The following is a 55,156-nucleotide window of genomic DNA, read 5'->3' as shown; positions in this document are numbered from 1 at the left end:
CCGGGGCCGGCGATTCGGTGGGCGGCTGGGTGCCGTCGGGCTGCTGCTGATCGGCCGGGACCGCGCCCGGGTCGGCGGGGGCGGCGTTGGCGGGCGCGGACAGCAGCGACACCACCGCGGCCGCACCGGCCAGCGTCAGGGAGGTGCTCGCCTTGATCCGACTCGGCTTGCGGTGCTTCACGTTTCGCTCAATTCCTTCGTCCCTCGGCGGCACGATCGCTCCGGGCATCGATGCGCCTCGCATCGGAGGGGAATTGAGAACCCCCCGTTTACGTAACGCTCGCGACCGCCCTGCCGATCGCTTCCGCCGCGAACTTAATCACAAGGGAGACAAGGCAGCAAGACGGGCCGGTAACAAACGGGGCCGAAACGTGTTGCGGCTAGTCCAGATCGTCGTGCCGCATGAGCTGACGCGCGGCCTCGGTGACCGATCCGGTGAGCGACGGATACACCGAAAACGTCTGCGCCAGATCATTCACCGTGAGGTTGTTCTGCACCGCCAGCGCGATCGGCAAGATCAGTTCGGAGGCGATAGGGGCCACGACGACACCACCGATCACCACGCCGGTGGCGGGGCGGCAGAAGATCTTCACGAAACCCCGTCGCAGGCCCGACATCTTGGCGCGCGGGTTGGTGTTCAGGGGCAGCATGACCGTGCGGGCCGGGACCTCGCCATTGTCGATGGCGGTCTGCGAGACGCCGACGGTCGCGATCTCCGGGCGTGTGAACACGGCGGAGGCAACGGTCTTCAGGCGAATCGGCTGCACGCCCTCACCCAGCGCGTGGTACATGGCGATGCGGCCCTGCATCGCGGCCACCGAGGCCAGCGGCAGCAGGCCGGTGCAGTCGCCGGCCGCGTAGACACCGGGCGCGGTGGTCCGCGAAACCCGGTCCACCCGCAGGAAGCCGCCCTTGTCCAGCTCGATCCCGAGCCGTTCCAGGCCCAGCCCGGTGGTGTTCGGAATGGAACCGACGGTCATCAGCGCGTGGGTGCCGCTGATATTGCGGCCGTCGGACAGCTTCACCACGATGCCCTCGGCGGTGCGCTCCACCGCGTCGGCGCGGGCGTGCTTGACCAGCTCCACACCGCGCTCGGCCAGTGCATCCTCGAGCACCAGGGCGGCGTCGGCGTCCTCGCCGGGCAGCACGCGGTCGCGGCTCGAGACGAGTTTCACCTGCACGCCCATCTCGGTATAGGCGGAGACGAATTCGGCGCCGGTCACACCGGAACCGACGACTACCAGGGTCTCGGGCAGCTCCTTGAGGTCGTAGAGCTGACGCCAGTTCAGGATTCGCTCACCGTCGGGTTCCGCGCCGGGCAGCACGCGCGGGCTGGCGCCGGTGGCGATGAGCACCACCTCGGCCTCGATCACCCGCTCCTGGCCGTCGGCGAGGGTGGCCTTGACCAGGTGGGTGGCCAGACCCGGGGCCTGGTCGATGAGTTCGCCGTAGCCGGACAGCACGGTCACGCCGGCGGTCTGCAGCTTGGCGCGGATATCGGAGGACTGGGCCTGCGCGAGCGCCTTGACGCGGGAGTTCACCTCGGCCAGGCGCACCTGCGCCTGCGAGGGATGCACGGTGATGCCCAGGTCACGGGCGCGGCGCAGATCGGTGCGCACGCCGGTGGAGGCGATGAAGGTCTTCGACGGCACGCAGTCCCACAGCACGCACGCGCCGCCGATGCCGTCACTGTCGATCAGCGTGACCGGCGCGCCGTGCTGTGCCGCCACCAGCGCCGCTTCATATCCGGCGGGGCCGCCACCGATGATCGCAATGCGGGTCATTGTTCCTCCGCTTTCAGGTCGGCGCCCGGGATCTCCGGTGCCGGTCTCTAACGTTATCCCCGCAGCTACCTACAGCTTTAACCGCGTCTCCGGACAATTTTCGCACTGTGGCGCATTCCATTCGGCGAGGCGGCGTGTCATGACGGGGGCGCGCGAACTCGCTGTCACCCCAGGCAGAACCGGCTCCGAGCGGGGCGGGAGAGTCCTTTTGGCGACTCCTCGGCAATCGATCGGGCCCGCGCGAACCGCCTTGTGATCGGGATCGGGGATGGTCTTGCGGGTTTGTTCGATAGGCTTCTACCGTGCCGATTTACGCCGCCTACGGGTCCAACATGGATCCCGAGCAGATGCTCAAGCGCTGTCCGCACTCCCCTGTGTATGGAACCGGCTGGCTGGAAGGGTGGCGCCTCACCTTCGCCGGGGACGACATCGGCTGGGAGGGACCGCTGGCGACGGTGGTCGAAGAGCCCGGGCAACGGGTCTTCGTGGTGCTCTACGACGTTCCCAGTGAGGACGAGCTGAGCCTCGACCGCTGGGAGGGCTCGGACTTCGGCATCCACAAGAAGATCCGCCTGCGCGTCACCACGAACGCAGGGACCGGCAACGAGCCGGTGCTTGCGTGGCTCTACGTCCTGGATGCCTACGAGGGCGGGCTGCCCTCCGCGCGCTACCTCGGCGTCATCGCCGACGCCGCCGAGAAGGCCGGTGCGCCAAGCGATTACACGCACGCGCTACGCACCCGCAACAGCAAGAACGTCGGCCCCGGCACCTTCGGGCCGTAGCACGAACGGCGCATCGGACGCGGTGCGACGGATCAGCGGGCCGGGGCCGGAAGATTCGGCGCGGCGCCGCTGTTACGGGAACCGGAAACGATCTCCGAACCGTCGAAAGAGTGAAGCCGATGCCCGCCACCCCCGTGCCCGCCCCTATCGCCGAATTCCTGTCCCGCCCCAACCCGGCGATCTTCGCCTCGAATCGCCCGGACGGCCAGCCGGTTTCGGTCGCCACCTGGTATCTGTACGAGAACGGCCGAATCCTGGTGAACCTGGCCGACTTCCGTAAGCGCCTGGACTACCTGCGCGAGGATCCCCGCATCAGCCTCACCGTTCTCGACGGCGACAACTGGTACAGCCACGTCAGCATCCAGGGCCGCATCGTCTCCCTGGAGAACGACCCCGACTCCTCGGTCATCGACCGCATCGCCCAGCACTACATCGGCAGCGACTACGCCGTCCGCGACCAGAAGCGCGTCTCCGCCTGGATCGAGATCGACCGCTGGCACGCCTGGGGCGACATCGCCAACAAGGTGAAGTGATTCCCGCCGGCAAGACGAACCAATTCCCCGAAACGTGAAGCCGGGCCGCACTTTTCAGTGCGGCCCGGCTTCGTTGTCGTTGGTCAGCGGGCGTTCAGCACGATGTTGGTGAAGACCCGGACTCCGGCGGCGAGGGCGCGCTCGTCGAGGTCGAAGGTGGGCTGGTGCAGGTCGAGTTGCTCGCCCTGACCCGACCAGACGCCGAGGCGGGCCATGGCGCCGGGGACCTCCTCCAGATACCAGGAGAAGTCCTCGCCGCCGCCGGACTGCGGGGTGTCGGCGAGGGCGTCGGGGTCGAGAGCGCGGATGGCGTCCTCGAACATGCGCACGGCCTGCTCGTCGTTGACCACCGGCGGCACGCCGCGCTTGTAGTTGAGCTGGTAGCGGACGCCGGTGGGGGCCAGCAGGCCCTCGACGATCTCGCGGACCATGGGCTCGAGCAGCGACCAGGTGGCGTGATCGCCGGTGCGGACGGTGCCGGTGAGCATGCCGGTCTGGGGAATCGCATTGGGCGCCTTGCCCGCCGACACCGCGCCCCACACCATGACCGTGCTGGTGCGCGGGTCGATGCGGCGGGAGAGCAGGCCGGGCAGGCCGGTGATGACCGTGCCGATGGCGTAGACCAGGTCGCTGGTCAGGTGCGGGCGGGAGGTGTGGCCGCCGGGCGAGTCCAGCACCAGCTCCACGGTGTCGGCGGCCGAGGTGATCGGACCGACCCGGATGCCGACCCGGCCCACCTCCAGCCGTGGGTCGCAGTGCAGCGCGAACATGCGTGAGACGTCCTCCATGGCGCCCGCGGCGACCATGTCGACGGCGCCGCCGGGCATGACCTCCTCGGCGTGCTGGAACACCAGCCGCACGCCGACCGGCAGGTCCTCGATCTCGGCCAGCGCCAGCGCGGTGCCGAGCAGGATCGCGGTGTGCGCGTCGTGCCCACAGGCGTGTGAGACGCCCGGCACGGTGGAGGCGAACGGCAGCCCGGTGTACTCCTGCAGCGGCAGCGCGTCCATGTCGGCGCGCAGGCCGATGCGCGGGCCGTCGGGGCCGATGTCACAGATCAGGCCGGTGCCGCTCGGCAGCTTGCGCGGCTCGAGCCCGGCCTTGACCAGCCATGACTCCACGAATTCGGTGGTACCGAACTCGGTCCGGGACAGCTCCGGGTTGGCGTGGATATGGCGACGCCACGTCGTGAGGTCGTCCATGTGCTCCGCGAGCCACGACTCCACTACCTCGTGCCCGGTCGCCGATTCCATCGCGGCGCCGGCCGGCGTCTGCGTGTTGTTCACGCACGACGCCGCCAGTGGTCCGTTGACGCGCGCCGCGGACCGGCCGGTTGTGCTCACCGAATGTCCTCCTGTCGCTGAAACTGCCGTTGTATGACTCGTTCCGACAACCTGTCCCTGTGCAATTTGTCGCCTGCGATGTGTATCGCGGTGCGAGCCAGTGCCGTTGCCCCGTCCAGGACGGCGCGATCGGCCGACGCGTTCACGGCGGCCGCCGCGAACGCGGGCTGGTGGGTCACCGCACCGCCTGCATCGATGCCGATGACCGGGTGGATACCGGCGATGACATTGGTGACATTGCCCATATCGGTGCTGCCCAGCGGCCGTGCCGCCTCGAATTCCGGGGCGATCGGCTCGCGGCCGAGTGCGGTGATCTGCTCGCGATAGGCGCACAGTAGCGCGCTATCGGGAGTGAGCTCGGTGTATGTCGGCGCAAGCTTCCGGATTTCGTGTGTGCACCCGGTCGCCAGGGCACCTGCCTCGAAGCATGCCGATGCTCGTTGCATCAGATCATCGAGGGTCGCGGAGTCGACCGCACGTAGGTAATACAGCAGCTCCGCGTGTCCGGGCACGATATTCGGGGCGACGCCGCCCGATCCGACTATACCGTGCAGTTGTTGTCCGGGCAGGAGATGTTGCCGTAGCAAACCCAGAGCAACTTGCGCGACGGTCACGGCATCGAGGGCATTTCGCCCGTACTGCGGCGCGGCGCTGGCATGCGATTCCCGGCCGTGGAAAACCACCGACACATCGGCGAGGGCCAGCGAATGCGCGCCGGCGATATCCTCCGGGCCCGGGTGCACCATCATGACCATGGCGACGCCGTCGAAGACGCCGCGCTCGAGCATGAGCACCTTGCCGCCGCCGGACTCCTCGGCGGGCGTACCCAGCACCTTCACCGTGATGCCGCAGGCGTCCGCGACCGCGGCCAGACCCAGCGCCGCGCCGACCCCGGCGGCGGCGATGATGTTGTGGCCGCAGGCGTGGCCGATTTCGGGGAGGGCGTCATATTCGGCACAAATACCGACGACCAGGTCTCCACTGCCGTATTCGGCGGTGAATGCGGTCGGCAGTTCCGCCACGCCGGATTCGATACGAAATCCGCGTTCCCGCAACGGCTCGATTGTCTTTGCGACGCTGCGGAATTCCTCGAAGGCCAGCTCGGGTTCCGCATGAATGTCGTGGGAGAGCGCGATCAGCTGATCGCGGTACCCGGCGACGGCCGCGTCGGCCGCGGCGAGCAGGGCCGGATCCGCCGATGCCACGGCAGCACTCGAGGACGGCACGGACGAGTCGTGCCGACCGATCGGTACGCAGGATCTCCGGTCATCGCCGTTGCGCGATGGTGACATCCCAACAGTCTCGCACTGCCGCGCAGCTCTGTCGCAGCAGGTAAGCCGGAAAATCTCCGGCAGAGTGCGGGACACGCAGAAATCATCGCGGCACGCTCAGAAATCAGGGGTTCGAGGGCAAGCCCTCGAACCCCCGCAAAGCCGACGGAACGGACCCTTACGGATTGAAGGCCAGGTTCTCCGGGGTCGTCTCCACGGCCAGCCCGGCCAGCGCCTGCTGGTGCAGCGCGCGCTTGATGACCGGCAGGTTCGGCTTGCGGTTGCCCTTGAGCATGTCGGCCCGCGCGACCGCGGTGGCGAGCAACACATCCGCATCCGCCTTGGCGTCCACGATGCCCGCGGCGATGGCGTCATCGGCGCCGTAGCGGCGGCCGGTGGTCATGGCCTCCACCGCGACCTGATTGACCAGGCGATTGGTCAGCAGCGCGTTCATGGCGACGGTGAACGGCATGCCCAGGTGCACCTCGGGCAGGCACCAGAAGCCGCGGTCGGCGCGCATGACCCGGAAGTCGCAGGAGGTGGCGAGCATGGCGCCGGCGCCGAAGGCGTGGCCGTTCACCGCGGCGACCGTGGGCAGGCCGAAGGCCAGCAGGCGGCTGTAGAGCGAGTGCACGCGGTCGAGGTACCAGCAGTTCTTGTCGAAGTTGCCGAACAGCCAGTCGGTGTCGAGCCCGTTGGAGAAGAACTTGCCGTCGGCGGTGACCACCAGGGCGGCCGGGCCCTCGGACGCCTCGACCTCGTCGAGCAGCGCGTGGACCTCGGTGATCCAGTCGGGGTGGAAGCGGTTCTCGTTGTCGATGGCCTGGCCCTCGGTCCCGAGGTACAGCACGAACACATCCCCATCACGCTTCAAATACGGCATGCGTGCAGCGTAGCGGGGGCGGGGCAGATACCTACCGACGGGTATTTATGGGGACGCGACGACCGATTTCGCGAGGATCGGGATAACTCATCGGGTACGCCCGACATCGGGTCGGCACCCGACCGCCGGCACGCATGCACGACTGCCGGCGGCACCCGAGCCGCAGAAATTGCGGGGAGGCGGTTCCGACAAACGGAATGAAAACGGCAGGTCGCGGGCACACGCGGGGCGTGCGAGATCACCTGGTACTAGGGTGGGCGACATGCTAGCCGAGAAGGCCATGGGCGGGGTTTCCGAACTAGCCGCCGAAGCCATTGCGCAACGAACGGGAGTGCAGCAGCACCGGATTGCCGTGGTGCTGGGATCCGGCTGGCAGGAAGCTGCCGCCGAGATCGGCGAACCGGCCGCCTCCATTCCGATGGCCGAGGTGCCGGGATTCGGATCGCCCACCGCCCAGGGGCATCAGGGCACCATTCATTCCGTCACGGTCGGTGACGCGCCGGTCCTGCTGCTCATGGGCCGCCAGCATCTCTACGAGGGCCACGCGCCCGGCCAGGTCGTGCACAATGTGCGCACCGCACTGGCCGCCGGCGCGCAGACCGTGCTGCTCACCAATGCCGCGGGCGGGATTCGCGACGGGCTGTCGGTCGGCGAGGCGGTACTCATCTCCGACCACATCAACCTGACCGGGCGCACCCCCATCGAGGGCGCGAACTTCGTCGACCTGGTCGACGCCTGGGATCCCGAATTGCGGGCGCTGGCAAAGGAAATCGAGCCCGGCCTGACCGAGGGCGTGTACGCGGGCCTGACCGGGCCGCAGTACGAGACCCCCGCCGAGATCCGCATGCTGCGCACCATGGGCGCGGACCTGGTCGGCATGTCCACCGTGCTGGAGGCCATCGCCTGCCGCGAGGGCGGGGCCAAGGTGCTCGGCATCTCGCTGGTCACCAACCTGGCCGCCGGGGTCACCGGCGCGCACCTCTCGCACGCCGAGGTGCTGGCCGAAGGCCACGCCGCCGCACCGCGATTGGGTAAACTGCTGCGCGGCGTGCTGGAACGCCTCTAGGCGCGCGGGGATGCTGCGCTTCGGAACCGCCGGGCTGCGCGGTCCGCTCCAGGACGGCCCGGACGGCATGAACGTGGACACCGTCTCGCGGGCCTCCGCCGGGATCGCCGCCTGGCTGCGCGACCGCTGCCTGGGCGGCGGACTGGTGATCGTGGGCCGCGACGCCCGGCACGGCTCCGCCGAATTCGCCGCCGCGACGGCGGAAGTCTTTGCGGCGGCCGGTTTCTCGGTGCTGATACTCCCCCGCCCGCTGCCGACACCGGTGGTGGCCTTCGCGGTCCGCGAACTGAAAGCCGTTGCCGGAGTTCAGATAACCGCCTCCCACAACCCCGCCACCGACAATGGCTACAAGGTCTACCTCGACGGCGGCTCCCAGCTCATCCCACCCGCCGACGCCGAGATCGAGCACTGCATCGACGCCGTCACCGGGCACATCCCCCGCACCGATCCCGGACCGGCCGCCCCGGACCCGAGCATTCTCGGACTACCCGCAGGCACTCCCGCCGAAGCGTTGGGCGAGGAGATCGTCCGCCGCTATCTGGCCCGAGTCACCCTGCTGCCCAGCCTGATCGGCGGCCATCAGGGGTTCGAGGGCGAGGCCGCGACCCGGCGGCGCAGTGAGATTCGAATCGCGCTGACCGCCATGCACGGGGTCGGCGGCGAGTTGGCGGTGGCCGCGCTCCGGGGTGCGGGGTTCGGCGACGTGCTGGTGGTCACCGAGCAGTTCGCGCCGGATCCGGACTTTCCGACGGTCGCGTTTCCGAATCCTGAGGAGCCGGGCGCGGCTGATCTGCTGCTGGGGCTGGCCGAACGGCTGGACGCGGATATCGCCATCGCGCTCGATCCGGATGCGGATCGGTGCGCGCTCGGGGTGCGGGGACCGCACGGGTGGCGGATGCTGCGGGGCGACGAAACCGGGGTGCTGCTGGGCGATTTCGTGCTGCGGTCGGCCGCACCGGACTCCCTGGTGGCCACCACCATCGTGTCGTCGCGGCTGTTGAGCAAGCTGGCTCCGGCGCGCGGGGCGCGGTACACGGAGACGCTGACCGGATTCAAGTGGCTGGCCCGCGCGGGTGCGGGCCTGGTGTACGCGTACGAGGAGGCGATAGGCCACTGCGTGGACCCGGCCGCGGTGCGCGACAAGGACGGTATCTCCGCGGCGGTCGTAGCGGCGGATCTGGTGGCACAGGTGAAGGCGGAAGGGCGGACGCTGTTCGACGTCCTCGACGACTTCGCGGTCGAATTCGGTGTGCACGCCGGGGATCAGGTGTCGTTGCGACTGCCGGATGTGAGCGAGGCTGCGGCCGTGGTCGCCCGGCTGCGTGAGATGCCTCCGGCCGAGATCGCCGGAGAAGCGGTGAGCTGCACCGATATGGCGCGACTGCGCGGGCAGATGCGTACCGACGCACTGGTTTTCGAGGGCCCGACGCTACGCGTGGTAGTCCGGCCGTCGGGTACCGAGCCGAAGCTCAAGTGCTATCTGGAGACGTTCGTGCCCGTGGCCGATCGGGACGGGCTCGCAGTAGCCAAGGCCGCTGCGGCGCAGCGGCTCTCCGAGATCCGGATGTTCTGCGAGAAGCTCTGAGCCCGGGAGTGTTCAGCGCGGGCCGAATTGGCGGTCGCCGGCGTCGCCGAGGCCGGGGACGATGTAGGCGTCGGAGTTGAGGCCGCGGTCCACCGAGGCGGTGACCAGGCGCACGGGGTGACCCGACTTCTCCAGGGCGGCAATGCCTTCCGGTGCGGCGACCACGCACAGCACGGTGATGTCGCGAGCATTGCGGGTGGCGAGCAGGTCCAGGGTGTAGACCATGGAGCCACCGGTGGCGAGCATGGGATCGAGCACCATGACCGGGGTGCCGGACAGGTCGTCGGGTAGCGACTCCATGTACGGGGTCGGCTGATGCGTCTCCTCGTCGCGGGCCAGGCCCACGAACCCGATCCGGGCGTCCGGAATCAGGTTCTCCGCGGTCTCCACCATGCCCAGCCCCGCGCGCAGCACCGGAACGAGCAATGGCGGAGCATTCAGCCGCGTCCCCTCCGCGGCGGCCACCGGCGTGGTGATCGGGAATCGCTCCACCGGGGCGTCCCGCGTGGCCTCATAGACCAGGATCGCGGTCAGGTCCCGGAGCGCGGCCCGGAATGTCGGATTGGTCGTCCGGGCATCTCGCATGGTGGTCAGCAAAGCGGCAGCGAGCGGATGGTCCACGACGAGTGTGCGCATACGAAAACCATAGGTCAGCACCGCCGTCCGCGATCCCCGCGCACCGGAATTCTTCCGTCCCGGGAACCGCCCGGCCCCGTCCCGCGTCCAACCCCGTGCAGCACACATCCATCCCGCGACCGGCATGAAGGGGGCATTCGTGCACCGCCTCTCGATCCATCCCGACGGCCTCACCGCCTACGCGACGACCACCACCGTCCTCGGCGCGGATCTCGCGGCCGCCGCGGCGCATGCCGCCACCGCCGCCCCCGAACTACTCGTGCCCGCCTTCGGCCTCATCGGCGCCGACTTCCTCACCGCCTACGCCGCGGCGCACGGCACCCACGTGACCACTCTCGACAGAGTCTCGACGGCTCTCGCCACCACCGGCGCCACCACTGCCACCGCCACGGCCGCCTATACCGGCCACGACAGCGCGTACGCCGCGACGCTGGGCGCCGTCGGCGCGGAGTCGAGCGCGTGACAGCCGCACCCGAGATCCGCTGGGCGGCAAGGCAGCGCGGCGGGGTGGATCGAAAAAGGTTGCAGTGCGGGAGGACTCGGGCGGGAGTGGGCGGATGAGCGGGGAGCCGGCGGTCGGGGCACTGGCGGAGCCGATAGTCGAGTTGCTGCGCAGCTTCGGGTCCGGGTCCGGCGGGACCGCCGAGGTGCTGCGGGAGACGTCGGCTGCTGTGGAGCAGATTCGCGCCGAGAGTCAGGCGAGTGTCGACCGGATGTCCGACGCGTGGCGGGGGCGGGCCGGTGATGCGGCGGTGGACGAGGCGCTGCGGGTGCAGACCTCGGCCGCCATGGCGTCGGAGCGGGGGCGGGCCATGGCGGCGATCGTGGAGCGGGCGGATGCGGAGGTCGCCGCCGGGCGGCGGGAGGTGGAGGCGATTCTGCGGTCGTTCACGGCGGAGGTCGAAGCGATGGGTGCCGCCGGGTTCACCGCGGGTGGGGTGGCGGCCCTGGTGGAGTCGGCGATCGATCACATCGGGCAGGCCATGCGGGTGGTCGAGCGGGTGCAGGCCGAACTGGACTCGGAGACTGCGCTCATGGCGGAGTTGGCGCTACCTGTCCCGGCGCCCGGCCGGGTGACACCCGCGCCGTCCGGACCGGGCGATGCGGTGGTCGTACCGGCGGCGAGCGTGCCGATGGACAGTGTGGCGCCGCAGGCCGGGACGAGCCTCGCGGCCGCTGGGGGCGCGGTCGCGGCGGCCGGGGACACACTGCTCGGGTCCGGACTCTCACCGGCCGGCCTGCACACCGGTCCGGCATCGGTGACGACGCCGAAGACGCCTGATCGCGGCCATGATTCGACGGTTACGCGGCCGCAAGGGGGTGGGGTGCGGGTGACGCTGCCGGATGGGAGCACCGTCGAAGCGCCGAATCAGCAGGCGGCAGATGCGGTTCGGAATGCGCTGAGTGCGGTGGGGACGCCGTATGTGTGGGGTGGGGAGACGCCCGGGGCAGGGATGGATTGCAGCGGTCTGACCCAGTGGGCCTATGCGCAGGCGGGTGTCTCGCTGCCGCGGCTGGCACAGGAACAGGGGTACGGGCACCAGCGGGTCGGTCCAGGGGACTTGATGCCCGGAGATCTTGCGGTCTGGGACGGCCACGTCGCGATGGTGATCGGGAACGGGCAATTGGTGGAGGCGGGCGATCCGGTTCAGATCCGACCGATCCGGACCGAGAACAGCGGGATGCGGTTCCTCGGTTTCTACCGGCCCACCGCCTAGGTAGAACCGGCCCACAGGTGCGGCATTCGGGCCACGAACAAGTGTTTCGAAGGGAGACAGGATGACGCGACCACAGGTTCCGGCGGTGACCGTCGCCGCCGCCACCAATCGATCCGGCACGGTGACGGTGCGCGCCACCGATCAGGGCATGCCGGTGGAGATCCGGTTCGAGCGCGCTGAATACCGGTACGGCGCACCGCCTCTCGCCGCCGAGATGCTGCGGCTCACCCAGCGCTCGGCGATCGTGGCCCGAGCGCGGCGGCGCGAACAGCTGGCCGAGGCCGGCGTCCCGGAGGCGATGCTGGACCGGCTGGGCCTGCCCACCCGGCAGGCCGCGGTGGACGAGCTGGACCGGCTCGACGACACCGATACCGGACAGACCAGTTGGCTGCGGAACCGATGAGCGCCGAAATGGACGCATTGGTCAAGGGCGTCAACGACAAGCTGGAAGCACTCGAGGCCGCGCTGCACGGGCTGTCCCGGACAAGTGGCCGCTGCACATCAGAGGACGGCGCGGTGACCGCCGAGGTCGATGGCGACGGCGCGCTGACCGGGCTGTGGCTGGCCGAGTCGGTGACCTCGCGCGCTCCCGCCGAGGTGTCGCGGCTGATCCTCTGGACGTGTCGGCAGGCTGCGGCCGAGGCGACCGCGCGGCGCTCCCGAATCATTGCCCGATTGAACGACTCACTGTCCGGCGGAGACGCCTCCAGAAATGTTGGGGGGCGGCCCGGATAGTGCCTGACGCGGCGACTGGATAGGCTTCGGGTCATGGCTTCTGGAGACATCGTCCCGATCGCGCTCGGCCTGACCAAAGGCGATCTTGTCACCCTCTGGGCACCCCGCTGGCGAGACGGTGACGATGAGTGGCAGGCGTTCCTCGGTCACGAGGAAGACCTGTACGGATTCGAGTCCGTCGCGGAGCTGGCCGCGTTCATTCGCACCAACTCCGACAACGATCTGGTGGATCATCCGGCCTGGAAGATCATCGCCGGATTGTCGGCGGCCGAACTGGAGCCGGAGGAGCAGTACGTCTTCGATCTGGTCGGCGTGCCCGAGCTGGCCGCCGACGACCCGGACCCGGAGGTGGTCTCCGAGCTCGAGGAGACCCTCGAGATGGTCCGCAATATCGGCGACGTGTGCGAACTCGACACCGTCACCAAGTTCTTCGGCTCACACCCGGTGCTGGGCGCACTGGCCGGCGGCGTCGGCGCCTTCGCCGGGCGCGAGGGCGAGGAACTGTGGGACCAGATCGGCGCGGCCATCGCCAAGGATTGGGAAGCGGTCATCGACGCCATCGACTCGGTGGTGACGATTCCGGAGGTGGACGCCGACGCGGTCTCGGTCGCCGAGGCGGAACTGCTTGCGGCGCAGGAGAACATCGTCGACGCCGAGGACGCGGCCGAGAGCGATGACGACGAGATCGAGGCCGTCGACCTGGACGAGGACGACGACGAAGAGGACGAGGAGCTCTCGTTCTGGCACGAGGTCGGCATCGACCCGGTCAAGATCGTCACCTCCGACGGCACCGTCTTCACCCTGCGCTGTTACGTCGACGACGAGCCCATCTTCCTGGGCAAGGACGGCAACATCACGGTCTTCGGTTCCGAGCGCGCCCTGGCCCGCTACCTGGCCGACGACCACGACCACGACCTGGCCCGGGTGAGCACCTACGGCGAGGTGCAGACCGCCGCCGTGGACGGCTCCCTCGATGTCGAGGTCGACGAGGAGAACGTCTACGTCCTGCCCGGCCTGTCCGAGGATCTGGCGGCCGGCCCCAAGTCCGTGGACACCGACCAGCTCGACCTGGCCGTCGAATTGTTCACCGACGCAGCCGATTACGCCGAGGACGACTCGGTCGAATCGGCCCTGGCCGTGTCCACCCCGCTGGGCTGGTACGTCTCGTACCTGCTCAACCCCGACCCGACCCGGATGGCCCCCAACCCGCCGTTCGCGGCGGAAGCGGATGCCTGGAAGGTCCTGGAGTCGGCCTTCGAGGCACGCCTGCAGCAGGGCTGATCGGAGACACGATTCGGGCCGCACCTCCGGGTGCGGCCCGAATTGCTTTGCGGGACAACCTATCCCGGCAAGATCGCGGTATCCCTATCCCAGCAATACCGCGTAGCCCGGCTTGATCACCTCGTCGATCAGGCGCAGGCGGTCCGGGAACGGGATGAACGCCGACTTCATGGCATTGATGGTGAAGCGTTCCAGATCGCTCCAGCCGTAGCCGAAGGTCTCCGACAGCTTGAGCATCTCCTTGCTCATGGTCGTGTCGCTCATCAACCGGTTGTCGGTATTGACCGTCACGCGGAAGCGCAGGCGGGCCAGCAGATCGAAGGGGTGCTTGTCGAGTGAGGGCACCGCGCCGGTCTGCACATTGGAGGACGGACACAGTTCGAGCGGGATTCGCATGTCCCGCACATAGTTCGCGACCACGCCGAGTCGGGGACCGTCGGCCGAATCGGTGATGTCGTCGGTGATGCGCACACCGTGGCCGAGGCGCTCACAGCCGCAGAACGCGACGGCCTCGTGAATGGACGGCAGCCCGAAGGCCTCGCCCGCGTGAATCGTGAAGTGCGCCAGGTTGGCCCGCATGTAGTCGAAGGCGTCCAGGTGGCGGCTGGGCGGATAGCCCGCCTCCGCGCCCGCGATGTCGAACCCGCCGACGCCGCGGTCGCGCCAGCGCACGGTGAGCTCGGCGATCTCGCGGGAGCGGGCCGCGTGCCGCATGGCGGTGAGCAGGCAGACCACGGTGATCGGGGTGCCGGCGGCCGCTGCCAGGGCCTCGCCCTCGCGGAATCCGGCGATGGTGTGCTCGACCACCTCGTCGAGGGTGAGCCCGGCCTCGAGGTGCTGCTCGGGCGCGAACCGCACCTCGGCGTAGACGACGCCGTCGGCGGCGAGATCCTCGGCGCATTCGCGGGCCACCCGCCGCAGGCCCTCGGGGGTCTGCATGACGGCGACGGTGTGCGCGAAGGTCTCCAGATAGCGCTCGAGCGAGCCGCTGTCGGCCGCGTCCCGGAACCAGTCCGCCAGCGCGGCGGCATCGCCTGCCGGTAACTGGTCATAGCCGCAGGCGCGAGCCAGCTCCAGCACGGTCGCGGGCCGCAGCCCGCCGTCGAGGTGATCGTGCAGGACCGCCTTCGGAGCCTGGCGGATCGAAGCGAGAGTGAGGGGCATCGGTCCAGTCATGTAGCAACGTTAGCCGCATTCCCGTGCCGCAGCAGGGCGGTTGACCGGACTCACCCCACAGTTCGGCATGTCGTTGCCGTCACGTTGCTGACCAGTACGAATCCTTCACCTATCGGGCACCGGGCGAGCACCTAGCGGGAGCAGGCGACGCCGGTCCCGTCCGGATCGAGCAGCACCGAATACCCGGGCTGGCCCAGGTAGATCGGGCCCCCGCCCTGCGCCCACACCTGTTCGCAGCTGGTGTAGACGGGTGACGGTTCGGCCTTCTTCTCGGTCGAGGGCGGCGTGACATCGCCGCGCGAGAGCGAGTTCGGCTGATGGTCTCCGGAGGAATCGGAGGGAATATTGTCCGCGGGCGAGGCCTGCGCGACCGGAGCCGGCGACCACGCGGCGGGCAGCACCGCGCCCAGCGGCGCGACGAGGCCGAACACGCCCAGCGCGGCCGCCGCCGCGGCCCGGCCTCGGAAATCGGTTCTGTGCTTCACGATCCCAGGCTAGGCCGGGTCAGGCGGTGATGCGGCCCAGAATCAGCGGCTGCGGTTCCACCGCCTCGGTCTCGGAGATGGTGTACGCGCCCCGCAGGATCTCGAGCGCGACCGGGAACGCCTCCGGAGTATCGGTGTGCAGGGTCAGCAGCGGCTGCCCCGGAACAATGGAATCGCCTGGCTTGGCATGCATTTCGATACCCGCCCCGGCCTGCACCGGGTCACCCTGCCGCGCCCGGCCGGCGCCCAGCCGCCACGCGGCCAGCCCGACATCGAGGGCGTCGAGGCGGGTCAACGTGCCCCCGGCGTCGGCGCGCAGGGTTTCGGTGTGGCGGGCCTGCGGCAGCGGCGCGTCCGGGTCGCCGCCCTGGGCGCGCACGATGGCTCGCCACTGGTCCATGGCCCGGCCGTCGGCGAGGGCGTCGGCCGGGTCGATGTCGGTGATCCCGGCCTGCGCCAGCATCTCCCGGGCCAGGGCGAGGGTGAGGTCGACGACATCGGCGGGGCCGCCGCCCGCCAGCACGTCGAGGGATTCGCAGACCTCCAGGGCGTTTCCGGCGGTATGGCCGAGCGGGGTGTCCATGGCGGTGAGCAGCGCCACCGTCCGCACGCCCGCGTCGGTGCCGAGTTCGACCATGGCGGTGGCGAGTTCGCGCGCCTGGTCCAGCTGCTTCAGGAAGGCCCCGCGCCCGACCTTCACGTCCAGCACCAGCGCCCCGGTGCCCTCGGCGATCTTCTTGCTCATGATGGAGCTGGCGATCAGGGGGATGGATTCCACGGTCCCGGTCACATCACGCAGCGCGTAGAGCCGTTTGTCGGCGGGCGCGAGGTCGGCCCCGGCAGCGCACACCACGGCTCCGACGGCGGGATCCGACAGCAGTTTCCGCATGCGGTCCACCGGAATGTCGGCCTGCCAGCCGGGAATGGCCTCCAGCTTGTCGAGAGTGCCTCCGGTGTGGCCCAATCCGCGCCCGGACAGCTGGGGCACGGCGGCCCCGCATGCCGCGACCAGCGGCGACAGCGGCAGCGTGATCTTGTCTCCCACCCCGCCGGTGGAGTGCTTGTCGACGGTCGGGCGGCCCAGATCGGTGAAGTCCAAGCGCTTCCCGGTGTCGATCATGGCCTGGGTCCAGCGCGCGGTCTCGCGCCGCGTCATGCCGCGCCACACGATGGCCATGGCCAGCGCCGACATCTGCTCGTCGGCCACCTCTCCGCGCGTGAACGCGTTCACCACCCAATCGATCTGCGCGTCGCTGAGTTCACCGCCGTCGCGCTTGGCCCGAATCACGTCCACCGCCGAGTGCACACTCACACCCTCCACCCTGGCATGCGCCCGGCCCGATGTGCACGGATTCCCGCGCGCGCCACGGCGATCAGCGGTGATAGCCCTCGAACACCGACGGTCAGAGTTGTCCGGCGGCGAGGTCACCGGGGCCGAAGGAGTCCGGCAGCAAGGCGTTCAGGGTGACGGGGCCGCTGTGGCGATCGACGAGCAACTCGCCGCCGCCGTGTTCGAGCAGGATCTGCCGGCAGCGTCCGCAGGGCATGAGCACGGCGCCCCGGGAGTCGCAGACCGAGACCGCCCGGAGTCGCCCGCCTCCGGTCGAAATCAAGTTACCGACCAGTACACATTCGGCGCAGAGGCCCAAACCGTATGAGATATTTTCCACATTGCAGCCGCTCACCATGCGATCATCGGCGGTGAGAGCCGCGGCCCCGACGGGGAATCGAGAGTAAGGGGCATAAGCCTCTTGCATGACTTCAAAAGCCTTGCCACGCAGGGTCTTCCAGTCAATATCCGACATTTCGGACCATCCTCCCATGGACGTGGCAGCACCCGCGTGACAGGCGTTCCGCCTGGTCGCAAAAATCAGGAAAGGCAAACCTAACTCACAACAATTTGGCCCAACGAGCGGCACGCCGAATTAGTTCCCCTCCACAGCTGGGTTTAGAGTTCACGACAGATCGGTTCAGGTACCCGAAGCGGGCCTGCAGCACTGCCACCGGACGTTTGTTTCCGCTCGTGAGCAGGTGGTTTCGACAGTCCGAAGGCTCCGCGCCGGATTCTGACCGGGTCCATCAACGACGTTGGAGGCACCGCACTCTATGACCACGCTAGAAGCTCCGGCCAAGCCGAAGCGGACCCTGTACCGAGGCGACCCCGGCATGTGGTCCTGGGCTCTGCACCGCATCACCGGCGTGACGATCTTCTTCTTCCTGTTCGTCCACGTCCTCGATACCGCGTTGGTGCGAGTCAGCCCGGACACCTACGACCACACGATCGCGACCTACAAGAACCCGATCGTCGCGCTCATGGAGATGGCCCTCGTTGTCTGCGTGCTGTTCCACGCGTTCAACGGCATCCGCATCATCCTGGTCGACTTCTGGTCGCAGGGCCCGCGTTATCAGCGGCAGATGCTCTGGGTCGTGCTGGCCATCTGGATCGTCGTCGCCGGCGCCGGCGTCGGCCGCCAGTTCTTCTACCTGCTGACGAATTGAGAGCCGACATGACCGCACCCGTTCTCGGCAAGTCCTACGACCGCCCCGCCTCCCTCGACGCTCCGCGCGCCCCCCGTCGCGTCGGCGGCAACAACTTCGAGAAGTACGCCTGGCTGTTCATGCGTGCCTCCGGCCTGCTGCTGGTCGTGCTGGTCATCGGCCACATGACGATCATGCTGATGCTCGACGGCGGTGTGCACCGCCTGAACTTCGCGTTCGTCGCCGGCCGCTGGGCCTCGCCCTTCTGGCAGATCTGGGACCTCACCATGCTGTGGCTGGCCCAGCTACACGGCGGCAACGGCCTGCGCACCGTCATCGACGACTACGCGCGCAAGGACTCCACCCGCTTCTGGCTGAAGACGCTGCTGGTCGTGTCCATGATCCTGGTCATGGTCACCGGCACCTACGTGATCTTCACCTTCGACCCCAACATCAGTTAGGAACAGGCCACCTCGATGAGTGAATCCCGACCGATTCAGGAGCACCGCTACGACGTCGTGATCGTCGGTGCCGGTGGCGCTGGAATGCGTGCGGCGATCGAGGCCGGTCCTCGGGTCCGCACCGCCGTGCTGACCAAGCTCTACCCGACCCGCTCGCACACCGGTGCGGCGCAGGGCGGTATGTGCGCCGCGCTCGCGAATGTCGAAGAGGACAACTGGGAGTGGCACACCTTCGACACCGTCAAGGGTGGTGACTACCTGGTCGACCAGGACGCCGCGGAGATCATGGCCAAGGAGGCCATCGACGCCGTGCTCGACCTGGAGAAGATGGGTCTGCCGTTCAACCGCACGCCCGAGGGCAAGATCGACCAGCGTCGCTTCGGCGGCCACACCCGTGACCACGGCAAGGCGCCGGTGCGCCGCGCGTGCTACGCCGCGGACCGCACGGGCCACATGATCCTGCAGACGCTCTACCAGAACTGCGTCAAGCACGACGTGCAGTTCTTCAACGAGTTCTACGTGCTGGACCTGATCCTCACCGACACCGACCGTGGCCCCGTCGCCACCGGTGTGGTCGCCTACGAGCTGGCCACCGGTGAGCTGCACGTGTTCCACGCCAAGGCGATCATCTTCGCCACCGGTGGCTCGGGCCGCATGTACAAGACCACCTCCAATGCCCACACCCTCACCGGTGACGGCATGGCGATCGTGTTCCGCAAGGGACTTCCGCTGGAGGACATGGAGTTCCACCAGTTCCACCCGACAGGCCTCGCGGGCCTGGGCATCCTGATCTCGGAGGCCGTGCGTGGTGAGGGCGGCATTCTCCGTAATGCCTCCGGTGAGCGCTTCATGGAGCGCTACGCGCCGACCATCAAGGACCTGGCGCCGCGTGACATCGTCGCGCGCTCCATGGTGCTCGAGGTCCGCGAAGGCCGCGGCGCCGGCCCGAACAAGGACTACGTGCTCATCGACGTGACCCACCTCGGTGAGGACGTGCTCGAGGAGAAGCTCCCCGACATCACCGAGTTCGCCCGCACCTACCTGGGCGTGGACCCGGTCAAGGAGCCGGTGCCGGTCATGCCGACCTGTCACTACGTGATGGGTGGCATCCCGACCCGCATCCGCGGCGAGGTGCTGCGCAACAACACCGACATCGTTCCCGGCCTGTACGCCGCGGGCGAGTGCGCGTGTGTGTCCGTGCACGGCGCGAATCGTCTGGGCACCAACTCGCTGCTGGACATCAACGTGTTCGGCCGGCGCGCGGGCATCGCCGCCGCCGAGTACGCCGCGCGTGCCGAGTTCGTGGACATGCCGGAGAACCCGGCGCAGATGGTGCAGGACTGGCTGGCCGGCCTGCTCAGCGACCACGGCAACGAGCGCGTCGCCGACATCCGCACCGAGCTGCAGAACTCCATGGACGACAAGGCCGGTGTGTACCGCACCGAGGAGAGCCTCAAGTCCATGCTCGAGGAGATCCAGGTCTTCAAGGAGCGCTACTCGCGGATCACCGTGCAGGACAAGGGCCGTCGCTACAACAGCGATCTGCTCGAGGCCGTCGAGCTGGGCTTCCTGCTGGAGCTGGCCGAGGTGACCGTGGCGGGTGCGGTGAACCGCAAGGAGTCCCGCGGCGGCCACGCGCGCGAGGACTACCCGGACCGCGACGACGTCAACTTCATGCGGCACACCATGGCCTACAAGACCAGCCCGGAGCTCATCTCCGACATCCGCCTGGACTACAAGCCGGTGGTGCAGACCCGCTACGAGCCGATGGAGCGTAAGTACTGATGACTGCTGTCGCTGAAACGCCGCAGAAGCCGGCTCCGGTGCCGGACGGGTCGACCATGATCACGGTCAAGATCGCCCGCTTCAACCCGGAGGACGGGAAGGGCCAGCACTGGGACGAATTCAAGGTTCCGGTGCTGCCGACCGACCGGTTCCTGAACGTGCTGATCTACATCAAGTCCTACCTGGACGGCACGCTCACCTTCCGCCGCTCCTGCGCGCACGGCGTGTGTGGCTCGGATGCCATGCGGATCAACGGCGTCAACCGCCTGGCGTGCAAGATCCTCATGAAGGACATGCTGCCCAAGGGCGGCAAGGAGCTGACGGTCACCGTCGAGCCGATCCGCGGCCTGCCCGTGGAGAAGGACCTCGTGGTGGACATGGAGCCGTTCTTCGACGCCTTCAAGGCCGTCAAGCCGTACCTGATCACCCGTGGCAACGAGCCGACGTTCGAGCGCATCCAGTCCCAGCACGACCGCGCCCGCTTCGACGACACCACCAAGTGCATCCTGTGCGCCTGCTGCACCACCTCCTGCCCCGTGTACTGGAGCGACGGCAGCTACTTCGGCCCGGCCGCGATCGTGAACGCGCACCGCTTCATCTTCGACAGCCGTGACGAGGGCGCCCGCGAGCGCCTCGACATCCTCAACGATGTCGAGGGTGTGTGGCGCTGCCGCACCACCTTCAACTGCACCGACGCCTGCCCCCGTGGCATCGAGGTCACGAAGGCGATCCAGGAGGTCAAGCGCGCCCTCCTGTTCGCACGGTAAGGATCACCCACTCCCGGGACCCTCAGGGGTGAACTCCTGAAACCCCAGGGTCCGGGGCGAAACTCGAAGGCCGCCCGCATCTTCGGATGCGGGCGGCCTTGTCCTATTGCGGGCCAGGGCCGTTCGCGTGCCGTGCTGCCTACACCGTGGTCTGATCCTGGAAGCGCGCCAGCGATTCCCACGACCAGGTCAGGCTGCCATCGGCGAGGTCGGCGAGAACGCCGTCCAGCCAGTGCGATTCGGCGGCGATGAGCGCCCGCTGGTATTCGTCCTCGAGCATGGTGATGCGCGGCAGCCCGAACTGCCCGGCCTGCGCCATGCCCGCGTCGATCGCCTCCAGGTCGGCACGCCGGGCGGCGGCCCGCTTCTCGAGTTCGGCGCGCGCGGCGGCGGGGGTGAGCAGCATCAGAAACGACAGTGCCGCAGGGAATTCCGGGAATTCGTTGCGCGGCGTGCTGACCATCTCGTTGATCCAGGCGATGCACGAGGTCCGGCCCGTATCGGTGATCTCGTAGACGGTGCGCTCCGGGTACTGCTGATCGCGCCCCGTCTCGCGCACGGCCACCAGGCCGGCCTCCTGCAGGCGCGCGATCGTCTTGTAGAGCTGCGCGCGCTGGCCCACGTTCACGACCTTGTCCTTGCCCCACTCCTTGATGCGGCGCTGGATGGCGTAGGGGTGCATCGGCTCCAGGTGCAGGATGCCGAGCACCGCCATGGCCAGGGGCGACCGCTTGAACTGCGCGGCCTGCGTCGATGCTGTCATGCCGTCCATCTTACTAGGTGCTCAAAAACTAGTTTCGAAGAACTAGTTGCCAAGTAACTAGTCTGTGTGCCACTATTGAGGAGCAGGCGAACCCGACCAGCACCACCACCTCCGAAAGGACCGGGCCATGAACGCCATCGACACCACCAGCACCGGCGCCGACACCGTCAAGATCCACACCGATCACGCCACCACCAAGCACCTGGGCGACTGGACCCACTCCTCCTCGTTCGAGGTGAAGGCCCGTTACGGCAGCGTCGTCATCGACCTGCGCTCGCCCTGGATCGAGGGTGAGCAGGAGATCGTGGTGCACGCCGACCTCGACCACGCCATGGTCAAGCTGCTGGTCCCCGAGGACGCGGTCATCGACCAGACCGCGCTGGCCTGGACAGGTCGCGGCCGGGTCAAGGACATGGCCCGCCCGCAGGACGCCGCCGGCCGCGTCATCCGGCTCACCGGTTCCAGCACCAAGAGCGAGTTCCGCATCCACCGCGGCGGCATCGCGGTGCTGTCGGCCCTGTTCAGCCGCGAGTTCTTCGAGGACGCCAAGCAGGCGCACCGCGAGGGCCGCACCCCGACGCTGCTCGACCCGGGCAACGCGCCGCGCTGATCACCGCCTCCCGCCGGGCCCGGCTGCAAACGGGCCCGGCGGGAGACCGGCCGGGCCGCCGCGTGGGATACGGGTACGAATGCCTACCTGACAACGGCTCGCCGCTCGTCGTTCATCGACACCGAGGCCGCCCAGCTGGTCAATCTGACCAGCTGGGCGATCTTTCGTTGTCTAGATCACATACCGGTGCTTGCATCGAAGTATGTACACCGAGGCTCAGCTGTACTCGCCGGTCACCAAGGGGACCGACGGCGATGTGACAGTGCACTTGAGCGACGAGCATCCGGGTGTGCACGACCCCGTGTACCGGGCCCGCCGCAATGCGATCGCCGCCATGGCGCTGGAGTACCGGCCCGGGGCACAGGTGCCGCGCATCGACTACACCGCGGAGGAGCAGCAGGTCTGGCGGATCGTCTCCGCCGAACTGGCGCGCAAACGGGAGCGCTACGCGTGCGCGGAGGTGATCACGGCCGCCGAGCGCCTCGGGCTGCCCTCGGACCACATTCCCCAACTCGACGAGGTGACCGCGAAGCTGGTGCGGCTCACCGGATTCCGGTACGCGCCGGCCGCCGGACTGGTGCCGCTGCGGGAGTTCTTCGGCTCGTTCGCCGACCGGATCTTCCACTCCACCCAGTACATTCGCCACCACTCCGCGCCGCTCTATACCCCGGAGCCGGACGCCGTGCACGAAATCCTCGGGCACGCCAATCAATTGGCCAGCCCGCGCTTCGCGGCCGTGTACGAGACGGTCGGCGCGGCGGTGGCCCGGCTGGAGACCGAGCGGGCGCTGAAGTTCCTGGCCGACGTGTTCTGGTTCTCGATGGAGTTCGGGGTGCTGCGCGAGCACGGCGAAGTGCGTTGCTACGGTGCGGGATTGCTGTCCTCGTTCGGGGAGATCGAGGAGTTTCGCCAGGCCGAGCTGCGGCCGCTGGACATTCACGCCATGGGGACGATCGCCTACGACATCACCCACTACCAGCCGATTCTGTACTGCGCCGAATCCGTCGGCGAGATCGAGGATGTGGTCGGCGGGTTCTTCGAGACCATGACCGATGAGACGGTGGAGCGGCTCACGGCGGTGAAACCGGCCTAGAGCGGCATACCCGCCTCGAGGAAGTCGATGACGCGCATGATCTGCTCCGGGGTGAACGGCGCGTCGCCGATGAACGCGATCATCGCTCCGCTGAGCGCACCGGCGAAGGCCCGCACCTCGAAATCATCTGCGGAACGGCCCGTTCGCCGCGCGATGATCTCGACGATCAGTTCGATGCTGCGCTCGAACTCCCGGGCGACCGCTCCCCGGAGCTCCGGAATCGAGTAGAGCAATTCCACCCGCTGCTGCTCGAAGGCGAATTCCTCGGGCGACAGGGACGCGAAGGAATCGAGGGTGGCCTGCTTGAACGCGGCCAGCATGGACAGTTCCTTCGGCTGCTTCTCGATGGCCGCGATCATGATCGGGTCCAGATCGTCGGCCAGCGCCACCTGCTCCTTGGAGGGGAAGTACCGGAAGAAGGTGCTGGGCGAGATGTCGGCGGCCGCGGCGATCTGCTCGACCGTGGTCTCGTTGTAGCCCTGCTCGCGGAAGAGCCGGAAGGCCTCGGTGCGAATGGTGCGGCGGGTGCGTTCCTTCTTGCGTTCGCGCAGGCCGCCCCCGGCCGCGGTCTTCACCGGGGCCGGAGGCGTCGCGGAGGCAGTCTCAGCCGACATGGACCGATTGTCCCGCATCGAGATCGGTGGTCACGACCGGATCCTTGCGGCGGATCACGAAGGCGGCCAGCACCGCGGCGACCGCGCAGATGGCGGTGCACACCCACAGCATGGCGCTCATGCCGTCGACGAAGGCGCTCTGCACGTGGGCCAGCAGGGCCGGGTCGCCGAGCTTGCGGGCCACGCCGACCCCGGCGTTCACGCCGTCGGAGATGGGTGCGCGGTCGAGATCGCCCAGACCGGAGCGGTACCGGGTGGACAGCACGGTGCCGAGGATGGCGACGCCGATGGTGCCGCCCGCCTGCCGCAGCGCCTGCAGCAGCGCGGATCCGGACCCGGCCCGCTCGGGGGTGAGGTCGTCGGTGGCCGCGCCCATGGCCGCGGGCATCACGAATCCCATCCCGAGGCCGAGCAGCACCAGCGCGGCGGCCGCGAAGCCGTATCCGCTGTCCACGGTGATGAGCGCGCCCATGCCGAGACCGGCTGCGAGCAAGGCGAATCCGGCCACCAGCACGGTGCGGACACCGACCTTCGGCAGCAGCTTGTCCACCGCCCGGGAGCCGGCGGCCAGGCCCGCGATGAGCGGCAGCAGGCGCAGGCCGCTGCCGAGCGTGTCGGCTCCCAGCACCGCCTGGAAGTACTGCGGCATGGTGAAGAACAGGCCGAACATCGCGAAGTTCACCAGCACCATGAACACTGTGCCCCAACGGAATCCGGGCTCACCGAAGAGTCCGAGGTCGACCAGTGGGTGCGCGGTGCGACGCTGCCACAGCACGAATGCTCCACCCAGGACGACGCCCGCGGCGATGGCGGTCCAGGCCACGGCATCGCCCCAGCCCTCCTGACCGCAGCGGATGAAACCGTAGGTGATGCCGAGCATTCCGGCCGCGGACAGCAGAGCGCCCGGCAGATCGATGCGGAAAGTGCTCTCGCTCTTGGATTCCGGGACCAGCAGGCCGACGGCGGTCGCGCCGATGATCACCAGCGGCACATTGAGCAGGAAGGCCGAGCCCCACCAGTAGTGCTGCAGCAGCCAGCCGCCCACGATCGGGCCCAGGGGCAGGCCGATGGCGGTCGAGGTGATCCAGATGGTGATGGCCCGCTGCCGTTCGCGCTGCTCGGGGAAGAGGGTGGGCAGCACCGCCATGGACAGCGGCATCATGATGGCCGCGGCCAGGCCGAGGACCACGCGGCCGGCGACGAGCTGACCGGAGGACGTGGCGAAGGCGCACGCCACCGAGGCCACGCCGAACAGCAGCAGCGCGGCGAGCAGGAACTTCTTGCGCCCGTATCGGTCGCCGAGGGCTCCCGCCGGGAGCATGAAGGCGGCCAGGGCGAGGGTGTAGGCGCTGCTGAACCACTGCAGCGCGGAGGTATCGGCGTGCAGGTCGACCGCGAGGGTGGGCAGGGCGACGGTGAGCACGGTGACGTCGAGGCCGATGGTCAGCATGGCGACCGCCAGGGCTCCCAGCGCCAGCCAGCGGCGCACTCCCTGAGCTTTCATGACAGCTCCAATCATTTGGGATCTTCTCGATAATGAGAGAGTCTCTCATTTCATAGAGACTGTCAATTCTTGTCGTGTCATAGGTCGGGGCGGGCCGGGACGGGGTGAATCACCATTCCGCTGTCTGGTACCGGAGTCCCAAATGCTTGTCGCGACATGAAGTCCCCATGCTGTTACCGTCATGCGGTCCGTTTCTGAGATCGATGACCCCCCAACGGGTCTGGACACGTGAGGCACGAAATGACCGACCAAGCAACCGAATCCGTCGAGACACCGCTGCACCTGCAGGGCCGTGACGCCGTCATCGCCGCTGCGGCACCGGAGGATTGGCGCGAAGGCGCGCCCGACTACCACCTGAGCAAAGAAGTCATTCCGGTCGAGCGCACCACCCAGCACGCGCCGGATTCGCTGGAGCACATCGTCGAAGAGCTGGTGAAGGTCTTCGAGATGGAGGTCTCGCACAAGAAGGACCCGGCCACCTGGGTCTCGCTGGTGGCCGAGCACTACCGCGGCCGCGTCAACGGCGGAAACTGGCAGGACGCAGACGAATTCGCGAGCATCGGGTCCTACAACATCCTGATCGGCGAGAACCCCTTCTACGACGCCGCGGGCGAGACCTTCGAGACCTCGCACAAGATCTTCCACACCGCGTTCCCGGGCGGCTTCTTCTGGGAGGTGCTCGAGGTGCTGTCCGGCCCGCCGACCGTCACCTTCAAGTGGCGCCACTGGGGTCGCTACGAGGGCGAGTACAAGGGCCACCAGCCCACCGGCGAGCTCATCGAGATGACCGGCGTCACCATCGCCAAGGTCTCCGAGGACCTGCGCATCCTCGAGCTCGAGCACTTCTACGACAACAACAAGCTGCTCGGCCCCCTGGCCCACGGCTGCCCGGTCACCCACACCGCCAACTAGCCGCTCCCCCAGGCCGACACGGTCGCGGCCGCGCCGCGGCACATCGCGCGCCGGGGTGACCGGTCGGCTATAGAGTCGGGCGCGATGAGTATCCGCAGGTATTCGCGCCGAACCGTGCACCCGGCCGGTGGTCGGCGACGCGCCCCCCTTGTCACCGTCGCGGCCCTGGCGGCCGGTCTCACCGTGTTCGCCGGGGTCGTCTTCGGGCCGCTACCGGGTGCGGCACAGGCCCAACCGTCCGCCACGACAACGCCGTTCACCACGCCCAATACCGACGGCTGCCCGAACAAGACGGCTCCGCCGCCGCCCATCGACACCTCCGAGGCGCCCGAGCCCGGGCAGACGGCGCCGGCGGCGCTGCCGATTCCGAATCCGCCGATCGGGGGCAAGCAGCTCGGCGGGTGCGGCGTCATCCTGCCGTCGGGGGCGGGGCCGGTGCCGGAGGGGATCTCGGCCACCGCCTGGGAGGTGGCGGATCTGGATACCGGGCGGGTCATCGCGGCCAAGGATCCGCACGGGCGCTACCGGCCCGCCTCCACCATCAAGGTGCTGCTGGCGTCGGTGGCGATCCCGGCGCTGGACCTGGACAAGACGGTGATCGGCACCCAGGACGACGCCAATGCCGACGGCACCCGGGTCGGCATCGGACCGGGTGGGCGCTACACCAACAAGCAGCTGTTCCAGGCGCTGATCATGGCATCGGGCAATGACGCGGCGCATGCCATCTCGACCCAGCTGGGCGGGGACGACGCCACCGTCGCCAAGATGAACACGCTCGCGAAACAGTTGCAGGCGCTGGACACCCGGGCCGCCACACCGTCGGGTCTGGACGGGCCGGGCATGAGCATCTCGGCCTACGACCTGGCGCTGCTGTTCCGGCACGCGATGACGCTGCCGCTGTTCGCGGAGCTGATCCACACCGAGCAGGTGGACTTCCCCGGCTACCCGGCCGATCCGAAAAACCCTGACGACAAGGATCATCCGGGCTTCCCGGTCGGCAATGACAACCATCTGCTCTTCGAGTACGACGGCGCGATCGGCGGCAAGACCGGCTACACCGACGACGCCCGGCAGACCTTCGTCGCGGCCGCGCAGCGCAATGGCCACCGCTATGTGGTGACGCTGCTCAAGGCGGACGTGCGGCCCTTCCGGCCGTGGGAGCAGGCGGCCAAACTGCTCGACTACGCCTTCGCGCTGCCGGCCGGCGCGACCGTGGGCAGCATGCCCGACGGCAGCTCCGGAGGCGCGAATCCCTCGGTGGCACTGGCGAGTCCGCCCGCCCGGACCGATGCCGAGCCCGCCCCGGCCGCGGATTCCGGTTCCAGCTCCGACCACCACGATCTGCGGATCGCCCTGATGGTCGTCGGCGTGATCCTGGTCCTGGCGCTGCTGTTGAGCGCGCGCCGGATGAGCCGCCGCCGCTGAGCGGTCAGCGGCGGCGCAGCATCGAAAGCAGCGTCGCCGCAAGGGCTCCCGCGCCGAACCAGGCCGCACCCGCTCCGGCGGAGAGACCGCCCGCGGTCATCCGGGGACGGATGATCGCCGGGGCGGGCGGCGGGATCTCGGCGGGCACCTCGTTGTCCGCGGCCGTGGCGGCCCAGGCGGTGGCGAAGAGGATGATCCGCGCGGTGAAGTAGCTGAAGACCATCAGGCCGATGATCGGCCCGAAGACCACCCCGGCCGGGCCGTTGACCACCGATCGCAGAATGACCGAGGCCAGCTGCTTGAACGCCTCGAAGACGACCGCCGCGATCATGGCCGCGCGGGCGGCACTGCGGAAGGTGACCGGATGCAGCGGCAGGCGCGCGATGATCCAGACGAACACGGCCCAGTTCGCCACCACCGCCAGCACCAGCGACGCCACGGTGAGCAGGACCTTCGCCCAGGCCGACTCGTGCACGTGCAGGCGGTCGAGCAGGTGTGTGATCAGGCCGCCGGAAGCCAGCACGGACAGGCCGAGGGAGACGAGGATGGCGAGGAACAGCCCGATCAGCGCCAGCAGGTCGGAGACCTTGGCGAGGAACCAGTTTCGCTGCTTACTGGGCTGATCCCACTGCTCGCTGAGCGCTGCCCGCAGGTTGCCGATCCAGCCCAGCCCGGCGTAGGCGCCGGTCACCAGACCGATGGAGCCCACGCCCGTCCGCGACTCCACGGCCCGGTGGATCAGGTCGTTGATCTGGCTGCCCGCGTCGCCCGGAATGTTCTCGACGATCTTGTTCTGAATATCGATGAGCCACTGCGGATTCCGCGACAGCGCGAAGCCGGCCACCGCGAAACCCACCATCAGCAGCGGAAACAGCGACAGCACCGTGAAATAGGTGATGCCCGCGGCGTAGTAGTCGCCGCGCTGACGCTGATAGCGCTCGCCCGCGCGGACCACATGGTCCAGCCAGGGACGACGCTGGATCTGCCGCGCGATCCACGCCTTCAGGTTCCCGAACACACCGCTACCTCCGCACACCCGGACGCGCGGCGGCCGGTTCAGCGGGCCAGGAAGCCCACCCGGTCGTACACCTGCGCGAGAGTCTTCCCGGCGACCTCCCGCGCCCGCTCGGCCCCCGCGGCGAGGATGCGGTCGAGTTCACCCTGGTCGGACATGTATTCTTGCACCTTCGCGCGCAGCGGCGTCACGAACTCGATGAGCGCGTCGGCGGTATCCGATTTCAAGTCGCCGTAGCCCTTGCCGGCGTAGTCCTGCTCGAGTGTGACGATCGGAGTGTCGGTCAGCGAGCTGAGGATGACCAGCAGATTGCTCACACCCGCCTTGGCCTCCGGGTCGTAGCGGATCTCACGCTCGGTGTCGGTGACCGCGGAGCGGATCTTCTTCGCCGAGACCTTGGGATCGTCGAGCAGGTTGAGCAGGCCCGCGTCGCTGTTGGCCGACTTGCTCATCTTGGCGGTCGGATCCTGCAGGTCGTAGATCTTGGCGGTGCCGGTCACGATGTGCGGCTCGGGCACCACGAAGGTCTTCTTGTAGCGAGTGTTGAAGCGCTGCGCCAGGTTTCGGGTCAGCTCCAGGTGCTGGCGCTGGTCCTCGCCGACCGGCACCAGCTGGGCGCGGTAGAGCAGGATGTCGGCGGCCATCAGCACCGGGTAGGTGAACAGACCGACGGTGGCATTGTCCGCGCCCTGCTTGACCGACTTGTCCTTGAACTGGGTCATCCGGCTCGCCTCGCCGAACCCCGTGATGCAGTTCAGCACCCACGCCAGCTCGGCATGCTCGGGCACCTGGGACTGCACGAACAGCGTGGACTTCTTGGGGTCCAGCCCCAGCGCCAGCAGCTGCGCGGCCGAGATCTTGACCCGCGTACGCAGCTGCTTCGGGTCCTGCGGCACCGTGATGGCGTGCAGGTCCGGAATGAAATAGAAGGCGTCGTAGTCGTCCTGCAACCGCACCCAATACTGCAGCGCGCCAAGGTAGTTGCCGAGGTGGAAGGAATCGCTGGTGGGCTGGATTCCGGACAGGACCCGCTGCTTACGCTCAGCGGCGGCTTCAGGACTCGACATGGCTCGAGCTTAATTTGCCCCTCCGCTTCGCTCCGGGGCGGGTTCGCGGCCCCGAGATCTCGATTCCTCCCCCTCCGCTCCTCCGCTTCGCTCCCCCGCTCCAAGGCGGAGGTCTATTCCAGCCGCAGTCCCGAATCGAGACGGCCGCGAACCTCTGGGTCGTCCGCCAAAGCGGCCGGTCACGCGCCGATTCGGTCCGATAGGGGGCGCGGATCGACCCCCGGCATGCTGGGCCGCCCGGAGCCGATCAGGCGCTGTTCGCGGCGGGTGGCCAGCTTGTAGAGGGGGTAGCTGGGGCCGGTCATCGGGGCGGTCAGGGGGTTGCCGACCAGAGGTGGGGAGAGGTGGGCGGTGCGGACGGCTCGGGCCAGGCCGTCGAAGGCGACTTGTTCGCGCAGGCCCCAGTCGAGGTCGTACATGTCGCGGACGCGCTCGGGGAGGCTGCCCTGGACCAGGAGGGAGAAGCCGGTGAGGGCCTGCTGGATGGGGGCCGGCAGCGGGTGGGCGACGCGCTGGCCCATGAGGTAGGAGCCGACCAGTTTGGCCTCCTCGGTGAGGTGGGGCTCGTCGGAGGCCAGGTAGCCGTCGAAGTAGTCGCGGAATTCGCGGTAGGTGTAGGGGGCGGCGCTGCGGGGCATGCCGAACAGTTCGCCCCAGCGCACGTAGTCCTGGTACAGCCCTTCCCGTTCGGTCGGGGTGAGTCGGCGGACCAGCAGATCGTGCATGACCTCGGCGGAATCGAAGGTGAAGGCCATGGTCATGAACATCAGATGCGGGTCGGCCGCGGAGTAGTGGGTGCCGGCCGGGTTGGCCGCGCCCGCGTCCTCCGGCAGCACGCCGTCGACCGGGGCGTGCCGTTTACGGGTGAAGGCCCGTGCCCGATCGGCCTCTTCGCGGGTGCCCAGGGAGACGGCCTCGAACAGGCGGCCGGTGAGGGCGAGCCGGGTGTAGGGCGTGGTCCGATGCTGGGTGTTCTCGGCGGTTCCGACATAGAGCAGCGGATGCACCGCGCCGATCACCAGCGCTCGCTGGCCGTAGGTGAGTCCGACCGCGCGCTTGCGCATGACCCTGCGGATCATCGAGTCGTCGGAGAAGTAGCCGCTCTGAGCCGCGCGTGCAGGCATCGTTGCCTCCCGGTGGGTGTGATGCGGGCCATCACATCTGGCAATAGAGTCCCCCAGATTACAGATTCTGGCAAGAGCTTCTGCCAGAATCGCGTCCGTGCCAGAATCGGTTCGTGACCGGGCAACGGACCTACGGCGGCATCTCCGCGGACGAACGCCGCACCCAGCGCCGCACCGCCCTGCTCGACGCCGCCCTCGACATCCTCGGCACCCAGGGCATCGACAAGCTCACCGTCTCCGCCCTCTGCACCGGCGCGGGACTCAACGAGCGCTACTACTACGAGAACTTCGACAACCGCGACGCCGTGCTGTCGGCACTGTTCGACACCATCGCCGAGGAGCTGGCCGGCGCCCTGCTCGCCGCACTGCACACCGCCCCCGACGACCCGCGCGCCAAGGCGCACGCCGCCATCACCGCGGGCATCCACGTCCTCACCGACGATCCGCGCAAGGCCCGGGTGGCCCTGGTGGTCAGCTCCGCCACCCCCGAATTACGCACCCGCACAACGCACACCATCAAGGCGTTCGCGAATATCGTGGCGGCCGAGGGCATCGACTTCTACGGCCTCACCGAGGGCGACCCCCTGCCCGTGATCGGTTTCCGCGCCACCTACCTGGTCGGCGGCCTGGTCCAGACCCTCACGGCCTGGCTCCAGGGCGACCTCCCGATGACCCGCGACGAGCTCATCGACGCCACCACCGACGTTTTCGTGCTGCTGGGCGAGGACCTGGCCCGGCAGATCCGCCGCTGAGCCGCGCGCTCCCCCGGCCGCCGGAATCGTAGCCCCGCAGGGGAATCCGAGTCAGCGCACAATGGCGATCACGGCGGATGCGCCCGGGTCGTCCTCGGTGGATTCGACGTAGCAGTGGGCGTCCCCGACGGCGAAGGACACCTGCGATCCGGCCTTGTCCGGAATCGATTGCGTCCAGCGGATGGCACTGGTGTGCACGTCGATCGCGCGGAGGATGCGGTCGGCCAGCAGGTAGAAGGCCCCCGCGCTCGGGTACCCGCCGACATCGGCCGCGGCGCCCCGATCGGCGATGGCGATACTCCACAGCTTGGCCGCCTCGCCGCCGGGAGTCATGGCATGCAGCCGCTCGCCGTCACACAGGTAGTAGGCGTCGCCGGACCCGAAGACGACGCCGGCCGTGTAGGGCAGGGCGGGCGTGGTCCACAGTGCCGCACCGGTTTTCGGGTCCAGGCCGGAGACGATGTGGGCGCCGTCGGTGGCCAGCACGGCGCCCTGGACCAGGCCGGTGGCGATGGTGCTGGCCGAGACCGCCGAGTCGCCCGCGCGGGACCAGGCGGTCGCACCGGTCCCGAGATCGAGGGCGACGAGATCGTTTCCGGTGCCGGGACTCTGGTTGTAGAGGAGCGAACCGCTGTCGGGCACCGACAGCGCCTCGGCATCGCAGGGCACCCGCCAGCGGACAGCCTTGCTCGTCATGTCCACGGCCCACGCCTCGCGCCCGCCCTTGTCGCGATCGGAGGCGATCAGATAGAGCACCCCGTCCCGCACACCGAAGACTCCGCCGAGCACGACCCCCTCGGGCGCGTCGAAGGACCAATTCCGTTTCCCCGACGCCAGATCCACGGCCACGGCCCGGTCCCCGGCGGCATCGGGTTCGGCACCGCAGACCACGAGGGCGTTGCTCCAGACGCTGGAATGACGGCCGATCCCCGGTGTCGCGATGGGGAACCGCCACAACTCGCGTCCGCTCCGGGCCTCGAGTCCCGTGAGCACGGCGGCGTTTTCCACCACTACCGTGCCGGCGCCGTACCGCAGTCCCCGTACCTCGCCGTCGACCTGGTATTCCCAGGCGATGCTCCCGGACGCCGCGGTCCCCGCCACCCGCCGCGGCGCGGCGCACGCGGCCGCCACGCCGGCGAAGGCGAGAATCGCCCCGTCCCGCAACACTTTTCGACGACTGATCACAACCGGACCCCACTCGCTCGACACACTGTCAGCGACTATAGGGGGAACCGCCCGCGCCCGAATACAAAACCGCCCGGCCTTTTCCAATGGTTCGGGTCCACGGGATCGGGCCGGGCGGTCAGCGCATCCGGGCTAGCTCGCGGCGCCGGTCTTCGGGTCGAGCTGCAGGGCCGGCTGCGCGGCGGCCGTGAAGTCGAACATGGCGTCGAGGGTGCCGGCCTTCTCGTCGAACGAGTCGTCGCCGATGCGGCCGGTCTTCCAGTTGTCCTCGATGAACTTCAGGACCGAGGCCTGATCGGTCACGCCGTGATCGACGAAGTTGGCCTTGGAGTAGGGCGAGACGACCAGCAGCGGCACGCGCTGGCCGTAGCCGCAACGGCCCTGGTACTTGGCCGGATTCGCCTTGGCGTCACCGCAGACGCCGGGGCCGCTGTAGCCGTCCTGCTCGGAGGCGGAGTTCATGACCAGCTTGGGCGCCGTGTGGTCGTACCAGCCGTCGGAGTCGTCGTAGGCGATGACGACCGCGGTGTCCTTCCAATCCGGCAGCTTCTGCAGGTGGTTGATGGTCTCCACCAGGAACTGCTGCTCGTCCAGCGGATCGGAGTAGGCCGCGTGGCCGTCCTGGTAGCCCGCGGCCTTCAGGTAGCTGACGGCGGGCATGTTGCCCTTGTCGGCGGCGGCCCAGAAGTCGGTCAGGTCGTACTGGTGGTTGGCCTGATCGTCGTGGCCGATCTTGTCGACCGAGGTCGGCGGCAGGTGGTGCGGGTTGGCCGTCGACGCGAAGTACTGGAACGGCTCGTGGTGCGGGATGTAGTCGCCCTTGGTGTCCCAGGCCTTGTCACCGGTCTTGCCGGTACCGCCCAGTGCCACACCGACATTGTGGGTGGCGCCGCAGACGGCCTTGCCGTCCTTGGTGTCGGTGGGCTTGAAGCCGCCCTGGAAGAAGCCCCAGCTGACGCCCTTCTTGGTGAGCAGGTCGCCGATGGTGGTGCCGCTCATCTGGACGGTGTCGCGGTTGGAGCAGTCGTCGCCGTAGGGCTGCGGGTCGCCGACCACGGTGCCCTGGCCGTTGCCGGCGTTCTCCAGCACGGTGTCGGCGGGGAAGGGCTGGCCCGGCTTGGGCGGCTCCATCTTGGTGACGCCGTGGGTCTGGCCCGCGACCAGGTTCAGCGCGCCCACGGTGGACGGGCCGAAGGTGGAGGTCCAGGAGTTGTCGCTCATGGCGTAGTGCTGCGCGTAATTCCACAGCGCGGTCACCGAATTGCCGTCGTAGTAGCCCATGACCAGGCCCTGCGGGCCGTAGACCGGCGCCTTGCAGGACTTGCCCTCGGACACGTTGGTGTGCTCGACGAACTGGTCCATCTTGCCGCCGTTGAGGGCGAGCTGCTCGTCCTTGTACTCGTGGTCCTGGTCGCAGGTGACCTGCTGGTTCGGACCGCCGAGGCGCACGGGCTGCGCCTTGTTGGGGTTCTTGGTGAGCAGATCCGGCGTGAGGCCGTCCACCTTCGGCGTATTCGGCTGCGCCGTGAACGTGGTGCCGTCGGTGTTGGCCGCGTTCGGGTAGGTGCCGAAGTAGTGATCGAAGGAGACGTTCTCCTGGAAGATCACCACCACGTGCTTGATGGGCGTCGCGGTGTCGGTGTCCGGCGCCGCCCGGTCGGACGACGACGAACACGAGGTGGCGCTCAGCGCGACCAGCGCGGCGAACGCGGCGGCGGCGCGGCTTCGTTTGCCGAAGCGACGGCCATGGGCGACCGCCGAACGGCGTGCCGAGGCAGGCATGGAACCTCCAGGTCTATCCGGATCGCGTCAGGCCGCGATCGCATAGCGGAACCATTGCAGCGTCCAGGACAGTTTTGTTCGACCGCAGGTTAACTGGAGTGGAAAGTCCGGTGAATCAAGAATTTTCGGTTTCGGGGTCGAGCGCCAGGGGTATCACCGGCAATCCGGGTGGCGTGGCATCCTGCAGGACCACCCGGAAGGGGATGCCGCGGGCCGCCCAGATGGTCGCGCAGTCGGCCATGGCCTCGGCGAACCAGTCGCGCTCGTCGGGCTGCCGGTCCAGCAAGAGCGCGGCATTGCGGATCACCACCACGTATCCCTGTGCGGCTCCGACGAATTCGTCGAGGTCGCGGAGACATTCGTCGAAGGCGTCCTTGTTCTCCCCGAAGTAGTAGGGGAATTGGAAGGCGGCGGCGAACTCGTCGAAAACCTCGGTGACCGTGCGCATCTTGCGGCCGCGCAGTTCCCGGGCGAGGTAGTCGTCCGGAATCCGGTAACGGACGCCGGAGAATTCGGCCGCGCCGATGGGCAGCACCCCGAGCACCGGAGCGGGAGCCCGTCGCCCGGCGACATTGTCGAGGCGCTCGGCGACATCTTCGGCGGGAGTGGAGAGGAACTGCGACAGCGCCATCGGCTCGGTCATGTCAGCGCATCCTCGTGAAGGTTTTGTAGTGGTCCCCCGTGTAATAGGCCGAACCGTCGCTGCCGGTGATGATGCGCTCGGCATCGCGGGTCTGGCCGGACTGCTTGGGATTCACATCCCATTCCTGATAACTGATCGCCTTGCCGGAGGCGTCCTTGCGGGGCAGGCTACCGTCCCGGTTGTTCCAGGTGTCGCCGCCGTGGGTGCCGGGCGCATTGGCGGAGCCAGGCCAGCGCCCGGCGTCGATCTCGACCAGGGTCTTGTACGCCTGGTCGGGCACGCCGGCCACCTTGGAAGGCGGGGCCGCTTGATCGGCCACGCCGGGAGCCGGCGTGACACCACCCGGCTTTGCGGTCGTCTTGACCACCGATGTGACAACGGATTTGGCGCTGCCCGTGTTGTTCGGATGGTCGGTATTGATCCGGTTGGCGACGATAGCGGCGATCAGCGCGAGCACGGCCACCCCCAGCGTCAGCCAGGCGCTGTGCTTCTTGGACAGCTTCTTCACCGGATCGACTCGGTTCCGCAAACCAGAGAATCCCTGTTGACCAGGCAAGAAGCCGTACTGCAGACCCGTTTGAGTGCCTTACTGGTTGCTCGGCTATCCGTCATGACTGACGAATCTACGTCACCACCCGCCAGTCGGAGCACCGCCGGAACCGTGTGTGATGAAGAGCGGACAGCGGCCGTGGCGAATCACCGACCTGGATGTTTCCGCCTATAGCTGCCACGCACCCAGAGGTTCGCGGCACCCCTCAGCGGGAGCGCGTTTCCAGCGCTCGGCGGATCAGCCGCCGGGCTGGCTCACCGGTCACCGACTGGTTGGCCAACACGTCGAATGCCCTGCCGTACTGGGCTATCTCTCTCGGCTGAGTGACTGTGAGTTCGGCCGTCACGGTTTCGACCATGACCCTGGAGTTGTCGAACAGCGCGAAGTTCGTCATCGACACCCGGTACGGCTCCTCAGCCGGAACGATGCCGAGAACAACTCTGGGCATACCCACTACGGCCAGCAGCCGATCCAATTGCCCGATCATGGTCTGATCGCTGCCGACCGTGGTTCGCAGAGCTTGCTCGGCTATGACGAAGTGGAACCGATGGTCCCTTCGATACAGAATCTGCTGCCGTTCAAGGCGTTTCGATACCCCTTCGTCAATATCGTTCGGAATCTGCTGAAAGTCGATCACGCTTCGTAAGACGCCCTCGGCATACTCCGCCGTCTGTAGTAGGCCAGGGATCAAGAACGGGTGGTATATCCGCATAACCTCGGTCTCGGCTTCGAGCTTGATCGAGGCTTGCTGCCTCCGCTTCGTGCCGGTCCCGAGCACACGCCTCCATTCAAGCCATGCGGCTTCGATATTCCGCAGGGTGGCTATCAGGTCTGGTACCTGGCTCTCAGCGCCCGTATGGGCACACCAGGCGCGGATGTCGGCATCTGTGGGTCTGGTCCTGCCGTACTCGATCTTCGGGACCTTGGTCTGATGCCAGCCTGCGCGCCGGGCAAGCTCACTGCCCGAGATACCCGCATCCAAGCGAAGCTCCCGGAGCCTGGCCCCGAGAGCTTCCTTGGCCTGATCAAGCGAATCCGTCACGGTTCGCCATATTGCGACAACGGAACGGCCAGAGACCACACCCGTTCCTTGACGGATCGGATGTACTCGACAATCCGCGGATCGGTGGTGACGGCACCACCGATCCAACGCCCGTTATCTCCGGGCTCGAACACCGTGAACGCCACCACCGAGTCATCGAAGATCCACCAATCGTCGGTAGTCAGCTCATCAGAATCGATCAGGTGCCGGGGTAGATAACGCACATCTTCGCCGGCCTCCACATTGAGACGGGCTACGTGCTTCGCGTATCGGGTGTAGTCATTGTGCGGGACGGTAACTACCCGCGCTCGGTTGACTGCTACGCCCCGGTCGGTACTCTCGCGCACCTGGTTCAGCCACGGCTGAAACCACCCGTAGTCCTCAGGTTCCCCCGCGAGGAAACGAACCAGAGGCGGGTAGTCCGCCGGGTAGTAGTCGTCCCTGACCTCGAGATGGAACGCTTCGCGCTTTGCCTCCCGGAACAGGTTGTTGAATGCTTCACCCTGCACTAGCAGCATTGCCGTAGAACGTCCTTCCGATCTTGGGCACCTCGATGGCTGTCTCGTTCGGGTAGATGTCCATCTGTTCCAGCGATTCATCATCGGTCACCGGCGTGCCGGAGAGAGCGAAAGTCCCTCTGCCCGTATCGATCATGGCCGCACCGATGTATGTATCCGGCTGGATGAAGCCGAGAAGCCTGTGAGGGATTTCGACAGTTCCCAGGGTGTCCGTCTTCCACCCCTGGACGACGTAGGTGTCCCGTTCCGTGTAGTACATGCTCGGGCAGCCTCCGCCTTCCGAGTCGCCCTTGCCGAGGAAATGCAATCGCATGATCGGTCCCCAATCGGTTCTATGCGCGCTCATGCCCGCATTCCTTCGATGATCCTCGGTCGCAGGGGGTTTCGAGCTCGAATGCAGCAATTAGAGCATGCTCGAGCATAGGTGTGGCCTCAGCATCGACTCAGTTCGTAGCGTCGATACCAGGCGTCCAGGGCCGGTGAGAGAGGCCCTGTCCTGGGTGCCTCACCAACCAGGCGACGACAGGGGCGGAGATGCCGGAAGACGGATTGCCTGAATCGCTAACCGAAGCAATCGAGATGGCACGTGCCACGACTGAGCCGGACAAGGCAGTGATCTACATCTTCCGGCCGTTGCTGACGACCAAGGCCGATCTGGACTGGGCGGAGTTCTACTGCCGTCAACGTGCACACAAACTAGGGCTCCGGGTGTCCTGGGTACTGGTGGTCGACACCTCGGACGCTGACCGAATGGGGATGCTGTATCGGCTCCTGCGCCGGATCGACTGTGCGGTAGTGATAACTCCGAACCTGGCGCATGTCGGCGGAAACCCAAGGCGTGTAACAGCTTTCGCCGACCTTCAGACCGTGAAACCTGCCGCGTGCCATCACTGGCGAACCAAGGTGCCACGCTGCGAGTTGGATGAAGCGCTGGCGCTGGACAGCACCGGGGAGAGCGCTGGTCCTCTGGAGTCCGAAGGCCCTTCCGATGCTCGGGAGCCGCGAGAGGAGGTGAGGCGATAACCGATTGAACGCGCTTCCCGAGAAGGCACGGCCCCCGATTGCCACCGTGCCGACGTCTTCACCTCGGGAACCCCCAGCCGGCGGAGAGGGCTGGGGGTCTGGTGCGGAGGGGTATCCGGTCAGGGGCCTTTACTCGGAGCGGTAACCAGCTTCCGGGTACTCCAGCAGCTCCAGACGACTGGAAAGCACCCGATGAGGCTTCTTCATCGGTACTGCACCGTCACCGGGGCGTGGTCGGACCAGCGTTCGGCGTAGGTCGCGGCCTTCTCGACCACGGCCTGCTTGGCGCGGGCGGCGATCTCGCCGCGTGCCAGCTGGTAGTCGATGCGCCAGCCGGCGTCGTTGTCGAAGGCGCGGCCGCGGTAGGAGTGCCAGCTGTAGGGGCCGGGGACGCCGGGGTGCAGTTCTCGGACCACGTCGACGTAGCCGGCGGCCAGCATGGACGACACCCAGGCGCGTTCCTGCGGCAGGAAGCCCGCGTTCTTGACGTTGCCCTTCCAGTTCTTGATGTCGAGCTCGGTGTGCGCGACATTCCAGTCGCCCATGATCACGAACTCGCCCGGGTGGGCCAGCATGCGCGCGCCGATGGCGTCCAGGAAGCGGTACTTCTCGTCCTGTAGCGGGGTGTCCGCCTCGCCGGTGTGGACGTAGACGCTGGCGATGGTGAGATCCTCGAAGTCGGCCTCGACATAGCGGCCGAGCGTGGCGAATTCCTCGACGGGAGACCAGCTTCCGTCCTGGATCAGGCCGACGCCGAAGCGCACCGCGTCGGGCTGGTGCCGGGACAGGATGGCCACGCCCGCCCGGCCCTTCAGGCCCGGTTCGGCATGGCTGAGGAGCCATCCGGCGGCCAGCGCGGGCGCTAGCGCGCTACGCGTTTGCTCATCGGTCGCCCGCGTTTCCTGCAGGCAGACGATATCGGCCTCGGTCGCGGCCAGCCATTCGAGCAATCCCTTGCCCGCCGCGGCACGCACCCCGTTCACGTTGCACGTACTGATGATTTTCGCCACTTCACGACCGTACAATGCGGCTTACCGACTCTCTTCACGGACATCGAGGTCCAGGAAGGGGTGACGACGATGACGTCAGGCACCACCCGGCCCACCGCCCCGCCCGCGCCCATCCGCGCGCTCCACACCGGCTCCGGTGAACCACTGCTCCTGCTGCACGGATTCATGCTGTCCCCGCATTGCTGGGAGCAGGTGGCACAGCGCATGTCGAGCCATTGCGAAGTGTTCGCTCCGGCCTTCACCGGGCACTGGGGCGGCCCCGAGCTCGAGGGCTGGTACCTCGATGTCAGCGCCCTTGCCGACCGGGTCGAGGACCAGCTCGACGAAATGGGCTGGCGCACCTGCCATATCGCGGGCAATTCGCTCGGCGGCTGGGTCGGCTTCGAGCTGGCTCGCCGCGGCCGGGCCCGCACCCTCACCGCTATCGCGCCCGCGGGCGGCTGGCAAACCCCCTCCGCGTTGCAGCTTCGGGTCGGGCTGAAGTTCCTGTCGATGGTGCCGTTCGTGGAGATCGGCAAGCATCTGCCGGCCGCCGTCGCCTACAGCGGGCTCGTCCGGCAGGCGGTGGCGCTGCTGCTCACCAAGAACACCGAGGCGGCCTCGCGCGCGGGCATCGAGGCGGCCATCACCTCGGCCATGCACTGCAAGGCCATGCTGCCGATGCTGGTGAGCGGCCTGCGATTCCCGGCCCTCGAGCACCTGGCCACGCTGCGCACCCCGGTGCGGCTGCTCATGTGCGAGAACGACCGGATCATCCCGAATCGCCTGTACGCCCGCCGTTTCCTGGAGGAACTGCCGGAGTCGGCGGACCGCATCCTGGTACACGATGTCGGCCACGTCCCCATGCTCGAGGCGCCCGACCGCATCGCGACCCTGATCGCCGAGCACGTCTACGCCAGCCGCACCCGCTTGCGGGCCGTCTGACGGGCCCCGAATCATCTACGCTCTCAGGCACGCCCAGTGTTACCTGGAACGGCGCACCGGAACTCGTTCGGTTACATAGGATTACGGCGGATCCACGTCGCCAGGTTCGCGGCCCGTCTCGTTCTGGACTGAGCGGAGCGGAGGAGCGAAGCGGGGGAGCGCAGGGAGGGAGCAACGAGACCTCCAGGGCCGCGAACCCGCCCGGAGCGAAGCGGAGGGCAATTCGATACTGACAGGGGTGTGTGGAGAATGACGGAACAACCGCAAGTAGACCAGTCCAAGCCCAGTATTGCCCGGGTGTACGACTATCTCCTGGGCGGCAAGGACAATTACGCGCCCGACCGGGAGGTCGGGGATTTCTTCATCAAGGATCTGCCGGGTTCGGTGGATATCGCGTACGCGAACCGGAATTGCCTCGTGCGCGCCATCGGCGAGATCTCGCGCGCCGGGATCAAACAGTTCGTCGACATCGGCAGCGGCCTGCCCACCGCCGACAATGTGCACCAGGTGGCGCAGCGGCACCAGTCCGAGCCGCATGTGGTCTATGTGGACAACGACCCCATCGTGCTGGCACACGGCCGCGCGATTCTGGAGACGGACGAATTCACCACCGTCATCCAGGCCGACCTGCGCGATTCCGAGGCGATCCGCCACCATCCGGAGGTGGAGCGGCTCATCGACTTCTCGCAGCCGGTGGCCGTGATCTTCAGCGCCATCCTGCACCACCTCAACAATGACGAGAAGCCCGAGCAGGTGGTCCGCTACTGGGCCGACCAGATCCCTTCCGGCAGCATGCTCTACATCTCCCACTTCCGGTCCGGCTTCAACGAGGAGACCCGGGTCGCCGAGCAGAAGCTGCAGACCACCTTCGGCCGCGGCCGCTGGCGCACCGACGAGGAGATCCTGGGCCTGTTCGGCGATCTCGAAATCCTGGAGCCGGGCCTGGTGCCCTGTTCCCTCTGGCGCCCCGAACCCACCGCCGAGGGCGTGGCCCGCATCGGCAGCGACCACCACGACCTCAGCGTCTGGGAACAGCTGATCTCCGCCGCGCTCTCCCGCAAGCCCTGAGCCGCGAAACCCCTTGCGCCGCCCGCTGATCGCGGCACGCGATCAGCGGGTGTTCAGTCGAACCACTCCGGATCGCCCGCGGCGATGAGCTCGCGGAGAACGGCCGGATCCGCGAGCGCGTCCCGCAGCAACGCCCCGAGCGCCCGCAGCGCCGGCGCGTCCTGGCCGTACGCGACGAACATGCCCGCCTCGGGGTCGAAGCTCACCCGCTCCCCCACCCCGGCCCCCTGGGTCGCCACCGCCGACCGCGCCACCCCGGCCCAGCCGTAACCGTTTCCTTCGTAACCGAATTCGGCGAAGACGGGTTCGGTGGCGAGCATGTGGTTGTCGGACAGCATCAGGCAGTAGTGCCCGGGCTTGTGGTCGTATTCGAAGAACACCAGTGGAGCGAAACTCTCACGATCGGTCACGCCCCGAACCCTAGCCACGACCCCCGACAAACCGATATTGAGTGAAACACTCTCATGTTGGACGTATGACCAGTAGAGTCTGGACGGCCACCCGGCCGCGCGGCAACAGGCCGCGTCCGAAGCACTTGGGAGATTTCGCTGAGATGAGAACTGCGCGGGTTCTGTGTTCCGTCCTGTCAGCACTGGCCATCGTGTCCAGCGGGTCTGCCGTGGCCGGGGCGGCGCCCGCCGACAGCGGCTCGGGGTCCGGGAGTTCCAGCGGGTCGGGTTCTGGGTCGGCGTCGGGCAGTGCCAGCGGGTCCGGGACCGGGAGCGCCGGTGGTGCGCCGACCAGCGTGCCGTCACTCGGCCCCGACTTCATGTGGGGCGTGGCCATGGCCGGATTCCAGTCCGAAGGCCATGCGCCGGACAGCAACTGGAGCCGGTACGCGAATTCCGGCAAGGCGCACGACCCCTACGGCAATTCGGTCGACTTCTACGACCGGTACGCCGAGGACATCGATCTGGCGGCCGGGATGGGCCTGAAGGTGTACCGGCTCAGCATCGAATGGGCGCGGGTGCAGCCGCAGCCGAATGCCTGGGACGAGAACGGCTTCCGCTTCTACGACCAGGTCATCCAGAAGATCCGTGCGGCGGGGATGCGGCCGATGCTGACCCTCGACCACTGGGTGATCCCCGGGTGGGAGGCGGATCGCGGGGGCTGGAAGAACCAGGGAATGGTGTCGGATTGGCTCACCAATATGCGCAAGGTGGTCGACCGCTACGCGCCCGACGACCCGATGTGGGTGACCATCAACGAGCCCATGGGCTATGTCGCGCAATCGATCAAGATCGGTGACATCGGCGTGCTCGACGCGCTGCCGATGTTCGACCGGCTGGTGCAGGCGCACACCGCGATCTACGACTATATCCACTCCCGCCAGCCCGGCGCGCGGGTGACCAGCAATATCGCGCAGTACCCGATCGTGCAGAACCTGACGGACATGCTGTTCGCCGACCGCATCCGCGGCAAGCTCGACTTCATCGGCGTCGACTTCTATTACGGCGCCTCCCTGACCCACTTGCCGAGCACCGCGCTGCTGGGTGACGAACTGTGGAAGAACGCCATCGAGCCCGAGGGCATCTACTACGACCTGCGCACCTACACCGAGAAGTTCCCGGGCCTGCCGATCTACGTGGTGGAGAACGGACTTCCCACCGACAACGCCGCCCCGCGCAGCGACGGCTACGACCGCGCCGACCACCTGCGCGACACCGTCTACTGGCTGCAACGCGCCAAGGCCGACGGCATCGACGTGATCGGCTACAACTACTGGAGCCTCACCGACAACTACGAATGGGGCAGCTACTCACCGCGATTCGGCCTCTACACCGTCGACGCGAAAACCGACCCGACCCTCACCCGCCGCCCCACCGACGCCGTGGCCGCCTTCAAATCCATCACCGCCCAGGGCGGCGTCCCCGCCGACTACCGCCCCACCCGCAAGCCCGCCCTCTGCTCGATCATCCTGCCCCTGGAGAGCTGCCTGCGCCCCGTCTCCGTCCCGTAGTCACGAGACAGCCTGCTACGTAGGCATTTTCACGGACATCTCACCGCAAACCCTAGTCGTAGAGCGCGTCGATCTCGGCGGCGTATTTCTCGGCGATGGGTTTGCGGCGGAGGGACATTTTCGGGCCGTGGCGGTCAGCGCGCCGAGGGTGAGCGTGCCCTCGAATTCACCGTCGACACAGACGATGTGCGCGATCTGTCCGCCGCGATCGGCGGCGCGCACCGTCGCCAGGAATCGGGACTCGGTGACCACCACGTGGTTTCCCGCATTGCCGAACAGCTGCCCGATCTGCTCCGTGGTGAAGGTGTTGTAGATCGAGAACGGTGTCGCCCTGGCATGCAGGACCGCGGTGTCGACGAGATGGAACTCCACCCGGTTGGTGAGCATGATCGCCACGGTGTCACCCGCGCGCACCCCGAGCCCGGCCAGGCCGGTCGCCAATTCCCGCACCCGCCCGGCGTAATCGGCCCAGGTGAGTTCCGGGCCGCCGGACGCCGCCCGCAGCGCCACCCGGTCCGGGTAGCGGGCCGCGGTGCGCTGGAAGGCCTCGCACAGTGTGGTCGGGTCACCGGTCACGGTGCACTCCAATCGAGTCGTGGTTGGCGCGGTCACCCCGCGCGCTGGGAGCCGTCCGGGCGCGCGGCATGGTCCAGGACCAGGCGGGCGACCTCGGCCGGATAGTCGAGTTGCGGGCAGTGTCCCGCCTGCGGGAGCACCACCAGCTCGCTGCCCGGGAGCAGGGTGTGCAGGTCCCGGCCGGCGGCGACCGGGATGACCCGGTCCTTCGCGCCGTGCACGATCAGCACGGGACAGGTGACGGCCGGATCACCGTGCCCGCAGGGGTTTTCGCGGGCGTACCGGACGGCGTCCCGCGCCCGGGCCGCCACGCCCCGCATATCGGGCACCGAACGCACCGCCGTCGCCAGGAACTCCGGGTCGGCCGCGATCCCGGGACCGTAGATGTACATCTGGACCAGCCGCCGCACCGCCCAGCGCACCATTGCGGCGGGAATCGGCAGCGCGCCGACGAGACCGAACAGGCGGATGTAGTCGCTGCGGCGGATCACCCGGGCCATCCAGTGCCGCGCCAGCAGCGGTTCGTCGAGCAGCACGATCCCGGCCACCCGCCCGTCCCGATCCCGGTCCGCCGCCCGTAGCGATGTGGCCGCGCCCAGTGAATTCCCCACCAGCACCACGGGTCCGTGCGCGTCGACCAGGGCGTCGGCGAACTCGTCGAACTGCGGGCTCATCGGACCGGGCCGCCGGTCCTGCGCCAGGCCGAAGCCGGGCAGATCCACGGCCAGCGCGCGTCGGCCTGCCGCGCCCAGCCGGGTCAGGACCCCGCGCCAGGTGTCCGCGCTGTCGGCGTAGCCGTGCAGCAGCACGATCGGAATTCCGGTGCCCGCCACCGCCAGTTCCCGGGTATGCACCCCGGCGTACGAGACGTGTCGTTCTTCGATCTCGACGCCGGTCGCTGCCGGATCGTCGGGTGACAGCGCTGTCACAACTACTCCTGTCATCGTGCCGGCCGCGCCGGTGGCCGATCGGTCCGCTCGCGGCGCGCGCGTCCGGGGCCGCCGCCGGCGACTGGTGGCGGTCCCGGACTTTCCGCGCGCCTAGTAGGCGAGCAGTCCCTTGGCGACGTGGGTCACCTGGATCTCGTTGCTGCCCGCGTAGATCATCAGCGACTTGGCGTCGCGGGCCAGCTGTTCGACGTGGTACTCGGACATATAGCCGTTGCCGCCGAAGAGCTGGACGGCGTCCATGGCGACCTCGGTGGCGATCTCCGAGCAGTACAGCTTCATGGCCGAGGCCTCGGCCAGCGTCGGCGGTTTGCCGGCGCGGGAGCGTTCCAGGGCGTGGAAGACCATGTTCTGCACATTGATCCGGGCGATCTCCATTCTGGCCAGTTTGAGCTGGACCAGCTGGAAACGGCCGATCTCCTGCCCCCACAGCTTGCGCGTCTTGGCGTAATCCACACAGAGCCGGTGGCATTCGTTGACGATGCCCAGCGCCATGAAGGCCACGCCGATGCGCTCGGCGGTGAAACTCGAACGGGCGCTCTCCCGTCCGTCGCCGCCCTCGTGCTGCTCGGTCTCGCCGAGCAGCCGGTCCCGGCTCAATCGCACATTGTCGAAGAACAATTCGCCGGTGGGCGAGGCGTGCAGGCCCATCTTCTTGAACGGCTTGCCCTGGGTGAAGCCCTCCATGCCCTTGTCGAGCACGAAGGTCAGCACCTTGCGGTCGCGCTTGGCCGCGATCGTCTTGGACTCGGGGGTGCCGTCGCCCTCGTCCAGCTTGGCGTAGACGATGACGGTGTCGGCGTAGGGACCGTTGGTGATGAAGGTCTTCTGCCCGTTGAGAATGTAGTCGTCACCATCGCGGCGGACGTAGGTCTTCATCCCGCCGAAGGCGTCCGACCCGGAGTCGGGCTCCGTGATCGCCCAGGCCGCCACCTTTTTCATGGTCACGATGTCGGCGAGCCAGCGTTCCTTCTGGGTGAGGGTGCCGCGCGAGAGGATGGTCGTCGCACCGAGCCCGATGCTCACGCCCATGGCGGTGACCAACCCCATGCACACCCCGGACAGCTCGCTGACGAGCACCGCCATCAGCGATTCCTGGCCGGAGAAGGGCCCGCCGTCACCGCCGGTCTTCGCCTTCTTCTCCGGCAGCGGCTCCCCGGCTGCGAGCGCCTCCTCCCGCTTGCGTTGCTTGGCAAGCAGTTTGGCGACCGTCTCCGAGCCCAGCGCGTCGATGCCGAACTCGGCGAACAGCTTCCGGATGATCGGATACGGCAGCATCTCGCCGCTGTCGAGGGCGTCGAGGTGCGGGCGCACCTCCTTGTCGATGAAGCTCCGCACCGCGCCGCGGATCAGCTCATCGGTCTCGGACCATTCGAACATCGTTGTCCGCCTTCCTGATTACGGCAGTCGCCCGGCGATATCGTCGATGGACCAGGGTCCCTCGGTCTCGATGGTCTTCACGTCGTGCCAGCCCGCCAGTTCGGAGATCGCGCCGCCCTGCACCGCGAACACCTTGCCGGTGATCGGGCACTTCTCGGTGGCAAGATACGCCACCAGCGGCGAGATATTGGCCGGACTGAAGGCATCGAACTCGCCTTCTTCCAGACCGGCCTGCTGCGCGGCCATCATCTCGCCCATGCCCGGCGTGGCCAGGGTGAGCCGGGTGCGCGCGATGGGCGCGATGGCGTTCACGCGCACGCCGTAGCGGGCCAGCTCATCGGCCGCCACCAGGGTGAGCGCGGCGATACCGGCCTTGGCCGCACCGTAATTCGCCTGCCCCGCATTGGGGACCGTGGTGCCCGACGCGGACGCGGTGTTGATCACCGCCGCGACGGGCTGATTGCCCGCCTTGGACTGCTCCTTCCAGTACCCGGCCGCGTGCCGCAGCACCGCCGCGTGCCCCTTGAGGTGCACGGCCAGCACCGCGTCCCACTGCGACTCGTCCATGCCCGCCACGAAAGCGTCGCGCAGGATGCCCGCGTTGTTCACCACGACATCCAGCCGCCCGAACTCCGACACCGCCTGCTCCACCAGGTTTTTCGCGCCCTGCCAGTCGGCCACGCTGTCGGTGTTGGCGATCGCCCGCCCCCCTGCGGCGAGGATCTCGGCCACGACCTCGTGTGCCGGGCCGGTGTCCGCGCCCTCACCGGCATTGCTGCCGCCGAGGTCGTTCACCACGACCGCCGCGCCCTCGCGCGCGAACAGCAGCGCGTGTTCCCGGCCGATCCCCCGGCCGGCTCCGGTGATGATGGCGACCCGTCCGTCGAGTGCACCCATGAATGTCTCCCTACGAGTTGTCGGAAATTTCGGCCAGGCCGTCGCTGAGGACGGTGTCGTCGCCGCGGACCGTGCGGAAGGCGTAGGTGGTGACCCCGTCGGCCGAACCGACCTTCCAGATCTGGGTCTCCAGGTCGTCGTCCGGGAAGACCATCTTGGCGAAGCGCACCGCATACCGTTGCAGCCGAGCCACATCCGAGCCCGCGACCTGGGTCAGCACCCCCCACGACGACATGGCCATGGTGCAGAGCCCGTGCGCGATGATGCCGGGCAGACCGGCGTCCCGGGCGACCTGATCGTCCAGATGCAGCGGCACCGGATCACCGGAGGCCGGCGCATACCGGTACGTCTGATCGGCGTCGACGTGCGCGGTCACCGTGGCCAGCGGCGCTCGCTCCAGCAGTGCCGGATCGAAGCGATGCGCCGGAGCCTGCTCGCCCGCCTGCTTACCCGCGTCGACATTGCGGAAGAACGCGGTCAGATACTGCTCGTTGACCAGTTCCCCGGCCTCGGACCGGCATTCGATGAGGATGGTGATGGTCGAGCCGTTGTCCTTGCCCTCGAACCCGATGGCCTTGGCCCGCGACACCAGCTTGTCGCCGGGACGGATGGGCCGGTGGAAGTGGAAGTCCTGCTCCCCGTGCACCACCCGCCCGAAGATGTTCATCGGGGCCACCTCGATGACCGGCATCATCATGGCCTCGAAGACCGGCACGATGGCGAAGACCGGCGGGGCCGCAACGCCTTTCAGGTGCGCGAAAATGGGATCGTTGGTGGCCGCGGCATATTCGGCGATCCGCTCGCGCGTGACCTCGAACGCCTCCTCGTCGGACCAGGAACCCAGCCCCGACTCGTCGAATTCAACAGCGGTGGAAACCATCTCGTGCGCCCGCTCGCCGTCAGGCCGCCGTGGCGAGCGCATCGAGCGCGGCGAGAGTCTTGTCCAGCTGCGTGAGGCCGTCCTTCTCCACCGCCTTGCCCAGCGCCCCCTTGATCAGCGCGCCCTCGAAGTCGCCGGACACCGAGAAGCGGCTGCCCGCGCCCTCGGGGGTGATGTCGAAGGCGAACTGCACCTTCACCCCGGCCATGCCGGTGCCGCTGAGCACCAGCCTGTTCGGGGTCTCGACGCTCTCGACCACCCACTCGATCTTGTTGGCCATGCCGAGCATCATGATCTTGGCGGTCAGCTTGGCACCCGGCGCCAGCACGGCCGGCGGCTCCTCCATCCAGCGCTCGTGGATGGAGAACCATTTGTCCCAGGTCTGCGGGTCGGAGACCACGGCCCACAGGCCGTCGGGGGTGGCGGTCAGGTCCTTGGAAGCTTCGATGTGTCCCACGGGATTACCTCTTCGTAGTCGGGGATGGAGGGTGCGGATCAGCGGTCGGCGCGCTGGTAGGCGGTGACGACGGCCGCGCCGCCGAGCCCGATGTTGTGCTGCAGGGCGGCGGTGACGTTGCCGACCTGCCGCTTGCCGGCGGCGCCGCGGAGCTGCCAGGTGAGCTCGCTGCACTGCGCCAAACCCGTTGCGCCCAAAGGGTGTCCCTTGGAGATGAGCCCGCCGGAGGGGTTCACCACCCACTTGCCGCCGTAGGTGGTCGCGCCGGAGTCGATGAGGTGCCCCGCCTCGCCCTCCTTCGCCAGGCCGAGCGCCTCGTACAGCAGCAGCTCGTTGGCGGAGAAGCAGTCGTGCAACTCGATGACCTGGAAGTCCTCGGGGCCGAGCCCGGCCTGCGCGTACACCTTGTCCGCCGCCCGGACATTCATGTCGTAGCCGATGAGGTTCTTGGCGCTGCCGTCGAAGGTGGACTGGAAGTCGGTGGTCATGGCCTGGCCGACGATCTCGACCGCCTGCCGCGACAGGTCGTGGCGGTCGACGAATTCCTCCGAGGCCAGGACGACCGCGCCGGACCCGTCGGAGGTCGGCGAGCACTGCAGCTTGGTGAGCGGGTCGTAGATCATGCGCGAGCCCAGGATGTCGTCGAGTGTGTACTCGTCCTGGAACTGTGAATACGGGTTGTTCACAGAGTGCTTGTGGTTCTTGTACCCGATCTTGGCGAAGTGCTCGGCGGTGGTGCCGTACTTCTTCATGTGCTCGCGCCCGGCCGCGCCGAACATCCACGGGGCCACCGGGAACAGCACCTCGGAGATCTCCGCGAGCGCCATGATGTGACGCGCCATGGGCTGTTCGCGATCGTCCCAGGTGGAGCCGAGCGAGCCCGGCTGCATCTTCTCGAAGCCCAGCGCCAGCGTGCAGTCGGCCAGCCCGCCCCGGATCGCCTGTGCCGCAAGGTAGAGCGCGGTCGAGCCGGTGGAGCAGTTGTTGTTGACATTGACCACCGGAATGCCGGTCAGACCCAGTTCGTAGACGGCGCGCTGGCCGGAGGTGGATTCACCGTAGACGTAGCCGACGTAGGCCTGCTCGATCTCGCGGTAGTCGATTCCGGCATCGGCGAGGGCCTTGGTCCCCGACTCCCGGGCCATGTCCGGGTAGTCCCAGTCACTGCCGTCCTCGTTCTTGCGCCGCCCCGGCTTCTCGAACTTCGTCATGCCGACGCCGACGACGTAGACCTTGTTCGTCATCGAACTCCTCACATAGGGGAACGAAAACAAACATACAAAGCTGTATGTAAGTAGGCAAGAGGGGGACGCGATTCTCAGCATCGAGCACAAGATCGGCAGCTCCGGCGGGTACGCCCGGACATACCGCCGATGCGGTGACCCCACCCGCGCAAACGGCGAAGGCCCCCGCCGCGCACCGCGACGAGGGCCTTCGGGCCGGATCGATCAGCTATTCGCCGGCGATCCGGAAGTCGGGCATCCGCGCCTCGGCCGCCAGGCGCAACTGCGCCGAGGCCCGCAGCCAGCGCCGGTGCGCCCGCTCGGGATCGGGAGAAATGAAGTTGGTCACCAGGATTCCGCGCAGCGTGTCCATCGCGGTGTAGGCGAAATCGCGAACGTTCTTGCGGTCCAGCTCATTCGGCACCAACTGCGCGACGGCCAGCAGCACCGCGTTGTTCACGAACGGCTCGACCTTCTCCATCTCGACCGCGAGCACCCGATCCGTGCGGCTGGCCACCCACAGTTCGATGGCCGCGATGAACAGCGGGCCCTGATGCAGCTCCCACATGGCCTCCAGGGTGGCGCCGATCGGATCGTCGCCGCTGCGGACCCGCCGGATCTCCTGCATGGCCGCCTCGGTGCGCCGCTGCGCCAGATGACTGATCGCCGCGACCACCAGCTCGCTCTTGGAACCGAAATGATGCACCTGCGCGCCCCGGGTCACGCCCGCGCGCTCGGCCACCCGCGGCGTCGTCGTCCCGGCGTAGCCGTATTCGACGAGGCAGTCGATGGTGGCGTCCAGCAGTCGCGTCCGGGTCTCGCTGCTGCGCTGTTCCTGGGTGCGGCGCGGGGGTTTCGAGACGGCGGAGCTGGTCATGGTGGGATCTTACACTTACATACAATCGTGTATGTTCGCGCCGGGGTTGCGGGCCGGAGTCCGGCCCGCACCGGGACAGCGGGCGAGACTATGTCTCGGAGTTGTACAAACAGGCGCTGCAGAACCAGCCGGAGTCGGTCATGACGCCGGTCGAGAGCGCTCGTATTCGGCCGATAACTCGACGAGATCAACCCCGTTCGCTGTGAATTCCGCTCAATGAAGGCTGTGAGTCTTTCACCCTGAATGTGAGGTTTACATCGGTGTGCCGCAGACGTTTCCACGGCCCACGGGTGCTATCTCGATCTCACCGTTCGCCCCGGCGCAGAATTTCGCGGGCGTCGGTCGCTGCGAGCGCCCCGGCCACGAGAAGCGGCTGAAAGAGCAGCCGCACCGCGCGTTTGGTGTCGGTGTCGAGACCGAAGGCGTCAGCGCGATTGACCAGTTGTGCGATGTTGCCGGGAAAGATCGCGACAAAGAAGGCGGCGGTCGTAGCGCCGACGACGGCCCGTGCAGGCTGCTTCCAGGTTCCGAGCAAGGCCCCGCCGAGTCCGATCTCGACGACACCGGACGTGACGACGACGAAGTCGGGATCCAGTCGCAGCCAGTGCGGGACCTGCGCCCGGAACTCCTTGCGCTGGAAGGTCAGGTGACCCGTTCCAGCCGCGAGGAGCGTGGCTCCCAGAGCCGCTTGACCGGCGGCCCGCAGCACCTTCTTCAATCCCGCGGATTTCGGTGACATAAGACAAGTCTCCTGCCTGAGCCCCCGGCCGCCGATACCGCTCGGGGTGATGGATGTGAACGCGGACCAGATACATCGTGGGCGATGTTATTTCTGGCCGGCGCACCGCGTCAATGCGGCAGCGCACTGCCGCGCCGCGCCGCAACCACGGTCAGCGCGAACAGCAGCGTGCCGAGGACCGCGAGACCGGCGCCAACGGCGGTGGGCGCGGTGTACCCCAGCCCCGCCGCGATCACCAGGCCGCCCAGCCACGCACCTGCCGCGTTCGCGATATTCAGTGCCGCGTGGTTGAGGGCGGCGGCGAGGGTCTGGGCGTCATGGGCCACGTCCATCAAACGGGTCTGCAGGGCGGGGGCCAGGGCCGCGCCGGACGCACCGACCAGGAAGGCGCCGACGGCCGCGGTATAGGGATTGTGCGCTGCCACAACGTATCCGGCGAGGATCACCACCATGGCCAGCAGGGAGACGAGGATCGCGCGATCCACGCCGCGGTCGGCGAGGACGCCGCCGGCGATATTGCCCGCGACCATGCCCAGGCCGAAGAGCATGAGAACCAACGGAACCAGGCCGACGCGGAGGCCGGCCACATCGGTGAGAGTGGTGGTGATGTAGGTGTAGACCGCGAACATGCCGCCGAAGCCGACGGCGCCGACCAGCAGGGTGAGCAGCACCTGGGGGCGGCGCAGGGCCGTCAGTTCGGTGCGGGGGTCGGTCATGCGAATGCCGTGCAGATCCGGCACGAAGCGGGAGATGGCGGCGACGGTCGCGATGCCGATCACGGCGACCACCACGAAAGCGTTCCGCCAGCCGAGGTTCTGGCCCAGCCAGGTGGCCGCAGGAACGCCGACGACATTGGCGGCGCTGAGGCCCAGCATAACTGCGGCAACCGCCTTGGCTCGCTGCCCCACCGGCGCCAGCGAGGCCGCCGCCAGCGACGCCACACCGAAGTACGCGCCGTGCGGCAGGCCCGAGACGAACCGCGCCACGGTCAGCGTCGCGAAGCCGGGCGCGATCACGCTGGCCGCATTGCCCAGCGTGAATGCCGCCATCAATGCCATCAGCAGCCGTTTGCGCGGGACCCGCGCGCACAGCGCCGCGATCACCGGCGCACCGACGACCACACCGAGCGCGTAGGCCGAAACAATGTGTCCGGCAGCCGGTTCGGAGACCTTCATGGAGCCGGCGATATCGGGCAGCAAACCCATGGTGACGAATTCGGTGGTACCGATCCCGAACCCGCCCAGGGCCAGCGCCAGCATGGCGGGCACATGCCACCGCTCGCGTGGCCCCGCCTCGGTCGCGGAACCGACAGCCCCGGACGTGGAGCTGACAGCCTCGGGCGCGGAGCCGACGGCCTCGAGCACCGAGCCGGCGGCCTCGGGCGCGGAGCCGACGGGACGGTGCGCCCCGTCGGGGCTCAACTCGTCGGCGACGGATGCGGTGGTGGCTGCGGAGACGGATTCGGGCACAACCAAGCGCAACACAGTGGCGAACGGTCCCGGTACCCTCCGGTCCGGTGATTTCACTCACCGACCGGCCCGGATCATGGGCCGGCCCACGCCACGTGCCCGCCGGGACGCTGGTCCCGGCGGACGGCCCGCGCGCCCCCGGTCAGACCGTGACCGGTGCGGCGACCCGGCTGGGATCCGCCTCGCCGAGCGGCGGAATGACGGGAAAGTTGCTGCGGAACAAGCCATCCGGGTCGAACCGGTCCTTGATCTCCAGCAATCGCGCCAGCGTGACCGGATCGAAGACCGCGGCCGGGGTCTCGCCGGAATCCAAGTAGGTGAACGGTTTCCGGCCACTCAGGTACGGACGCAGCGCATCCACCACGGCGTCACTGCGCTCGACGACGGCCGCCTCGACGTCCGCGGTCGGCGCGGGGCCGAGCAGCGACAACAGGTACGGCTCGGCGATCCCGCCCGCACAGCCCGCGTCGGCGCGCGGCCGGGTCAGCGCACCACCCAGGTGCCGGACCTGGACCAGCGCGAGCGGCCCCACCCCGCCCTGCGGCGCGGCGGCCAGCAGCGCGTCGCTCACCCGTGCGGAGAACTCGGTGAGCAGCTCACCGCGCACCCGGGCAGGGCTGGGGTCGGTCGGCTCCATGCAGACGCCGCCGACCTGCGCGGCATCCAGCGGCCGCCGGGTGTCCAGCACCGCACCCGGAATCTCGTCGAACAACCGCAGCGGGCCGGTGACCGCGCCCAGCGCGACCACGTCCACGGCCACCATGGCCCGGCCGCGCAGCATCTCGGGAATCTCGGGGAACGGGGGGAATTGCAGGAGAGTCAGCCAAAGGCTCAGTCCCTCTTCGGCTTCCGCGGTGGCCCGCCGGAAGGCCGCGACGACCGCCTCGGTCCGCTCGGCCGGCCACAGTATGCGCCCGCCGAAAAGCTCGGTCGCGTCGAACAATTCGAATTCCATGCCGGTCACCAGCGCGAAATCGCCACCGCCGCCACGCAGTGCCCAGAACAGGTCGGGCTCGGCGTCCGCGGTCACGCGGCGCTGATCGCCGTCCGCGGTCACCACCTCCAGCGCTCGCACCGCGTGCGCGGCGTAGCCGCGGCTGCGCGCGAACCAGCCGACACCGCCGCCCAGCGTGTACCCGGTCACCCCGATCACCGCGGAACTTCCGCAGGCTCCGGCCAATCCGTGCGCGGCGGCCCGCTCCAGCACCGGCTGCCAGGCCACCCCCGCCTGCACCCGTGCCATCCGCGCCGCGGCGTCGATCTCGATCCCGTCCAGCGCCCGGGTGGTCACCAGCACGGTCCCGTCCGCCGCCGTGGAGGGGCTGTGCCCCGTCGCCCGCGTGCTCAGCGGCAGCTCGGCCGCCGCCGCGAACCGCACCAGCGCCGCGGCGTCCGCCGCGTCCGCGACCTCCACCACCGCCGAAACCCGCTGCCGCACCGCGAGATTCCACGGGGTGCTCGCCTGTTCGAAACCCTCGTCCCTGGGTACCAGGACCCGGCCCCGCACCACAGTGCGCAGCTCGCCACCGATCGCCGTCATCGCTCCTCCTTCGCCGCCGCGCGTACCGCGGCCGAACCCCGTCTGTCACAGGGGTATTGACCGTCCGGCCGGGTGCGTTAACCCGTTGACACGCGGCCATGCTTGCAAGGACCGTGTGAACGTTTCGTGATCACGGCCGGGAGAACCCCGAAAACAGTTCGGGCACCCGCCCACCCACCGGTTCCGGTGGGGGCAGGTGCCCGTGTGGCGCGGTGGATGGTCCTGGCCGGGACTGTGGTCCCGGCCGCCATCTTCACCGCTTCGCGCTGTTCACGTTGGTCGGCGCGTGGGAGCTTGCGCTCCTGGGTTTCAGGGGTGGCCCCTGAACAACCTCTTGCCCTTGGGGTTTCGGGGGCTTGCCCCTGAGAGTCCCGAGGGTTGGGAACTTCTTTTCTAGCGCAGCTCGCGAGCCAGGTTGGCGTCCAGCACGCCGAGGAACTCCTCGGTGGTCAGGTAGCCCTGGTCGCCGCCGACCAGCAGCGCGAGGTCCTTGGTCATCTGGCCGGACTCGACCGTCTTGATGACGACATCCTCGAGCGTCTGGGCGAAGCCGATCACCTCGGGGGTGTTGTCCAGCTTGCCGCGGTGGGCCAGGCCACGCGTCCACGCGAAGATCGAGGCGATCGGGTTGGTGGAGGTGGGCTTGCCCTGCTGGTGCTGACGGTAGTGCCGGGTCACGGTGCCGTGCGCCGCCTCGGCCTCACAGGTGCGGCCGTCCGGGGTGAGCAGCACGGAGGTCATCAGACCCAGCGAGCCGAAGCCCTGCGCCACGGTGTCGGACTGCACGTCGCCGTCGTAGTTCTTGCAGGCCCAGACGT

Annotated in this window: 58 protein-coding genes and 1 pseudogene (2 of these 59 running past the window's edge); 22 read left to right on the top strand and 37 right to left on the bottom strand. The window is 68.1% G+C overall.

All coding sequences use genetic code 11. The annotated features are described in order from the left end of the window. Both ACFXKA_RS03715 and ACFXKA_RS03710 read right to left on the bottom strand, forming a co-directional pair. Positions 1–181, bottom strand: partial view of a hypothetical protein gene (locus ACFXKA_RS03715; protein ID WP_379425819.1) — the 5' portion only. Its footprint begins 1,019 nt before the window's first position; the window shows 181 of its 1,200 coding nt (coding positions 1–181); its start codon is at positions 179–181; the stop codon falls past the left edge of the window. 199 nt (positions 182–380) lie between these two features. Further along, positions 381–1,784, bottom strand: a complete 1,404-nt coding sequence (locus ACFXKA_RS03710; RefSeq protein ID WP_354830159.1) for an NAD(P)H-quinone dehydrogenase — start codon at positions 1,782–1,784, stop codon at positions 381–383. A gap of 302 nt (positions 1,785–2,086) precedes the next feature. Here ACFXKA_RS03710 and ACFXKA_RS03705 point away from each other — a divergent pair, with 302 nt between their 5' ends. Together ACFXKA_RS03705 and ACFXKA_RS03700 are read left to right on the top strand one after the other, a co-directional pair. Beyond that, complete coding sequence (locus ACFXKA_RS03705; RefSeq protein WP_379425817.1) at positions 2,087–2,566, top strand: gamma-glutamylcyclotransferase; 480 nt, start codon at positions 2,087–2,089, stop codon at positions 2,564–2,566. A 119-nt stretch (positions 2,567–2,685) separates the two neighbouring features. Beyond that, positions 2,686–3,099 carry a PPOX class F420-dependent oxidoreductase gene (locus ACFXKA_RS03700; RefSeq protein WP_379425815.1) on the top strand — a complete coding sequence of 138 codons (414 nt, stop codon included), beginning with the start codon at positions 2,686–2,688 and terminating at the stop codon, positions 3,097–3,099. Positions 3,100–3,182: 83 nt separating this feature from the next. Here ACFXKA_RS03700 and ACFXKA_RS03695 read toward each other — a convergent pair whose 3' ends face one another. The 3 genes from ACFXKA_RS03695 to ACFXKA_RS03685 all read right to left on the bottom strand — a co-directional run bounded on the left by ACFXKA_RS03695 (position 3,183) and on the right by ACFXKA_RS03685 (position 6,596). Next, complete coding sequence (locus tag ACFXKA_RS03695; RefSeq protein WP_379425892.1) at positions 3,183–4,352, bottom strand: M20 family metallopeptidase; 1,170 nt, start codon at positions 4,350–4,352, stop codon at positions 3,183–3,185. A gap of 86 nt (positions 4,353–4,438) precedes the next feature. Further along, complete coding sequence (locus ACFXKA_RS03690) at positions 4,439–5,626, bottom strand: M20 family metallopeptidase (RefSeq protein ID WP_379425891.1); 1,188 nt, start codon at positions 5,624–5,626, stop codon at positions 4,439–4,441. Between the two features lie 265 nt (positions 5,627–5,891). Further along, positions 5,892–6,596: an enoyl-CoA hydratase/isomerase family protein gene (locus tag ACFXKA_RS03685; RefSeq protein ID WP_354830166.1), complete on the bottom strand. Its 705-nt coding sequence runs from the start codon at positions 6,594–6,596 to the stop codon at positions 5,892–5,894. A gap of 262 nt (positions 6,597–6,858) precedes the next feature. On the opposite strand from ACFXKA_RS03685, the gene ACFXKA_RS03680 reads away from it, so the two are divergent. Next, the gene (locus ACFXKA_RS03680) at positions 6,859–7,662 is read left to right on the top strand and encodes a purine-nucleoside phosphorylase (RefSeq protein WP_379394875.1); all 804 of its coding nucleotides are present in this window, start codon (positions 6,859–6,861) and stop codon (positions 7,660–7,662) included. Positions 7,663–7,672: 10 nt separating this feature from the next. Then, positions 7,673–9,247 carry a phospho-sugar mutase gene (locus ACFXKA_RS03675; protein ID WP_379425813.1) on the top strand — a complete coding sequence of 525 codons (1,575 nt, stop codon included), beginning with the start codon at positions 7,673–7,675 and terminating at the stop codon, positions 9,245–9,247. Between the two features lie 12 nt (positions 9,248–9,259). Here ACFXKA_RS03675 and upp read toward each other — a convergent pair whose 3' ends face one another. Further along, positions 9,260–9,883: a uracil phosphoribosyltransferase gene (gene upp, locus ACFXKA_RS03670; protein WP_354830170.1), complete on the bottom strand. Its 624-nt coding sequence runs from the start codon at positions 9,881–9,883 to the stop codon at positions 9,260–9,262. A 139-nt stretch (positions 9,884–10,022) separates the two neighbouring features. Between upp and ACFXKA_RS03665 the strand changes: the two genes are divergently transcribed. The 5 genes from ACFXKA_RS03665 (at position 10,023) to ACFXKA_RS03645 (ending at position 13,617) form a co-directional block, all read left to right on the top strand. Beyond that, the gene (locus tag ACFXKA_RS03665; protein WP_379425811.1) at positions 10,023–10,346 is read left to right on the top strand and encodes a type VII secretion target; all 324 of its coding nucleotides are present in this window, start codon (positions 10,023–10,025) and stop codon (positions 10,344–10,346) included. 94 nt (positions 10,347–10,440) lie between these two features. Beyond that, positions 10,441–11,601 (top strand): C40 family peptidase, encoded by a 1,161-nt coding sequence (locus tag ACFXKA_RS03660; RefSeq protein WP_379425809.1) that lies wholly within the window; start codon positions 10,441–10,443, stop codon positions 11,599–11,601. A gap of 61 nt (positions 11,602–11,662) precedes the next feature. Then, entirely contained in the window at positions 11,663–12,004 is a 342-nt protein-coding gene (locus ACFXKA_RS03655) for a hypothetical protein (RefSeq protein WP_379425807.1), read from the top strand. Between the two features lie 8 nt (positions 12,005–12,012). After that, positions 12,013–12,336, top strand: coding sequence for a YbaB/EbfC family nucleoid-associated protein (locus ACFXKA_RS03650; protein WP_379425805.1), 324 nt, complete (start codon positions 12,013–12,015; stop codon positions 12,334–12,336). A gap of 33 nt (positions 12,337–12,369) precedes the next feature. Beyond that, entirely contained in the window at positions 12,370–13,617 is a 1,248-nt protein-coding gene (locus ACFXKA_RS03645; RefSeq protein WP_379425803.1) for a primosomal protein, read from the top strand. A gap of 84 nt (positions 13,618–13,701) precedes the next feature. On the opposite strand, the gene ACFXKA_RS03640 is transcribed toward ACFXKA_RS03645, so the two are convergent. The 4 genes from ACFXKA_RS03640 to ACFXKA_RS03625 all read right to left on the bottom strand — a co-directional run bounded on the left by ACFXKA_RS03640 (position 13,702) and on the right by ACFXKA_RS03625 (position 17,083). Next, positions 13,702–14,793, bottom strand: coding sequence for an adenosine deaminase (locus ACFXKA_RS03640; RefSeq protein WP_379394859.1), 1,092 nt, complete (start codon positions 14,791–14,793; stop codon positions 13,702–13,704). 131 nt (positions 14,794–14,924) lie between these two features. Next, positions 14,925–15,278 carry an excalibur calcium-binding domain-containing protein gene (locus tag ACFXKA_RS03635; protein ID WP_354830182.1) on the bottom strand — a complete coding sequence of 118 codons (354 nt, stop codon included), beginning with the start codon at positions 15,276–15,278 and terminating at the stop codon, positions 14,925–14,927. 19 nt (positions 15,279–15,297) lie between these two features. Beyond that, positions 15,298–16,590: a thymidine phosphorylase gene (locus ACFXKA_RS03630; protein ID WP_379425801.1), complete on the bottom strand. Its 1,293-nt coding sequence runs from the start codon at positions 16,588–16,590 to the stop codon at positions 15,298–15,300. A 91-nt stretch (positions 16,591–16,681) separates the two neighbouring features. Then, positions 16,682–17,083 carry a cytidine deaminase gene (locus ACFXKA_RS03625; protein WP_379425799.1) on the bottom strand — a complete coding sequence of 134 codons (402 nt, stop codon included), beginning with the start codon at positions 17,081–17,083 and terminating at the stop codon, positions 16,682–16,684. A gap of 301 nt (positions 17,084–17,384) precedes the next feature. Between ACFXKA_RS03625 and sdhC the strand changes: the two genes are divergently transcribed. From sdhC to ACFXKA_RS03605, 4 genes are read left to right on the top strand one after another with little or no spacing between them, the layout of a single operon-like run. Continuing rightward, a complete protein-coding gene (gene sdhC / locus ACFXKA_RS03620; protein ID WP_354830184.1) occupies positions 17,385–17,777 on the top strand; it encodes a succinate dehydrogenase, cytochrome b556 subunit in 393 nt (130 codons plus the stop codon). Between the two features lie 8 nt (positions 17,778–17,785). After that, the gene (locus tag ACFXKA_RS03615) at positions 17,786–18,217 is read left to right on the top strand and encodes a succinate dehydrogenase hydrophobic membrane anchor subunit (protein WP_354830186.1); all 432 of its coding nucleotides are present in this window, start codon (positions 17,786–17,788) and stop codon (positions 18,215–18,217) included. A 15-nt stretch (positions 18,218–18,232) separates the two neighbouring features. Beyond that, a complete protein-coding gene (sdhA, locus tag ACFXKA_RS03610; RefSeq protein ID WP_354830187.1) occupies positions 18,233–20,002 on the top strand; it encodes a succinate dehydrogenase flavoprotein subunit in 1,770 nt (589 codons plus the stop codon). Further along, complete coding sequence (locus ACFXKA_RS03605) at positions 20,002–20,769, top strand: succinate dehydrogenase iron-sulfur subunit (RefSeq protein WP_354830189.1); 768 nt, start codon at positions 20,002–20,004, stop codon at positions 20,767–20,769. Before sdhA ends, ACFXKA_RS03605 begins: the two co-directional genes overlap by 1 nt. Before the next feature lie 139 nt (positions 20,770–20,908). On the opposite strand, the gene ACFXKA_RS03600 is transcribed toward ACFXKA_RS03605, so the two are convergent. Next, complete coding sequence (locus tag ACFXKA_RS03600; RefSeq protein WP_354830191.1) at positions 20,909–21,532, bottom strand: PadR family transcriptional regulator; 624 nt, start codon at positions 21,530–21,532, stop codon at positions 20,909–20,911. 127 nt (positions 21,533–21,659) lie between these two features. Here ACFXKA_RS03600 and ACFXKA_RS03595 point away from each other — a divergent pair, with 127 nt between their 5' ends. Both ACFXKA_RS03595 and ACFXKA_RS03590 read left to right on the top strand, forming a co-directional pair. Then, a complete protein-coding gene (locus ACFXKA_RS03595) occupies positions 21,660–22,142 on the top strand; it encodes a hypothetical protein (protein ID WP_379425796.1) in 483 nt (160 codons plus the stop codon). 202 nt (positions 22,143–22,344) lie between these two features. After that, the gene (locus tag ACFXKA_RS03590) at positions 22,345–23,235 is read left to right on the top strand and encodes a phenylalanine 4-monooxygenase (RefSeq protein ID WP_379425795.1); all 891 of its coding nucleotides are present in this window, start codon (positions 22,345–22,347) and stop codon (positions 23,233–23,235) included. On the opposite strand, the gene ACFXKA_RS03585 is transcribed toward ACFXKA_RS03590, so the two are convergent. Then, complete coding sequence (locus ACFXKA_RS03585) at positions 23,232–23,849, bottom strand: TetR family transcriptional regulator (RefSeq protein WP_354830196.1); 618 nt, start codon at positions 23,847–23,849, stop codon at positions 23,232–23,234. The two genes, ACFXKA_RS03590 and ACFXKA_RS03585, sit on opposite strands and share 4 nt — an antisense overlap. Then, positions 23,839–25,353: an MFS transporter gene (locus ACFXKA_RS03580; RefSeq protein ID WP_379425793.1), complete on the bottom strand. Its 1,515-nt coding sequence runs from the start codon at positions 25,351–25,353 to the stop codon at positions 23,839–23,841. The genes ACFXKA_RS03585 and ACFXKA_RS03580 overlap by 11 nt, the downstream gene beginning before the upstream one ends. Before the next feature lie 240 nt (positions 25,354–25,593). Here ACFXKA_RS03580 and ACFXKA_RS03575 point away from each other — a divergent pair, with 240 nt between their 5' ends. Further along, positions 25,594–26,265, top strand: a complete 672-nt coding sequence (locus tag ACFXKA_RS03575; protein ID WP_379381898.1) for a SnoaL-like polyketide cyclase — start codon at positions 25,594–25,596, stop codon at positions 26,263–26,265. A gap of 84 nt (positions 26,266–26,349) precedes the next feature. After that, positions 26,350–27,690 (top strand): D-alanyl-D-alanine carboxypeptidase family protein, encoded by a 1,341-nt coding sequence (locus ACFXKA_RS03570; protein WP_379425791.1) that lies wholly within the window; start codon positions 26,350–26,352, stop codon positions 27,688–27,690. Between the two features lie 4 nt (positions 27,691–27,694). Here the strand turns inward: ACFXKA_RS03570 and yhjD are convergent, their stop codons facing one another. The 3 genes from yhjD to ACFXKA_RS03555 all read right to left on the bottom strand — a co-directional run bounded on the left by yhjD (position 27,695) and on the right by ACFXKA_RS03555 (position 30,896). Continuing rightward, positions 27,695–28,708: an inner membrane protein YhjD gene (gene yhjD, locus ACFXKA_RS03565; protein ID WP_379425789.1), complete on the bottom strand. Its 1,014-nt coding sequence runs from the start codon at positions 28,706–28,708 to the stop codon at positions 27,695–27,697. A gap of 38 nt (positions 28,709–28,746) precedes the next feature. After that, on the bottom strand, positions 28,747–29,772 hold the full coding sequence (gene trpS, locus ACFXKA_RS03560; protein ID WP_379425787.1) for a tryptophan--tRNA ligase: 1,026 nt from the start codon (positions 29,770–29,772) through the stop codon (positions 28,747–28,749). Positions 29,773–29,951: 179 nt separating this feature from the next. Continuing rightward, complete coding sequence (locus ACFXKA_RS03555; RefSeq protein ID WP_379425785.1) at positions 29,952–30,896, bottom strand: oxygenase MpaB family protein; 945 nt, start codon at positions 30,894–30,896, stop codon at positions 29,952–29,954. A gap of 113 nt (positions 30,897–31,009) precedes the next feature. Between ACFXKA_RS03555 and ACFXKA_RS03550 the strand changes: the two genes are divergently transcribed. After that, positions 31,010–31,648, top strand: a complete 639-nt coding sequence (locus ACFXKA_RS03550; protein WP_379381891.1) for a TetR/AcrR family transcriptional regulator — start codon at positions 31,010–31,012, stop codon at positions 31,646–31,648. A gap of 51 nt (positions 31,649–31,699) precedes the next feature. On the opposite strand, the gene ACFXKA_RS03545 is transcribed toward ACFXKA_RS03550, so the two are convergent. The 7 genes from ACFXKA_RS03545 to ACFXKA_RS03515 all read right to left on the bottom strand — a co-directional run bounded on the left by ACFXKA_RS03545 (position 31,700) and on the right by ACFXKA_RS03515 (position 37,714). Continuing rightward, positions 31,700–32,833 carry a PQQ-binding-like beta-propeller repeat protein gene (locus ACFXKA_RS03545; protein WP_379425784.1) on the bottom strand — a complete coding sequence of 378 codons (1,134 nt, stop codon included), beginning with the start codon at positions 32,831–32,833 and terminating at the stop codon, positions 31,700–31,702. A gap of 132 nt (positions 32,834–32,965) precedes the next feature. After that, entirely contained in the window at positions 32,966–34,615 is a 1,650-nt protein-coding gene (locus ACFXKA_RS03540; protein ID WP_379425782.1) for a phospholipase C, read from the bottom strand. 115 nt (positions 34,616–34,730) lie between these two features. Beyond that, positions 34,731–35,258, bottom strand: coding sequence for a barstar family protein (locus ACFXKA_RS03535; RefSeq protein ID WP_379425780.1), 528 nt, complete (start codon positions 35,256–35,258; stop codon positions 34,731–34,733). Position 35,259: 1 nt separating this feature from the next. Further along, the gene (locus ACFXKA_RS03530; protein ID WP_379425778.1) at positions 35,260–35,766 is read right to left on the bottom strand and encodes a ribonuclease domain-containing protein; all 507 of its coding nucleotides are present in this window, start codon (positions 35,764–35,766) and stop codon (positions 35,260–35,262) included. Between the two features lie 247 nt (positions 35,767–36,013). Beyond that, positions 36,014–36,850: a helix-turn-helix domain-containing protein gene (locus ACFXKA_RS03525; RefSeq protein ID WP_379425776.1), complete on the bottom strand. Its 837-nt coding sequence runs from the start codon at positions 36,848–36,850 to the stop codon at positions 36,014–36,016. Then, positions 36,847–37,368, bottom strand: coding sequence for a DUF6879 family protein (locus tag ACFXKA_RS03520; RefSeq protein ID WP_379425775.1), 522 nt, complete (start codon positions 37,366–37,368; stop codon positions 36,847–36,849). The genes ACFXKA_RS03525 and ACFXKA_RS03520 overlap by 4 nt, the downstream gene beginning before the upstream one ends. Then, entirely contained in the window at positions 37,349–37,714 is a 366-nt protein-coding gene (locus tag ACFXKA_RS03515) for a hypothetical protein (protein WP_379425773.1), read from the bottom strand. Before ACFXKA_RS03515 ends, ACFXKA_RS03520 begins: the two co-directional genes overlap by 20 nt. A gap of 188 nt (positions 37,715–37,902) precedes the next feature. On the opposite strand from ACFXKA_RS03515, the gene ACFXKA_RS03510 reads away from it, so the two are divergent. Next, positions 37,903–38,391, top strand: coding sequence for a hypothetical protein (locus ACFXKA_RS03510; protein ID WP_379425771.1), 489 nt, complete (start codon positions 37,903–37,905; stop codon positions 38,389–38,391). Positions 38,392–38,594: 203 nt separating this feature from the next. Here the strand turns inward: ACFXKA_RS03510 and ACFXKA_RS03505 are convergent, their stop codons facing one another. After that, on the bottom strand, positions 38,595–39,401 hold the full coding sequence (locus ACFXKA_RS03505) for an exodeoxyribonuclease III (protein ID WP_379425769.1): 807 nt from the start codon (positions 39,399–39,401) through the stop codon (positions 38,595–38,597). 69 nt (positions 39,402–39,470) lie between these two features. Between ACFXKA_RS03505 and ACFXKA_RS03500 the strand changes: the two genes are divergently transcribed. Continuing rightward, positions 39,471–40,325: an alpha/beta hydrolase gene (locus ACFXKA_RS03500; protein ID WP_354830218.1), complete on the top strand. Its 855-nt coding sequence runs from the start codon at positions 39,471–39,473 to the stop codon at positions 40,323–40,325. A 249-nt stretch (positions 40,326–40,574) separates the two neighbouring features. After that, on the top strand, positions 40,575–41,393 hold the full coding sequence (locus tag ACFXKA_RS03495; protein WP_379425766.1) for an SAM-dependent methyltransferase: 819 nt from the start codon (positions 40,575–40,577) through the stop codon (positions 41,391–41,393). Between the two features lie 53 nt (positions 41,394–41,446). Here ACFXKA_RS03495 and ACFXKA_RS03490 read toward each other — a convergent pair whose 3' ends face one another. Continuing rightward, positions 41,447–41,803, bottom strand: coding sequence for an immunity 51 family protein (locus ACFXKA_RS03490; protein WP_379425765.1), 357 nt, complete (start codon positions 41,801–41,803; stop codon positions 41,447–41,449). Positions 41,804–42,138: 335 nt separating this feature from the next. Between ACFXKA_RS03490 and ACFXKA_RS03485 the strand changes: the two genes are divergently transcribed. After that, the gene (locus ACFXKA_RS03485) at positions 42,139–43,353 is read left to right on the top strand and encodes a family 1 glycosylhydrolase (RefSeq protein ID WP_379425763.1); all 1,215 of its coding nucleotides are present in this window, start codon (positions 42,139–42,141) and stop codon (positions 43,351–43,353) included. Positions 43,354–43,476: 123 nt separating this feature from the next. Here ACFXKA_RS03485 and ACFXKA_RS03480 read toward each other — a convergent pair. From ACFXKA_RS03480 to ACFXKA_RS03425, 12 genes and pseudogenes are all read right to left on the bottom strand, one after another. Then, positions 43,477–43,929 (bottom strand): annotated as a pseudogene (locus ACFXKA_RS03480) (AMP-binding protein); the annotation flags it as partial. 32 nt (positions 43,930–43,961) lie between these two features. Then, positions 43,962–44,858: an alpha/beta fold hydrolase gene (locus ACFXKA_RS03475; protein WP_379425761.1), complete on the bottom strand. Its 897-nt coding sequence runs from the start codon at positions 44,856–44,858 to the stop codon at positions 43,962–43,964. A gap of 111 nt (positions 44,859–44,969) precedes the next feature. Then, positions 44,970–46,256: an acyl-CoA dehydrogenase family protein gene (locus tag ACFXKA_RS03470; protein ID WP_379425759.1), complete on the bottom strand. Its 1,287-nt coding sequence runs from the start codon at positions 46,254–46,256 to the stop codon at positions 44,970–44,972. Positions 46,257–46,274: 18 nt separating this feature from the next. Then, positions 46,275–47,153, bottom strand: a complete 879-nt coding sequence (locus ACFXKA_RS03465; protein WP_354830229.1) for an SDR family oxidoreductase — start codon at positions 47,151–47,153, stop codon at positions 46,275–46,277. Between the two features lie 10 nt (positions 47,154–47,163). After that, entirely contained in the window at positions 47,164–48,033 is an 870-nt protein-coding gene (locus ACFXKA_RS03460; protein ID WP_379425758.1) for a MaoC/PaaZ C-terminal domain-containing protein, read from the bottom strand. A 19-nt stretch (positions 48,034–48,052) separates the two neighbouring features. Next, entirely contained in the window at positions 48,053–48,490 is a 438-nt protein-coding gene (locus ACFXKA_RS03455) for an SRPBCC family protein (protein ID WP_379425756.1), read from the bottom strand. A 38-nt stretch (positions 48,491–48,528) separates the two neighbouring features. Further along, positions 48,529–49,734: a lipid-transfer protein gene (locus tag ACFXKA_RS03450; RefSeq protein ID WP_379425755.1), complete on the bottom strand. Its 1,206-nt coding sequence runs from the start codon at positions 49,732–49,734 to the stop codon at positions 48,529–48,531. 208 nt (positions 49,735–49,942) lie between these two features. Then, complete coding sequence (locus ACFXKA_RS03445; protein ID WP_354830235.1) at positions 49,943–50,590, bottom strand: TetR/AcrR family transcriptional regulator; 648 nt, start codon at positions 50,588–50,590, stop codon at positions 49,943–49,945. 304 nt (positions 50,591–50,894) lie between these two features. After that, positions 50,895–51,329: a hypothetical protein gene (locus ACFXKA_RS03440; RefSeq protein WP_379425754.1), complete on the bottom strand. Its 435-nt coding sequence runs from the start codon at positions 51,327–51,329 to the stop codon at positions 50,895–50,897. A gap of 110 nt (positions 51,330–51,439) precedes the next feature. Continuing rightward, complete coding sequence (locus ACFXKA_RS03435; RefSeq protein ID WP_354831581.1) at positions 51,440–52,597, bottom strand: MFS transporter; 1,158 nt, start codon at positions 52,595–52,597, stop codon at positions 51,440–51,442. A 343-nt stretch (positions 52,598–52,940) separates the two neighbouring features. After that, positions 52,941–54,338 (bottom strand): FAD-binding oxidoreductase, encoded by a 1,398-nt coding sequence (locus ACFXKA_RS03430; RefSeq protein ID WP_379425752.1) that lies wholly within the window; start codon positions 54,336–54,338, stop codon positions 52,941–52,943. Positions 54,339–54,731: 393 nt separating this feature from the next. Next, positions 54,732–55,156, bottom strand: the 3' portion of a protein-coding gene (locus tag ACFXKA_RS03425; protein ID WP_354830238.1) for an NADP-dependent isocitrate dehydrogenase. The gene runs 793 nt beyond the window's last position; the window shows 425 of its 1,218 coding nt (coding positions 794–1,218); its start codon lies beyond the right edge, outside the window; the stop codon is at positions 54,732–54,734.

The sequence above is a fragment of the Nocardia sp. NPDC059228 genome, from assembly GCF_042754245.1.
GTDB lineage: Bacteria > Actinomycetota > Actinomycetes > Mycobacteriales > Mycobacteriaceae > Nocardia.
The sequence above is the reverse complement of the archived record's forward strand: the minus strand, read 5'-3'. Positions and strand labels throughout refer to the sequence as shown.

What these genes read in the sequence shown, in the direction of transcription:
- ACFXKA_RS03500 (WP_354830218.1), top strand. Translation starts at nt 39,471, where the DNA reads ATGACGTCAGGCACCACCCGGCCCACCGCCCCGCCCGCGCCCATCCGC.
- ACFXKA_RS03640 (WP_379394859.1), bottom strand. Translation starts at nt 14,793, where the DNA reads ATGACTGGACCGATGCCCCTCACTCTCGCTTCGATCCGCCAGGCTCCG.
- ACFXKA_RS03570 (WP_379425791.1), top strand. Translation starts at nt 26,350, where the DNA reads ATGAGTATCCGCAGGTATTCGCGCCGAACCGTGCACCCGGCCGGTGGT.
- ACFXKA_RS03685 (WP_354830166.1), bottom strand. Translation starts at nt 6,596, where the DNA reads ATGCCGTATTTGAAGCGTGATGGGGATGTGTTCGTGCTGTACCTCGGG.
- ACFXKA_RS03680 (WP_379394875.1), top strand. Translation starts at nt 6,859, where the DNA reads ATGCTAGCCGAGAAGGCCATGGGCGGGGTTTCCGAACTAGCCGCCGAA.
- sdhC (WP_354830184.1), top strand. Translation starts at nt 17,385, where the DNA reads ATGACCACGCTAGAAGCTCCGGCCAAGCCGAAGCGGACCCTGTACCGA.
- upp (WP_354830170.1), bottom strand. Translation starts at nt 9,883, where the DNA reads ATGCGCACACTCGTCGTGGACCATCCGCTCGCTGCCGCTTTGCTGACC.
- ACFXKA_RS03495 (WP_379425766.1), top strand. Translation starts at nt 40,575, where the DNA reads ATGACGGAACAACCGCAAGTAGACCAGTCCAAGCCCAGTATTGCCCGG.
- ACFXKA_RS03655 (WP_379425807.1), top strand. Translation starts at nt 11,663, where the DNA reads ATGACGCGACCACAGGTTCCGGCGGTGACCGTCGCCGCCGCCACCAAT.
- ACFXKA_RS03540 (WP_379425782.1), bottom strand. Translation starts at nt 34,615, where the DNA reads ATGCCTGCCTCGGCACGCCGTTCGGCGGTCGCCCATGGCCGTCGCTTC.
- ACFXKA_RS03675 (WP_379425813.1), top strand. Translation starts at nt 7,673, where the DNA reads ATGCTGCGCTTCGGAACCGCCGGGCTGCGCGGTCCGCTCCAGGACGGC.
- ACFXKA_RS03605 (WP_354830189.1), top strand. Translation starts at nt 20,002, where the DNA reads ATGACTGCTGTCGCTGAAACGCCGCAGAAGCCGGCTCCGGTGCCGGAC.
- ACFXKA_RS03695 (WP_379425892.1), bottom strand. Translation starts at nt 4,352, where the DNA reads ATGGAATCGGCGACCGGGCACGAGGTAGTGGAGTCGTGGCTCGCGGAG.
- ACFXKA_RS03580 (WP_379425793.1), bottom strand. Translation starts at nt 25,353, where the DNA reads ATGAAAGCTCAGGGAGTGCGCCGCTGGCTGGCGCTGGGAGCCCTGGCG.
- ACFXKA_RS03650 (WP_379425805.1), top strand. Translation starts at nt 12,013, where the DNA reads ATGGACGCATTGGTCAAGGGCGTCAACGACAAGCTGGAAGCACTCGAG.
- ACFXKA_RS03510 (WP_379425771.1), top strand. Translation starts at nt 37,903, where the DNA reads ATGCCGGAAGACGGATTGCCTGAATCGCTAACCGAAGCAATCGAGATG.
- ACFXKA_RS03600 (WP_354830191.1), bottom strand. Translation starts at nt 21,532, where the DNA reads ATGACAGCATCGACGCAGGCCGCGCAGTTCAAGCGGTCGCCCCTGGCC.
- trpS (WP_379425787.1), bottom strand. Translation starts at nt 29,772, where the DNA reads ATGTCGAGTCCTGAAGCCGCCGCTGAGCGTAAGCAGCGGGTCCTGTCC.
- ACFXKA_RS03700 (WP_379425815.1), top strand. Translation starts at nt 2,686, where the DNA reads ATGCCCGCCACCCCCGTGCCCGCCCCTATCGCCGAATTCCTGTCCCGC.
- ACFXKA_RS03590 (WP_379425795.1), top strand. Translation starts at nt 22,345, where the DNA reads ATGTACACCGAGGCTCAGCTGTACTCGCCGGTCACCAAGGGGACCGAC.
- ACFXKA_RS03465 (WP_354830229.1), bottom strand. Translation starts at nt 47,153, where the DNA reads ATGGGTGCACTCGACGGACGGGTCGCCATCATCACCGGAGCCGGCCGG.
- ACFXKA_RS03555 (WP_379425785.1), bottom strand. Translation starts at nt 30,896, where the DNA reads ATGCCTGCACGCGCGGCTCAGAGCGGCTACTTCTCCGACGACTCGATG.
- ACFXKA_RS03515 (WP_379425773.1), bottom strand. Translation starts at nt 37,714, where the DNA reads ATGAGCGCGCATAGAACCGATTGGGGACCGATCATGCGATTGCATTTC.
- ACFXKA_RS03440 (WP_379425754.1), bottom strand. Translation starts at nt 51,329, where the DNA reads ATGTCACCGAAATCCGCGGGATTGAAGAAGGTGCTGCGGGCCGCCGGT.
- ACFXKA_RS03585 (WP_354830196.1), bottom strand. Translation starts at nt 23,849, where the DNA reads ATGTCGGCTGAGACTGCCTCCGCGACGCCTCCGGCCCCGGTGAAGACC.
- ACFXKA_RS03450 (WP_379425755.1), bottom strand. Translation starts at nt 49,734, where the DNA reads ATGACGAACAAGGTCTACGTCGTCGGCGTCGGCATGACGAAGTTCGAG.
- ACFXKA_RS03645 (WP_379425803.1), top strand. Translation starts at nt 12,370, where the DNA reads ATGGCTTCTGGAGACATCGTCCCGATCGCGCTCGGCCTGACCAAAGGC.
- ACFXKA_RS03520 (WP_379425775.1), bottom strand. Translation starts at nt 37,368, where the DNA reads ATGCTGCTAGTGCAGGGTGAAGCATTCAACAACCTGTTCCGGGAGGCA.
- ACFXKA_RS03595 (WP_379425796.1), top strand. Translation starts at nt 21,660, where the DNA reads ATGAACGCCATCGACACCACCAGCACCGGCGCCGACACCGTCAAGATC.
- ACFXKA_RS03430 (WP_379425752.1), bottom strand. Translation starts at nt 54,338, where the DNA reads ATGACGGCGATCGGTGGCGAGCTGCGCACTGTGGTGCGGGGCCGGGTC.
- ACFXKA_RS03445 (WP_354830235.1), bottom strand. Translation starts at nt 50,590, where the DNA reads ATGACCAGCTCCGCCGTCTCGAAACCCCCGCGCCGCACCCAGGAACAG.
- ACFXKA_RS03575 (WP_379381898.1), top strand. Translation starts at nt 25,594, where the DNA reads ATGACCGACCAAGCAACCGAATCCGTCGAGACACCGCTGCACCTGCAG.
- ACFXKA_RS03460 (WP_379425758.1), bottom strand. Translation starts at nt 48,033, where the DNA reads ATGGTTTCCACCGCTGTTGAATTCGACGAGTCGGGGCTGGGTTCCTGG.
- ACFXKA_RS03710 (WP_354830159.1), bottom strand. Translation starts at nt 1,784, where the DNA reads ATGACCCGCATTGCGATCATCGGTGGCGGCCCCGCCGGATATGAAGCG.
- sdhA (WP_354830187.1), top strand. Translation starts at nt 18,233, where the DNA reads ATGAGTGAATCCCGACCGATTCAGGAGCACCGCTACGACGTCGTGATC.
- ACFXKA_RS03660 (WP_379425809.1), top strand. Translation starts at nt 10,441, where the DNA reads ATGAGCGGGGAGCCGGCGGTCGGGGCACTGGCGGAGCCGATAGTCGAG.
- ACFXKA_RS03470 (WP_379425759.1), bottom strand. Translation starts at nt 46,256, where the DNA reads ATGTTCGAATGGTCCGAGACCGATGAGCTGATCCGCGGCGCGGTGCGG.
- ACFXKA_RS03535 (WP_379425780.1), bottom strand. Translation starts at nt 35,258, where the DNA reads ATGACCGAGCCGATGGCGCTGTCGCAGTTCCTCTCCACTCCCGCCGAA.
- ACFXKA_RS03625 (WP_379425799.1), bottom strand. Translation starts at nt 17,083, where the DNA reads ATGTCGGATATTGACTGGAAGACCCTGCGTGGCAAGGCTTTTGAAGTC.
- ACFXKA_RS03615 (WP_354830186.1), top strand. Translation starts at nt 17,786, where the DNA reads ATGACCGCACCCGTTCTCGGCAAGTCCTACGACCGCCCCGCCTCCCTC.